The 57671-nt window shown below is 53.7% G+C and carries 53 protein-coding genes (2 of these 53 cut by a window edge); 20 read left to right on the top strand and 33 right to left on the bottom strand.

Annotation, left to right across the window (positions count from 1 at the left end; genetic code table 11):
* The 5 genes from ACSIPU_RS12345 to ACSIPU_RS12365 all read right to left on the bottom strand — a co-directional run.
* A protein-coding gene (locus ACSIPU_RS12345; protein ID WP_004109439.1) for a fimbria/pilus outer membrane usher protein crosses the window boundary here: on the bottom strand, positions 1-1033 show its start. 1559 nt of this gene lie to the left of the window's left edge; only the first 1033 of its 2592 coding nucleotides appear in the window; the start codon lies at positions 1031-1033; its stop codon lies beyond the left edge, outside the window.
* Positions 987-1673: a fimbrial assembly chaperone gene (locus ACSIPU_RS12350; RefSeq protein WP_004109441.1), complete on the bottom strand. Its 687-nt coding sequence runs from the start codon at positions 1671-1673 to the stop codon at positions 987-989. The genes ACSIPU_RS12345 and ACSIPU_RS12350 overlap by 47 nt, the downstream gene beginning before the upstream one ends.
* A gap of 58 nt (positions 1674-1731) precedes the next feature.
* Entirely contained in the window at positions 1732-2271 is a 540-nt protein-coding gene (locus ACSIPU_RS12355; RefSeq protein WP_004109443.1) for a fimbrial protein, read from the bottom strand.
* A 622-nt stretch (positions 2272-2893) separates the two neighbouring features.
* The gene (locus tag ACSIPU_RS12360) at positions 2894-3583 is read right to left on the bottom strand and encodes an LrgB family protein (protein WP_004109445.1); all 690 of its coding nucleotides are present in this window, start codon (positions 3581-3583) and stop codon (positions 2894-2896) included.
* Positions 3576-3986 carry a CidA/LrgA family protein gene (locus ACSIPU_RS12365; RefSeq protein ID WP_004109448.1) on the bottom strand — a complete coding sequence of 137 codons (411 nt, stop codon included), beginning with the start codon at positions 3984-3986 and terminating at the stop codon, positions 3576-3578. Before ACSIPU_RS12365 ends, ACSIPU_RS12360 begins: the two co-directional genes overlap by 8 nt.
* 103 nt (positions 3987-4089) lie before the next feature.
* Between ACSIPU_RS12365 and ACSIPU_RS12370 the strand changes: the two genes are divergently transcribed.
* On the top strand, positions 4090-4971 hold the full coding sequence (locus ACSIPU_RS12370; RefSeq protein ID WP_004109465.1) for a LysR family transcriptional regulator: 882 nt from the start codon (positions 4090-4092) through the stop codon (positions 4969-4971).
* 123 nt (positions 4972-5094) lie between these two features.
* Here the strand turns inward: ACSIPU_RS12370 and ACSIPU_RS12375 are convergent, their stop codons facing one another.
* The 4 genes from ACSIPU_RS12375 to soxR form a co-directional block, all read right to left on the bottom strand.
* The gene (locus ACSIPU_RS12375; protein WP_004109468.1) at positions 5095-6741 is read right to left on the bottom strand and encodes a Na+/H+ antiporter; all 1647 of its coding nucleotides are present in this window, start codon (positions 6739-6741) and stop codon (positions 5095-5097) included.
* A 146-nt stretch (positions 6742-6887) separates the two neighbouring features.
* Positions 6888-8237 (bottom strand): NCS2 family permease, encoded by a 1350-nt coding sequence (locus tag ACSIPU_RS12380; protein WP_004109470.1) that lies wholly within the window; start codon positions 8235-8237, stop codon positions 6888-6890.
* A gap of 388 nt (positions 8238-8625) precedes the next feature.
* On the bottom strand, positions 8626-9294 hold the full coding sequence (locus ACSIPU_RS12385) for a glutathione S-transferase family protein (protein ID WP_004109473.1): 669 nt from the start codon (positions 9292-9294) through the stop codon (positions 8626-8628).
* A gap of 258 nt (positions 9295-9552) precedes the next feature.
* Entirely contained in the window at positions 9553-10011 is a 459-nt protein-coding gene (gene soxR / locus ACSIPU_RS12390) for a redox-sensitive transcriptional activator SoxR (protein ID WP_004109476.1), read from the bottom strand.
* An 84-nt stretch (positions 10012-10095) separates the two neighbouring features.
* Between soxR and soxS the strand changes: the two genes are divergently transcribed.
* Positions 10096-10425 carry a superoxide response transcriptional regulator SoxS gene (gene soxS, locus ACSIPU_RS12395; RefSeq protein ID WP_004109478.1) on the top strand — a complete coding sequence of 110 codons (330 nt, stop codon included), beginning with the start codon at positions 10096-10098 and terminating at the stop codon, positions 10423-10425.
* Here soxS and ACSIPU_RS12400 read toward each other — a convergent pair.
* Positions 10410-12014, bottom strand: a complete 1605-nt coding sequence (locus tag ACSIPU_RS12400) for an EAL domain-containing protein (protein WP_004109480.1) — start codon at positions 12012-12014, stop codon at positions 10410-10412. The genes soxS and ACSIPU_RS12400 overlap by 16 nt on opposite strands.
* Positions 12015-12553: 539 nt before the next feature.
* On the opposite strand from ACSIPU_RS12400, the gene ACSIPU_RS12405 reads away from it, so the two are divergent.
* Entirely contained in the window at positions 12554-12835 is a 282-nt protein-coding gene (locus tag ACSIPU_RS12405; RefSeq protein WP_004109483.1) for a YjcB family protein, read from the top strand.
* Between the two features lie 289 nt (positions 12836-13124).
* Here the strand turns inward: ACSIPU_RS12405 and iraM are convergent, their stop codons facing one another.
* Positions 13125-13514 carry an anti-adapter protein IraM gene (gene iraM / locus ACSIPU_RS12410; RefSeq protein ID WP_004109486.1) on the bottom strand — a complete coding sequence of 130 codons (390 nt, stop codon included), beginning with the start codon at positions 13512-13514 and terminating at the stop codon, positions 13125-13127.
* Between the two features lie 320 nt (positions 13515-13834).
* Complete coding sequence (bamA, locus tag ACSIPU_RS12415; RefSeq protein ID WP_004109489.1) at positions 13835-16258, bottom strand: outer membrane protein assembly factor BamA; 2424 nt, start codon at positions 16256-16258, stop codon at positions 13835-13837.
* Positions 16259-16703: 445 nt separating this feature from the next.
* On the opposite strand from bamA, the gene ACSIPU_RS12420 reads away from it, so the two are divergent.
* Positions 16704-17051: a helix-turn-helix domain-containing protein gene (locus tag ACSIPU_RS12420; protein ID WP_016808427.1), complete on the top strand. Its 348-nt coding sequence runs from the start codon at positions 16704-16706 to the stop codon at positions 17049-17051.
* Positions 17052-17318: 267 nt separating this feature from the next.
* Here the strand turns inward: ACSIPU_RS12420 and ACSIPU_RS12425 are convergent, their stop codons facing one another.
* Positions 17319-19580: a TonB-dependent siderophore receptor gene (locus ACSIPU_RS12425; protein WP_142477630.1), complete on the bottom strand. Its 2262-nt coding sequence runs from the start codon at positions 19578-19580 to the stop codon at positions 17319-17321.
* Between the two features lie 603 nt (positions 19581-20183).
* On the opposite strand from ACSIPU_RS12425, the gene ACSIPU_RS12430 reads away from it, so the two are divergent.
* The gene (locus ACSIPU_RS12430; protein ID WP_204746150.1) at positions 20184-21797 is read left to right on the top strand and encodes a lytic transglycosylase F; all 1614 of its coding nucleotides are present in this window, start codon (positions 20184-20186) and stop codon (positions 21795-21797) included.
* 86 nt (positions 21798-21883) lie between these two features.
* Here ACSIPU_RS12430 and ssb1 read toward each other — a convergent pair whose 3' ends face one another.
* Positions 21884-22411 carry a single-stranded DNA-binding protein SSB1 gene (ssb1, locus tag ACSIPU_RS12435; protein ID WP_004097799.1) on the bottom strand — a complete coding sequence of 176 codons (528 nt, stop codon included), beginning with the start codon at positions 22409-22411 and terminating at the stop codon, positions 21884-21886.
* Between the two features lie 246 nt (positions 22412-22657).
* On the opposite strand from ssb1, the gene uvrA reads away from it, so the two are divergent.
* The 3 genes from uvrA to ACSIPU_RS12450 all read left to right on the top strand — a co-directional run bounded on the left by uvrA (position 22658) and on the right by ACSIPU_RS12450 (position 26344).
* Positions 22658-25483, top strand: a complete 2826-nt coding sequence (gene uvrA / locus ACSIPU_RS12440; protein WP_196557767.1) for an excinuclease ABC subunit UvrA — start codon at positions 22658-22660, stop codon at positions 25481-25483.
* 133 nt (positions 25484-25616) lie between these two features.
* Entirely contained in the window at positions 25617-26027 is a 411-nt protein-coding gene (locus tag ACSIPU_RS12445) for a hypothetical protein (protein ID WP_064343596.1), read from the top strand.
* 2 nt (positions 26028-26029) lie between these two features.
* Positions 26030-26344, top strand: a complete 315-nt coding sequence (locus ACSIPU_RS12450; RefSeq protein WP_196557765.1) for a hypothetical protein — start codon at positions 26030-26032, stop codon at positions 26342-26344.
* Positions 26345-26346: 2 nt separating this feature from the next.
* On the opposite strand, the gene ACSIPU_RS12455 is transcribed toward ACSIPU_RS12450, so the two are convergent.
* The 4 genes from ACSIPU_RS12455 to tyrB all read right to left on the bottom strand — a co-directional run bounded on the left by ACSIPU_RS12455 (position 26347) and on the right by tyrB (position 29365).
* A complete protein-coding gene (locus ACSIPU_RS12455) occupies positions 26347-26700 on the bottom strand; it encodes an MmcQ/YjbR family DNA-binding protein (protein ID WP_004097793.1) in 354 nt (117 codons plus the stop codon).
* Between the two features lie 2 nt (positions 26701-26702).
* Positions 26703-27119, bottom strand: coding sequence for a secondary thiamine-phosphate synthase enzyme YjbQ (locus tag ACSIPU_RS12460; protein ID WP_004109507.1), 417 nt, complete (start codon positions 27117-27119; stop codon positions 26703-26705).
* Positions 27120-27261: 142 nt separating this feature from the next.
* On the bottom strand, positions 27262-27975 hold the full coding sequence (gene aphA, locus ACSIPU_RS12465; RefSeq protein WP_004109510.1) for an acid phosphatase AphA: 714 nt from the start codon (positions 27973-27975) through the stop codon (positions 27262-27264).
* A 196-nt stretch (positions 27976-28171) separates the two neighbouring features.
* On the bottom strand, positions 28172-29365 hold the full coding sequence (gene tyrB / locus ACSIPU_RS12470) for an aromatic amino acid transaminase (protein ID WP_004109518.1): 1194 nt from the start codon (positions 29363-29365) through the stop codon (positions 28172-28174).
* Between the two features lie 71 nt (positions 29366-29436).
* On the opposite strand from tyrB, the gene ACSIPU_RS12475 reads away from it, so the two are divergent.
* Positions 29437-30168: a hypothetical protein gene (locus ACSIPU_RS12475; protein WP_227628670.1), complete on the top strand. Its 732-nt coding sequence runs from the start codon at positions 29437-29439 to the stop codon at positions 30166-30168.
* Positions 30169-30256: 88 nt separating this feature from the next.
* Here ACSIPU_RS12475 and alr read toward each other — a convergent pair whose 3' ends face one another.
* Together alr and dnaB are read right to left on the bottom strand one after the other, a co-directional pair.
* Entirely contained in the window at positions 30257-31336 is a 1080-nt protein-coding gene (alr, locus tag ACSIPU_RS12480; RefSeq protein WP_004109522.1) for an alanine racemase, read from the bottom strand.
* A gap of 145 nt (positions 31337-31481) precedes the next feature.
* Positions 31482-32897, bottom strand: a complete 1416-nt coding sequence (gene dnaB, locus ACSIPU_RS12485; protein ID WP_004097788.1) for a replicative DNA helicase — start codon at positions 32895-32897, stop codon at positions 31482-31484.
* A 61-nt stretch (positions 32898-32958) separates the two neighbouring features.
* On the opposite strand from dnaB, the gene ACSIPU_RS12490 reads away from it, so the two are divergent.
* The gene (locus ACSIPU_RS12490; protein WP_004109524.1) at positions 32959-33942 is read left to right on the top strand and encodes a quinone oxidoreductase; all 984 of its coding nucleotides are present in this window, start codon (positions 32959-32961) and stop codon (positions 33940-33942) included.
* 381 nt (positions 33943-34323) lie between these two features.
* Here the strand turns inward: ACSIPU_RS12490 and pspG are convergent, their stop codons facing one another.
* The 3 genes from pspG to ACSIPU_RS12505 form a co-directional block, all read right to left on the bottom strand.
* Entirely contained in the window at positions 34324-34566 is a 243-nt protein-coding gene (gene pspG / locus ACSIPU_RS12495; RefSeq protein WP_004109526.1) for an envelope stress response protein PspG, read from the bottom strand.
* 140 nt (positions 34567-34706) lie between these two features.
* Positions 34707-35705 carry a tRNA dihydrouridine(20/20a) synthase DusA gene (gene dusA, locus ACSIPU_RS12500; protein ID WP_016808434.1) on the bottom strand — a complete coding sequence of 333 codons (999 nt, stop codon included), beginning with the start codon at positions 35703-35705 and terminating at the stop codon, positions 34707-34709.
* A gap of 104 nt (positions 35706-35809) precedes the next feature.
* The gene (locus tag ACSIPU_RS12505; RefSeq protein ID WP_004109530.1) at positions 35810-36298 is read right to left on the bottom strand and encodes a cupin domain-containing protein; all 489 of its coding nucleotides are present in this window, start codon (positions 36296-36298) and stop codon (positions 35810-35812) included.
* A 204-nt stretch (positions 36299-36502) separates the two neighbouring features.
* On the opposite strand from ACSIPU_RS12505, the gene zur reads away from it, so the two are divergent.
* Positions 36503-37018: a zinc uptake transcriptional repressor Zur gene (zur, locus tag ACSIPU_RS12510; RefSeq protein WP_004097781.1), complete on the top strand. Its 516-nt coding sequence runs from the start codon at positions 36503-36505 to the stop codon at positions 37016-37018.
* 90 nt (positions 37019-37108) lie between these two features.
* Here the strand turns inward: zur and ACSIPU_RS12515 are convergent, their stop codons facing one another.
* The 4 genes from ACSIPU_RS12515 to ACSIPU_RS12530 form a co-directional block, all read right to left on the bottom strand.
* Complete coding sequence (locus ACSIPU_RS12515) at positions 37109-37318, bottom strand: CsbD family protein (protein ID WP_016808435.1); 210 nt, start codon at positions 37316-37318, stop codon at positions 37109-37111.
* A gap of 136 nt (positions 37319-37454) precedes the next feature.
* Positions 37455-38771 (bottom strand): MATE family efflux transporter DinF, encoded by a 1317-nt coding sequence (gene dinF, locus ACSIPU_RS12520; protein ID WP_032728774.1) that lies wholly within the window; start codon positions 38769-38771, stop codon positions 37455-37457.
* Between the two features lie 69 nt (positions 38772-38840).
* Complete coding sequence (lexA, locus tag ACSIPU_RS12525; protein ID WP_004109543.1) at positions 38841-39449, bottom strand: transcriptional repressor LexA; 609 nt, start codon at positions 39447-39449, stop codon at positions 38841-38843.
* A gap of 122 nt (positions 39450-39571) precedes the next feature.
* Positions 39572-39940: a diacylglycerol kinase gene (locus ACSIPU_RS12530; protein WP_004109553.1), complete on the bottom strand. Its 369-nt coding sequence runs from the start codon at positions 39938-39940 to the stop codon at positions 39572-39574.
* Between the two features lie 129 nt (positions 39941-40069).
* Here ACSIPU_RS12530 and plsB point away from each other — a divergent pair, with 129 nt between their 5' ends.
* The gene (gene plsB, locus ACSIPU_RS12535) at positions 40070-42493 is read left to right on the top strand and encodes a glycerol-3-phosphate 1-O-acyltransferase PlsB (protein WP_064383164.1); all 2424 of its coding nucleotides are present in this window, start codon (positions 40070-40072) and stop codon (positions 42491-42493) included.
* 100 nt (positions 42494-42593) lie between these two features.
* Here the strand turns inward: plsB and ubiA are convergent, their stop codons facing one another.
* From ubiA to malK, 5 genes are all read right to left on the bottom strand, one after another.
* Positions 42594-43463, bottom strand: coding sequence for a 4-hydroxybenzoate octaprenyltransferase (gene ubiA / locus ACSIPU_RS12540; protein WP_004109559.1), 870 nt, complete (start codon positions 43461-43463; stop codon positions 42594-42596).
* Between the two features lie 12 nt (positions 43464-43475).
* Entirely contained in the window at positions 43476-43973 is a 498-nt protein-coding gene (gene ubiC, locus ACSIPU_RS12545; RefSeq protein WP_004117223.1) for a chorismate lyase, read from the bottom strand.
* Positions 43974-44161: 188 nt separating this feature from the next.
* The gene (gene malM, locus ACSIPU_RS12550; protein WP_004109563.1) at positions 44162-45094 is read right to left on the bottom strand and encodes a maltose operon protein MalM; all 933 of its coding nucleotides are present in this window, start codon (positions 45092-45094) and stop codon (positions 44162-44164) included.
* Positions 45095-45201: 107 nt separating this feature from the next.
* Positions 45202-46488 carry a maltoporin gene (locus ACSIPU_RS12555; protein WP_004109566.1) on the bottom strand — a complete coding sequence of 429 codons (1287 nt, stop codon included), beginning with the start codon at positions 46486-46488 and terminating at the stop codon, positions 45202-45204.
* A gap of 98 nt (positions 46489-46586) precedes the next feature.
* Entirely contained in the window at positions 46587-47696 is a 1110-nt protein-coding gene (gene malK / locus ACSIPU_RS12560; protein WP_004097762.1) for a maltose/maltodextrin ABC transporter ATP-binding protein MalK, read from the bottom strand.
* A 370-nt stretch (positions 47697-48066) separates the two neighbouring features.
* On the opposite strand from malK, the gene malE reads away from it, so the two are divergent.
* The 4 genes from malE to xylE all read left to right on the top strand — a co-directional run bounded on the left by malE (position 48067) and on the right by xylE (position 54223).
* Positions 48067-49257: a maltose/maltodextrin ABC transporter substrate-binding protein MalE gene (gene malE / locus ACSIPU_RS12565; RefSeq protein ID WP_004109568.1), complete on the top strand. Its 1191-nt coding sequence runs from the start codon at positions 48067-48069 to the stop codon at positions 49255-49257.
* 186 nt (positions 49258-49443) lie between these two features.
* Entirely contained in the window at positions 49444-50988 is a 1545-nt protein-coding gene (gene malF / locus ACSIPU_RS12570; protein WP_004109570.1) for a maltose ABC transporter permease MalF, read from the top strand.
* A gap of 156 nt (positions 50989-51144) precedes the next feature.
* The gene (malG, locus tag ACSIPU_RS12575) at positions 51145-52035 is read left to right on the top strand and encodes a maltose ABC transporter permease MalG (RefSeq protein ID WP_004109572.1); all 891 of its coding nucleotides are present in this window, start codon (positions 51145-51147) and stop codon (positions 52033-52035) included.
* Between the two features lie 712 nt (positions 52036-52747).
* Positions 52748-54223 carry a D-xylose transporter XylE gene (gene xylE / locus ACSIPU_RS12580; protein WP_004109574.1) on the top strand — a complete coding sequence of 492 codons (1476 nt, stop codon included), beginning with the start codon at positions 52748-52750 and terminating at the stop codon, positions 54221-54223.
* 41 nt (positions 54224-54264) lie between these two features.
* Here the strand turns inward: xylE and psiE are convergent, their stop codons facing one another.
* Positions 54265-54675 (bottom strand): phosphate-starvation-inducible protein PsiE, encoded by a 411-nt coding sequence (gene psiE, locus ACSIPU_RS12585; protein WP_004097754.1) that lies wholly within the window; start codon positions 54673-54675, stop codon positions 54265-54267.
* 377 nt (positions 54676-55052) lie between these two features.
* Here psiE and ACSIPU_RS12590 point away from each other — a divergent pair, with 377 nt between their 5' ends.
* The 4 genes from ACSIPU_RS12590 to ACSIPU_RS12605 all read left to right on the top strand — a co-directional run.
* Positions 55053-56330 (top strand): L-cysteine desulfidase family protein, encoded by a 1278-nt coding sequence (locus ACSIPU_RS12590; protein WP_196557760.1) that lies wholly within the window; start codon positions 55053-55055, stop codon positions 56328-56330.
* A gap of 65 nt (positions 56331-56395) precedes the next feature.
* Positions 56396-57133, top strand: coding sequence for an AzlC family ABC transporter permease (locus tag ACSIPU_RS12595; protein WP_004109581.1), 738 nt, complete (start codon positions 56396-56398; stop codon positions 57131-57133).
* On the top strand, positions 57126-57446 hold the full coding sequence (locus ACSIPU_RS12600) for an AzlD domain-containing protein (RefSeq protein ID WP_004109584.1): 321 nt from the start codon (positions 57126-57128) through the stop codon (positions 57444-57446). The genes ACSIPU_RS12595 and ACSIPU_RS12600 overlap by 8 nt, the downstream gene beginning before the upstream one ends.
* A 25-nt stretch (positions 57447-57471) precedes the next feature.
* Positions 57472-57671: the 5' portion of a Rid family detoxifying hydrolase gene (locus tag ACSIPU_RS12605; RefSeq protein WP_004109587.1), read on the top strand. It continues 178 nt past the right edge of the window; the window shows 200 of its 378 coding nt (coding positions 1-200); the start codon lies at positions 57472-57474; its stop codon lies beyond the right edge, outside the window.

Below are 57671 nucleotides of genomic sequence, written 5' to 3' on the forward strand. Positions count from 1 at the left end.
TCACCGTCACGTAGAGATCGCCCGCGCTTCCCGTGGGATAAAGATCGTTTATCTCAAAGGCGCCGGGAGAGACCGTTGTTTTATAAATGCTGTATCCGTTTTGATAAACCGTCACGTCTGCGGTCGAGCGCGCGATGCCTTTTATGACCGGTGCGAAGCCGTTCAGGCTGTCCGGGAGCATCTCTTTATCAGAGTTCAGCTGCAGGCCGGTGAAGCTGATGCTGTCAAACACCGCCGAAGAAGTATAGGTTTGCCCCACTATCAGCTGACCTTTCAGGGCGTGGATATCGCGTGAAATATAGCTATAGACGGAGTCCCACTGACTGCCATCGTCATTATGATTGAGGGTGCTGTAATTACGTAAACGCCACGGCCCAACGTTCAACCCCGGCTGCAGGCTGACAAACTGGCTGGAGGTGGAAACGCCTCCATCTCGCGGATCGGTTTTTTGCCCGGAAATGTTGTAATTCAATAGCCCGGCGGTAATGCCCTGCTGCCATCGGCTTTCCGGGACATACCCCCGCGGACGATGCACTAAAGCCACCTGGGGTAAGGTAAAGTCGATTCGCTGTTGCGAGAGCTGTACCGCCGTCTCCCATCCGGGGATCGCAGACAGTTTTGCGCACTCCGAACCCGCCACGGTAAGCTCAGGATAATCTTCGGTTTTAATCGACCACTCTTTCAGGCGCGCGACGGAAAGACATGGCCGGGATGAAGCGGCGTTATTTTGATCCTGTCGCGTAAAAATGACGGACTCAGAAGCCACAAACGTATGGTTAATATAGACATCCAGGTTGTAGTCACCTGGCGGAATCGTCTCTTCAGAAATATAGGTTAAGTCAACGGCGGAGGTACCGGTTTCGTTTACCTCCAGCAGGTGGGGATTGAAGTACTCACCTGCCATCGCCGGGAGAGGTATTGTGGCAAAGCTGAAAATGAAGGCGGCATAGCCGCTGGTCAATAAAAAGGTATAACGCTTTCCAACGTTATTGAATGATGGCGGTATATTTCGGTCCAGGCATTCCATAATCATTGATCACGCTCCATGTGATTTTCTTTTTGCCCGCAGAAGAGGCATTTGCTACCGGTATTTTTATTGTTGAAAAGGGGGCAACAAACCACGCTTCAGGTACTGCTTTGCCGTTCACCAAAACTTCAGAGAAATTCATATATAGAGGAGAAACATTTTTCACTTTTATATCTCGCCCTTCAGCAGACCACTGCAGCTTTTCGGCAAAATTTTCTGGTATGGCGCTTTTCAATGCGGCGGGTCGAAAAATAAGCTTTATCCTGGAATTAATCGCAAACTGAACCATATTTTTGTCCGGCGCGTTCTCCATGGCGGGAATCCCCTTAATATTCAACCAGAACATGGATTCCCGATCCTCCGCCAAAGGTTTACCCGAACGTAGAATGCGTACAAATCCTTGCTCTCCGGACTTCAGGCGAAATAGCGGAGGCGTTGTGATGAATGAATCTTTCGCTGGCGAGGCCGCATCGACAACGGAGATCCAGGACTGAACGATATTGGTCACATTATCCTTATTTTGAACAGATACCGTCGTCGACTTTTGTGTGCCATCGAATATCACCCGCGTGCCGCCCACGACTACGCTTGCCTGCGCCGCAAACGCACACAAATAAAAACAAATAAAGTAGAATAATCTGTTCATAATGGAGTCCAGTAAGGGAAAGAGTTACCCTTTCCCTTGGTATTTATTAGCGTCTGAATTAATAGTACGTAACGTTGTAGGTTACCGTTGTCTGAACGGCGCCTTTAGTCGGTTCAGCACTGCCTGCTTTCGCCATTTTTACGGTGAAAGGAATGGTCGCAGCACCGGAGGAAATATCCACATCGGCACCTTCAGTATTATTTTTAAGCAGCGCACCCTGGTTATCAAAAATAGCTACGGCAACGCCCGTCGCAGGCGATGCGGAAGCCTGGTTCTTAAAGTAATCGCTATTAGTTTCATCGGCTTCACCGCCAAAGGTGACTCTGGCCTTAGCGTTACCGCCATCAGCCACTTTCGGGCAACCGGTCAGGGTGAAAGAAAAACTCTTGGCCGCGCCATAAGTATTCGCCTTCAGATCCGCGACGGAGGAAGTCCCCATCTCAATGGATGAGACGCCGTTATCGATAGTGGCTGTACAGGTAGTATCAGAGACCGTGCCGGTAAAAGTAATGGTGTTATCCGCCTGCGCCATTGTCACCAGTGAGCAGCCCGCAGAGAAGGCGACTATTTTAGCCAGAGTTATTGCATTCATTTTCATTGGTATTCTCCTGTTTATTAAGATTAACAATCAGTCCATCAATTGTTTATGGCACTCTATTAGAGAAGGGAAACAGGCATCAACTCAATCTATAAGTTATATCAGCGCTTAGGGAAATAAACTGCCTGCTTACAATATTATTTTAAATATTGAAGCAAAAGCTCAAGCTCCACATGAATCCATTCAATAATAAAAGCTCACCTCAATAAGATATCCAAAAACAAGATTACCCTCAATAACTAATGAAGAATAATCCTAAAATCATAAATGAGATTAACCTATAAGATAAAGACATGATTTAAAAATAAACAAATAAAAACAACAGATTGCAAAAACCACTCATTCATACTGCAAATAAATATAGTGATTTATATTTGTGAATCAAGTTAAAATGAGGCAACTTTGAAACATTTAGTTACACTTAAACGTAAAATAAGTGAGATTAACATCGGCGGATAAACTTCATCTACTTTTACATGACTTCATGTTTTCAACGATTCAAGTGCTGATTATATTGGTTGAGGTATATCAAATATGAAATGACAACTGAAATAAATATTGATGATATATATTTTTTCTGTGGTCTATTTCCTTGCGGAGGATAAACCACAGAAAATAATAGTCAGAACATTGCCCAGCGCACCAGCGGCGCGGCCAATACCATCACAACGCCGGAAAGCATCATCACCAGGCTGGCGACGACGCCCTCCTGCGGCCCCAGTTCATAAGATCGCGCGGTACCGGCGCCGTGGGATGCCGCGCCGAAACCCGCTCCTTTAGCCATCCCTTCGCGAATAGAAAGACGCAGAAACAGCACATCACCCACCGCCATGCCGAATACCCCGGTGACCACGACAAACAGGGCGACTAAATCAGGCTGACCGCCCAGCGGTTTAGCTGCCGCCAGCGCAAAGGGCGTGGTCACCGAACGTACCGCCAGGCTACGCTGGATCTCATCGGGCAAGGTAAACAGTCGCGCCAGCCACACCGAACTGGTCACCGCAACAACCGACGCGGTCGTTACTCCGGCCGTCAGCGACATCCAGTGGCGTTTAATAATCGCCAGATTGTCATACACCGGCACGGCGAAAGCGATAGTCGCCGGGCCCAGCAGCCATAGCAGCCAGTGGGCCTCCCCCATATAGCTTTGATAAGAGATATGGCCGAATACCAGCATCATCACCAGCAGGATCGGGGTGAAAACCAGCGGCATCAGGGGCAGTTTATGGAAGCGGCGATAAAGCCGTTTATTGGCAAAATAGAGCCCCAGCGTGATAAGAAGACACAGGACGCTCAGCTGGAAATCACTCATGTTTCATCCTGCTGACTTCATAGCGATACACTTTATCAACCACCCATGCCGTCGCGCCCAGCACCATCATGGTACTTAAGCCAATCACCAGAAAGATGCGCCAGCCCTCCACCATCAGCAGTTGCGCGTAGTTGACGACCGCCACTACCGCCGGCACGAAGAACAGCAGCATCTCGGCCAGCAGCCAGCGGGCGCCGGCGCGTACCCAGTTTAAAGGGATCACCCGGCAGACTATCAGCGTCAACATCATCAGCATGCCGACAAGGTTCGCCGGAAGCGGCAGGTGCAGCCAGTTAACAAAATAGTCAGCGCAGACGAACAGTCCGGCGTAGATCAGTACCTGAACAGGTACCTGAAGACGTTGCATAACGAAGGGCGTCACGCGAGCTGGCGCAAAGGCCATGAGCGGTATTCCTGAAAAAGAAGACAGGCGAGCAGTATAGAGAGCCGCCGGGCCCGGCAGAAATGAATTAAAATCATCACAGGTATAGTCTCAGGGAATAATTATGGATATCCGAACGCTGCGCTATTTTGTCGAAGTGGTGCGCCAGCAAAGCTTTACCCGCGCAGCGGAGAAGTTGTTCGTCACGCAGCCGACCATCAGTAAGATGCTCAAGAATCTGGAAGATGAGCTGAACTGCACGCTGCTGATCCGCGACGGTCGTCGGCTGCTGCTGACCGATACCGGTCGGGTAGTTTTCGAGCGCGGACAGGCCATCCTTGGTGAATTTCATCAGCTGGAGTCGGAGCTAAGCGATATTAATCATCTGCATAAGGGCGTACTGCGTCTCGGCATTCCGCCGATGGTCGGGATGTTGATGGCCGAACCGATTAGCCGCTTTCGCCAGCGCTATGCGGGTGTGGAATTGAAAATCTCCGAATTCGGCGGGCTGACCGTGCAGCAGGCGGTAAGCAACGGTGAACTGGATTTAGCCATGACCGCGCTTCCCGTTGATGAGGCCAGCGGCTTAACCACGCTCTCGCTGTTCAGCCATCCGCTCTGCGTGCTGACGCCGAGAACGGCGCAGTGGGAAGGCATCAGTTCGTTGTCGCCGGAAGCGCTCGCCGCACATCCGCTGGTGATCTACAACGAGGATTTTGCCCTCAGCCAGCAGCTGATGCGGCTATTTACTCAGCATGAAGTTAAGCCGCGTATCGCCGTGCGCAGCGGACAGTGGGATTTTCTGGCCGCGATGGTACAGGCCGGAATTGGCGTCGCGATTTTACCGGAGCCGATTTGCCAGCGCCTCGACCCGCAGAGCTTTTGCTGGATACTGTTACAAAGCGCTCTACGCTGGGAACTGGGAATGATTTGGCGGGAAGGCGTGTACATGTCGCACAGCGCGCGGGCGTGGCTGGAGTGCAGTAAGGCGTTCTGGCTGAAGTAAGATGCCGAAAGCGGCACGCTTAACCGCGGCGTCAACGCCTTATCCGGGCTACAGATTCCCAATCGTCTGAGGGGCGGTAGCCCGGACAAGGCGACTCAGGCGCCGTCGCGGACGAGTACGGTGTTACTGATCCTCGATAAGCAGCGCTTCCAGCAGGTCGAGATCGTGCAGCAGCTTCTGCAGCGTCTCGTTACTGATCTGCCGGGTGGCGCGCAGATGGTACAGCTCCCCGCGTTCAGAACGCAGCGCCGCCAGACGGAACCGGCGCTCGAGGCTCTCTTCCAGCATCGAGGTTTCCACATCGTTACGCCCATCAACGCGACGGCGCAGGTTACCAATTACCCGCGAGCTGACCTCAGTCAGCAGCTGATTATCGATGTTTTCTTTGGTATCCGCCGCCAGACGCTCTTCCATTTTCTGAATCGCGACAATCGCCACATCCGCCGTTGCCGCCCGCGCCAGGCGCTCCTCTTTGCGCTGCTGTACATGGTCGGTCGACTCGATATGGCGCAGCAGAATCGGCAGCACAATCACGCCGACAAACAGAGAGAACAGAATCACCCCGGCGGCAAGGAATACCAGCTCATAGCGCGCCGGGAAGACGTTGCCGTCCGGCAGCAGCAGAGGAATCGACAGCACACCAGCAAGGGTAATGGCCCCGCGAACGCCAGCGACGGAGGAGATCAGCAGCTCGCGCGTGGTCCAGGAGCCGAACTCCATCGGTTTCTTTTTCAGGAAACGCTGGCTCAGCTTGCGCATCGTCCACAGCCAGCCAAAACGCACCAGCATCAGGGCGGCATAAATCAGGATGATATCGGTAAACAACATCCAGGTTTCGACGTTGGGATCCGCCTCTGCGGCCACCAGCGAGCTGGAGAGAATATCCGGCAGCTGCAGGCCCAACAGCAGGAACACCATGCCGTTAAACACGAACTCCAGCATCGCCCAGGTGCTGTTGGCGCGCAGGCGCATCGCCAGCGGCGCGCTGCGCATCACGCCGGAACGGGTGATGGTCATCCCCGCCGCGACTGCCGCCAGGATGCCGGAAAAGCCGATGTGTTCAGCGATCAGGTAAGAGGCGAACGGCAGCAGGAACAGCAGCACAATTTGCGTTGCCGGTTCATCGCCGCCCCAGCGGCTAAGGAAGCGCATTGAACGCCCGTACAGCCAGCTGACCACAAAGCCCGCGAGAATACCGCCGACCGCCACCTTGAAGAACTCCACCGTCGCGCCGCCGACGGTAAAGACCATCGTGCCCATCGCCACCGCAACGGCAAACTTCAGGGAGACCAGGCCGGACGCATCGTTCATCAGCGCTTCGCCCTGCAAAATTCCCATAATTTTTTTCGGAATACGCCCTTCGCCGACGATGCCGGACAGCGCGACGGCATCCGTTGGCGACAGGACGGCCGCGAGGGCAAAAGCCGGAATCAGCGGGATACCGGGAACGATCCAGTAGATGAGATAGCCAATACCGACCACCGTCACCACCACTAACGCCAGCGCCAGACCGAAGATTTCTCGCCCATGCTCAATAAACTCGCGGGTCGGCGTCTTCCAGCCATCGGCAAATAGCAGCGGCGGGATGAACAGAACCAGAAAGAGTTCAGGATCGAATTCAACATGCAATCCGAAGGTAGGCCAGGCCAACAGCGCGCCGATGGCGATTTGGATTAAAGGTAGTGGAACCTGAAAGGGCAGTACGCGTGTAACCACCCCGGAGAGAGAGACCACGAGGGTCATGATGAGTATGGTAAAGAATATTTCCATGTGTTCCCTGTTTGCTGCGTTTTCTTTTTTACATCTGAGGCGTCATGTCTCGGCATAATACGCTACTCAGATTAACGCAAAAGGAAACAGGATGTGGCTTAAAAATTAAACGGGCGGCCAAAGCCGCCCGCCGTTAGCAGGAAAAGTTAAATCGCCCAACCGCCAGCATAGAAGATGACCAGCGCCGCGGCGATAATCACCGTCCCCAGGTTCAGCTTACGCCATTCGCCGGATACCAGACGGCCAATCACCAGCGCCGCAAAACCAATCATGATGCCGGTAACGATGTTACAGGTCAGCACGATAAAGACCGCGGTGATGAGCCCCGCCATCGCATCAACAAAGTCGTTGAAATCGATTTTCGCCACGTTGCTCAGCATCAGCAGGCCGACGTACATCAGCGCCGGCGCGGTAGCATAAGCCGGAACCAGATAGGAGAGCGGAGAGAGGAACAGGATCAGCAGGAACAGCACGCCGACGGTCACTGCGGTCAGGCCGGTTTTACCGCCCGCCGCCGTACCGGCAGCAGACTCGATATACACTGCCGCCGGCGCCGCCCCGACCAGGCCGGAGAAGACGCTGCTCAGGGAGTCGGTGGTCAGCGCTTTGCCGCCGTTGATAATCTGCCCGTCTTTATCCAGCAGGTTCGCCTGACCGGCCACCGCGCGGATCGTGCCGGTGGCGTCAAACACCGCGGTCATCACCAGCGCAAGCACGCTTGGCAGCACGACCGGGTTGAGCGCGCCCACGATATCCAGGCTGCCGATCAGCGAGTTGCCTTTATCGTCGCTCAGCGACGGCATGGCGAAGATACCGGAGAAGTGAACGTTAGGATCGAAGATCAGGCCGATAATCGAAACGCCGATAATCGTCAGCAGGATACCGCCCGGCACTTTCAGTTTTTCGAGGCCAATAATCACTGCCAGCCCGACCAGCGACATAATCACCGGGAAACTGTCAAAATTACCCAGCGCCACCGGCAGACCGTCCAGCGGGTTTTTGATCACCAGACCAACGCCGTTGGCGGCAATCAGCAGCAGGAACAGACCGATACCAATCCCCGTGCCGTGCGCAACGCCCTGCGGCAAGTTACGCAGGATCCAGCTACGAATGCCGGTTGCGGAGATGACGGTAAACAGTACGCCCATCAGGAAGACCGCGCCCAGCGCGACCGGAATGCTGATCTGTTGGCCCAGCACCAGGCTAAAAGCGGTAAAAGCGGTCAGCGAGATGGCGCAGCCAATCGCCAGCGGCAGGTTCGCCCACAGCCCCATCACCAGCGAGCCGACGCCGGCAACCAGACAGGTGGAAACAAATACCGCAGCTGGCGGAAAACCCGCTTTGCCGAGCATCCCCGGCACCACGATGACGGAGTAGACCATCGCCAGGAAGGTGGTAAGACCGGCAACGATTTCCTGACGCACGGTACTGCCGCGAGCAGAAATTTTAAACCAGGCGTCTAATGAACCGCCGGTACGCGCTGAAGGCGTAGACATAGAAAACTTCCCCTGAGAATTTTTATCGTTCGTCTGGATGCGAGGTGGACCATCCACTGCCAGTTAAACGCGATCTCCTTGTGCTACATCGCAGCGCCAGGGGCTGTGAAAAGCAAACGTTTAACTCCGCGCATACAATACGGTGTGAAGAATGACTTTGCTCCCCCCTGTCAGCAGAGGAAATGATGAGCAAAATAAAAAGGCAAACGATTATCCAGCCTTTAGACGGGCCTTTTCAACAGAAGTTTGTCGGATTTAGCTAAATTTCGCTTATGACGTTCATGAAATAACCAGCCGATGCGCAAACGTTATCGTCCATGCGCAATCCGGTAACATTTTTGTATTGCGCTGATAGCAATTTTCCCCTGTCATCGGCTTTAGTAATGGTTCATTCGCCGGGTAAGGTAAATGGGCCGCCACGCTCAATCGCCTTCTGCCATGCCGGACGCTGCTCAACCCGCTGAACCCACTGCGTCAGATGCGGTAAATCCCCCACCCCGCCGCGCGCCAGCAGCGCCATTGCCGGAAAGCTCATCTGAATATCAGCCATACTCAGCTCAGCGCCGGCAAACCAGCGCTGGCGAGAAAGGTGCGATTCAATAAAGCGGGCATGGGTCTCAACCTGTCGGTTAAGCCAGGCCTTTTGTACCCCTTTGCCTAATGCATTGCCCAGCGTGCGTATGCCAAACGGCACCGGGGGCTTGCCCAGGCTGGAAAACACCAGCTTCATCAGCAGCAGGGGCATCAGCGAACCCTCGGCATAGTGCAGCCAAAAGCGGTATTGCAGTTTATCTTCCACCGACTCAGGCTTTAAGCGCCTGGCGCTATCATAGGTTTCCTGTAAATACTCCAGAATGGCGCCGGACTCCGCCAGAATATGGCCGTTATCTTCAACGACCGGCGATTTCCCCAACGGATGAACGCTTTTTAACTCCGCTGGCGCGAGCATATCCTTTCCCCGCTGATAAGAGACAACCTGATAAGGCAGCTGCAACTCTTCCAGCGCCCATAATACGCGCTGCGATCGTGACTGATTGAGATGATGTACCGTTAACATGGGCCTCTCCCGCTGTTTGTTCAAATTAACTATAGGAACAGGCAGCGAATGACGGGAATTTTTCGGCAACATGAGGCGGCAAAATCAGAGAAAAGAGCCACACTTAAGTTGTCGGCGCAAACCGGAACCTCCATCAATATATTGCGCAATACTGAGGTGAGCCGACGTCGGGGGAAACCCTCCTGCGTACCAGCGGGATAGTGCGAAAGACCAAGACCGGAAAACAACTAAAGCGCCCTGTTGTGGCGCTTTAGTTTTTTAATCCTCTTCCAGCAGCCGTGCGCCGGTCCCCTCTTCTCCCAGCTTATCGCCCGGGTTGCGTAACGGACAGTCGCGGCGCGACAGGCAGCCGCAGCCGATGCAGCCATCAAGCTGATCGCGCAGCGCGGTCAGGGTGTGAATCCGTCGGTCCAGCTCCTCCCGCCACTGGGACGACAGCATCTTCCACTCTTTGGCGCTGAGGTTATGCCCTTCCGGCAGTACGCCAAATGCATCACCGATAGTGGCCAGCGGAATACCAATGCGTTGCGCAATCTTAATGATCGCCACCGCACGCAGGACGTCGCGCCGGTAGCGCCGCTGATTGCCCGCGTTGCGCTGGCTGTGGATCAGCCCTTTGCTTTCATAAAAGTGCAGCGCGGAGACGGCCACGCCGGTTCGTTTTGCCACTTCGCCGGGAGTCAGCAGCATTTTGATGCGGGGAGATTTCTTTTCCATAAAGCGCTTTACCTCAAGTTAACTTGAGGAATTATACTCGCCCGCAGACAAAACGACGAATCGAGAATTGAGAGAGGCCGCTTTATGTCCCATCAGGATATTATCCAAACGCTTATTGAATGGATTGATGAACATATCGATCAACCACTTAACATTGATGTAGTCGCCAGAAAATCGGGATACTCAAAATGGTATCTCCAGCGGATGTTCCGCTCCGTGATGCATCAAACGCTAGGTGATTACATTCGCCAGCGCCGTCTGCTGCTCGCTGCGGAAGCGCTAAGAACCACCCAGCGCCCTATTTTTGATATCGCGATGGATCTCGGCTACGTATCGCAGCAGACTTTCTCACGGGTGTTCCGCCGCGAATTCGACCGTACACCTACCGACTATCGCCATCAGATTTCCGCCTGATAACGTTGTTGCCAGGGGCAGAGGCTGGTGCGGTCGTTAGCCAGCCACTGCATATACTCCTGCGGCGGCATCGCTTTCGCAAAGAGCCAGCCCTGGCAATATTGCACGCCCCGCTTTTGTAGCCAGGCGACCTGCTCTGCCGTTTCCACGCCTTCAGCGACGATCTTTAAATGCAGGCTGTTCGCCATCTGGATGATATGTTCGGCAATCAGGTGGCTGGTGGTGTTGTTTGACAGCGTATCGACAAAAGATTTATCAATCTTGAGGATATCGACGTTGAGCGCATGGAGATTGTTCAGATTGGAGTAGCCGGTGCCGAAGTCATCGATAGCGATTTCATATCCCGCGTCGCGAAAAGCCTGAATCACCGGCGTCGTTTTCGGGACGTCAATAAACCCGCGTTCGGTCACTTCGATTTTTATTTGTTCCGCCTTGATGGCGTAGCGCCGGACCTTCTCATTGATATGCTCAATCAAGCGCGCGGATTGAAAATCAGCAGCCGAGAGATTAATCGCTACGTACAGGTGCGGATGCCGCGCCAGAAATTCGCCGAGATCGGAAAATACCTCATCGATGACATAGTCGGTAACCTGGGCGATCATCCCTTCGTTTTCCGCCAGCGGAATAAACTCCGCCGGACTCATCACCGGGCCATCAAACCCCGGCCAGCGCAATAACGCTTCGGTACCAACGCAGCGGTGATTTTTAATATCGATAATCGGTTGATAGTGCAGGCACAGCTGGCGACGGCTTAACGCGCGCTGCAGCATATTACGCGGAGAGTGGTACTGCTGCCGCGTGCGCGACCACACCAGTAACAGCAACACGCTGCAAATCAGCCCCAGCGGCAGAGTCAGCGTCACCTGATTATAAAAATTCTGGTAATAGCTGACGCGCGAGGTGGACATGATGACGGCAATCGGGCGAACGGTGGAATGGGCGATGGCATAAACGCGGCCATCCTGCTGAAAGAGCGCCTCTTCAGCGCGAATCAGATGACGTAATTCCTCAGGGTCGGCGTTCTTGCTGACGGAAAAAAAATGGTTCGTTTTGGTATCAAACACGCCCCAGGCGAGATTGCTGTCACTGGATATCAGCGCGCTGAACGAGAGCGGATTAATCACCACCACATAGTGGCCGCGCTGCAGATAGTTCATCGCATAGCCAGGGTAGAAAGGCGTTTCGCGGTAGTAGTAAATCGCGATATCCGGCTTTTTGGTATAGGTTGCGGCCGGAATTTGCCACCCCATCTCGCGGCGTACCGCAGTGGAGCAGAAAAAATGGCTGCCGTTGGCGTAGATTAAGTCGTCGATATAGAGCAGACCGCGTACAATGCCGAGCAGATATTGCTGATGATACGGCGAACACACTTCTCCCTGATACAAACGGGCCTTATCGCGCGCTTCGTCAGCTTCTCGAATAACCAACTCCGTTTTTTGTAGCGCCAGCCGAGAAAACAGCCGCAGCTGATCGGCGGTTTCCGCTTTGGCGCGGATTTGCGCAAACCACAATGCCAGCACCACCGGTAGCAGAATGACCAGCACAATGCCAACAATTCTCAACGCCTTGTGTGGCGCGCTACGACTCATTTACGCTTTTTATCCATGCGATACGCCTTAATCAAGGTGAAAGGCCCCGATGACTCCTCTTACTGTGATATGAATCAGGGTATCTCAGCAACCCACGCTTTGACGTAAAAACCTCATGACTATGAATGATGAATAATACTTGCTAATGCAAGACGTGAGAAACATTCTCAACATAATGAGATTAGCCCCACTATCTAATTCGGTTTATCCGTATAATTCGCCGGAATATGTAATAAAATCCGCAGAACCTAAACCTTATTAAAAAAGAAATGCGCTCGACTATCGCTTATAATCGACCTTCGCAATGAAAGCTCTCCCCCCCCTTATTAACCACGAACTTTTCAGGGTCAATAAGCGCAAGAAAACTCCCATTTTGGACTGGTGAATAAAAGAACAAATGTGATATAGTTCACATTAGCTGATGAAACAAAAACGTTGTTTCATTACGTTCCTGTTTGCCTGAAGATAGCCAGAGCATCGCATCACCGTCAGTCTCGCCAGGTTGTCAAAGGCTTCCAAATTTCGTTGAGGATAGGTTGATGGCTTCCATTACTACCAGTGTCGTACTTTTGCGCTGGCCGCTCGTGAGCGCAGTGCTGATGTTTCTGGCCAGCTCGTTGAACATTCAGCTGCGTAAAAGTGATTATGCCGGTTTAGCGGTAATCTGTAGCTGTATTGGCCTGGCCGCGGCCTGCTGGTTTGCCACCGGTCTGTTGGGCATTACGCTGCTGGACGTGGCGAAAATCTGGGGCAATATCAAGGACGTGATGATTGAAGTCATGAGCCAGACTCCGCCTGAATGGCCGATGATGATGACCTGATTTCGGGCCGCCTTATCCGGGCGGCCACGCCCACACCATCGTGAATGCCCGCACTGGCGAAGCGCCGTTAGCGAAAATCCCCGGTCCGCACTGTGCATAGCCGGGCGACAGGGCCAACAAAAGGGTAGCCCGGAGGACAGGGACTACGTGCCGCCTCCGGGAGGATGCGTCTCTTCTGGCCACCAGAGAAGAGTAAGACCTTAATCACCGGGAACCTGCTGCACTCTCCCCCTTTGCGACAATACATCACCTGCATGAACAACAACAATGGCCAGATACGGGTCAGGTTTTACCGTATCTGCTGGCCCAGATCGTGCTGCCCCGACGGCAGCCCCGGTACTGCACGTGGAAAGTCGTTCGGGCAGCGTTTTATGGCGCAGAGCGCCTGGTAACGGCAGGAGTCTGCCGTCGTGGCGGTAGAATGATAAGGACAGGAAGGCCGCTCCCGCAGCTTCTCCCACTGCGCTTCATCGTATCGCGTGATGTTATAAACTTTTACCGCATGATATTGCTCGTTGATTAACACGCTCGATGAGTAGAGTTTTATCGACTCTCCCGGCAGTAATAAAATGTCGGCCTCATACCACAGAATAAACTTTAAAAACCGCAGGCTGGAAATTGAGGAAAAAGCTACCCCGGAATGCGGGCAGACAAGAGTATTATGAATAGTCCATTTCATTTTCTATCCTTGCGTGCATTGCTGATTAATGACTCTATATATTGATAGCATTCATCATAGATAACCGCAAGGCGATAGATTAATAATGTGATATCAGACAATACTCAAAGCGCTTTATACTCACTAAGATGTAGCGTGAATATTGCATTATAACAATGAATGGTTAGCCATAATAATCAACGATAGCGCCAGCAATGAACATACATAAATAAGTATATATTGACAATAAATTACAGGCTACCAAAAGCGGTAGCCTGTAATATTACACCGGGAGTGAGTCAAAAATATCTAAGCGATTGTGCGCATATTAAACGCGGGCATCACCAGGTTTTACCAATATTAAACTGGAACTGCTCAGCTTTATCTCCATCGTATTTTTTAAATGGCTCAGCCCAGGAAAACACCAGCGGGCCTAACGGCGACATCCACTGCACCGCAATCCCGGCAGACATACGGATATGCGAAGGGTCGCCATAGTCCGGGATCCCTGCCGCCAGCGTCTGACCGGTATTTTGCCAGGTGGTACTCCATACCGTACCGGCATCGAGGAATAGCGACGTTCGCAGGCTGTCGGCATATTTGTCATTCACAAACGGCGTCGGCACAATAAATTCGCTGTTCAGGACCGCCATCGCGTTACCGCCAACCGCATCGGATGAAGAATCCAGCGGACAGGTGCTGTAGCTGCTTTCAGAACCATTACAACGATAATACGCTGCTTTTGGGCCAATCGTATTGGACGAAAATCCGCGAACCGACGACGATCCACCGGCATAAAAGTTATCGTAAAACGGCACCGATTTGCCGTTCAGCCCATCGGCATAGCCCGCACGCAGGTGCTCCATCCACACCCAGCTTTTGTTCTCGGTCAGCGGCATATACTGGGTGGTATCGAAAGTCACTTTGTAATAGCTGTTATCCGAACCGGGTACGGTAACCTTGGCGGTCAGGCTGCTTTTATTCCCCGCCCGGGGGAAGAAACCGCGATCCAGATTGTTATAGCTCCAGCCAACGCTGGCAAAATAGTCATTGGCGCTATAGGTCGCACCGCTATCGCCATCTTTGGTGACAACGTCAGGATAGATGCCCCGCGAGTTAAGATAGCTCCAGGTGGTGAGCTCCGGGTCCATATTGGTCAGGCGGTTATGGACATAGTCCAGGCCCAGGTTAAGAGCGTTATTCTCGCTAATCGGGAATCCCAGCGTACTGCCGACGCCGTAGCTTTGCTGGTTGTAACTCCCGGAATCGGCATCCGAGGCGTCGTAGCTGTTGTAGAAGATTTTACCGCCGAGGCTAACGCCATCCACGGTGAAGTAAGGGTTTGTCGCTCCCAGCTCAAGATAGGACTGGTAACTGTTGCGCGTGCCGTTGAAGCTGACGCTATTACCGGTTCCCAGCCAGTTATCCTGGGTGACGCCGAGCTGGTAGCTCACGCCGCTATCGGTGCCGAAGCCCAGACCCACGTTAAAGGAGCCGGTATTGCGCTCCTTCACCTTATAGACCACGTCCACCTGATCCTGGCTACCGCTTACCGGAACAATCTGCTTGTCGACAGTTTCGAAAAATCCTGTACGATCCAGCCGCGTTTTTCCCTGCTCGACCTTCTCATCATTCAGCCACGCACCTTCCATCTGGCGCATTTCGCGACGCAGCACCGCATCACGGGAAGTATCGTTACCCTGAAAGCGAATCTGGCGTACCGAATAACGGCGTCCGGCATCGACACTGATATGCAAAATGACGCTTTTTTCCGCATCATTAATATCCGATGTGGTGTTCACCTGCGGCCAGGCATAGCCGTATTTTCCCAGCAGCGTCTTAATACTGTTCTCGACTGCCGTGATTTCCGCACCGCTATACCATTTCCCCGCTAAAGGCTTCACCAGCGCCTCAATTTCCTGATTATGCTGCGCCATATCGCCGGTCACCATCGTACTGGCGACTTTATAACGAGCACCTTCGGCAATATTAATGGTGATATATAGCGATTTTTTATCCGGCGTAATACTCACCTGGCTTGAATTTATGCTAAAACGCGCATAGCCGCGATCGAGATAATAGCTACGAAGGGTTTCAAGATCCGCCGCCATCTTTTGCTTTTGATATTTCTTATCGCCAATCACGTTCCACCACGGAACGCTGTCACGTAGCTGCAGCTGATCCAATAATGTTTCTTCACTAAAAGCCTTGTTGCCAATAATATTTATTTGCGCAATTTTCGCCGAGACCCCCTCCTGAAAGACAAACTTTAAATCAACGCGGTTACGCGGCAGCGGGGTGACGACGGCATGAACCTGAGCGCTGTATTTTCCTGTACTGTAATAGAAATCCTGTAATCCTTTTTCTATTTCCGTAAGGGTATTGCGATCCAGCGCGCTGCCTTCTTCAATGCCGCTGGCGGCCAGGTTCTCTTTCAGGGCATCGTCCTTAACGGATTTATTGCCGGAAAAACTGATTTTAGCGATGGTAGGCCGCTCTTTTACCTGTACTACCAGCGTGCTGCCATCGCGCAGGATCTGTACGTTGTCAAAATTGCCGCTGGCATACAGGGCGCGGACCGAGTCGCTGATATCCTCATTAGAAACCTCTTCTCCTGTATGAACAGGCATGCTCAGTAGCGCGGCGCCGACGGTAACGCGCTGTAGACCCTCGAAACGAATGTCATCAACCGTATATGAAGTTGATGCATAGAGCGTTAAAGGGGAAATCAATAGACCGGCGATGATACTCGTTTTTTTTAGCATGAAGGTGTCGTCTAGAAGATATTTAGCAATAGCAGATACCTGCCGGGAATAATGCTGTTCATTGCACCAGACAGTTGCTGACGCAATCTTAAATAACCTGAACGAGGCGCAGAATTGCACGCAATTATGACGAGAAAATGGAGAAAATATGGATACGAGAGAATATTGAAAAAAATATTTTTCTACGGAACCTTCCCTCTTGAGCCTGGTCAGATAAGCATTTCCTCATAACATCGAAACTCTATAGTTTTTGTTTTTTTAACTAAAAAAACAAAAAGCCCCCTTTCTCATTGGTTGAAAGGGGGAAAAGATCTTGTTAGGAATGATGCTCTCTGGGATAAACCAGGAACAGGGAGAAATTAACGCATAATCCCGTAGATAAAATGAAGAGATATTGAATAAATTATGCAGCCAGATTTCTATAGTAATGAAATGGGTAGACATTATGCCGCGAAATGAAATTCAGCGTTCAGTGCTTAACGAACTGGTGCAATGGATAAAAAACAATCTTGCAAAGAAGCTCACGATGCAGGCGCTAAGCCGCTTTTCCGGCTACTCCGAATGGCATCTCTTTCGCCTGTTTCGCCACTATTTTAACATGTCGCCGATGGCGTATATCCGCCAGCAGCGAATGCAACTATCCCTTAATTTATTGCAGATCAACCCGCCTTTCCGCATCGTTGATATTTGTCTGATGGCTGGTTATGAAGATATCAGCGCCTTTAACCGAACCTTTAAGAGGTATTATACGATGACACCAACGCAGTTTCGCAGAAGCCTGAACCTGACCTGATAGAGGATCCCCCTCCTCCGCATTGCTGCGGTTGGGAATGGAAGGGGGAAGAGGAACTACTTTAGAATGGAAATGGCAGGATGCCACCGTTAACCGTTTCCGGGATCAAGCAGATCCGATTAACAGGATTCATTGTAGGCTGCTAAGTTGAATTAATTGTGTAGAGGCCGTGGAGATTTTGTCATAATTTATATCACTGGTTTTTCCCGGCATAAAAAATAACAAGCCGGAATAGTTCATTATTCCGGCGGATGTTTGAATCGTTAATCAGAAATGCGTATTCACGCTGACATAAAACGTCCGCCCCGATTCATTATAAGTTTCCGCGCCTGCACCATACAGATAAGCGCCGGTCGTCGAATTTCCCGTCGTCTGCGCGTTACCGGCACGGTAGTGGCGAATATCGAACAGGTTGTCCACTCCGCTGGTCAGGCTCAGGTTTTTATTCACATCCCAGGTCGCGCTAAGACCGACAATGCTGTACGGGCTCACTTCGTTCAGCTCGCTGCCGGAAACAGACTCGCCTTTATAATTGAAGCGTTTAGGTTTCTGGCGGCCATACCAGGTGAACGTGCTCTGCAGCGAAAGATCGTCGCGTGCCTGCCAGCTCAGGGTAGAGTTCAGCGTAAACTGCGGGATCACCGACAGGCGATCGCCGGTGGTCTTATTCTTACTCTGCAGCATCCACGTCAGGTTGTTGCTCCAGTTGACCGTTTCGCTTACCGGGAGATTCAGCGAGCCCTCCAGCCCTTCAACCAGCGCCTTCGGTACGTTTTCCCATTGGTAAATATTGGTGGTGCCGTTGCTGGCCGTCCCCACCGCCGAGTAGCCCGATTCAATCTTGTTATGGTAATCGTTACGGAAGTAAGTCAGCCCGGCCTGATAGCCATTGTGCTTATACTCAAGGCCAATCTCTTTATTGACGCTGGTTTCCGCCTTCAGATCGCTATTCCCCATCAGGTAACAGGCTGAGCTACTGGCATAGCAACCCTGGCCGTTGCTGTAGAGGATATAGTTCGGGTTAAGCTGATAAAGGTTCGGCGCTTTATAGGCGCGGGCGATCCCCAGCTTCAGCGTCCAGTCATCCGCCAGCCCCTGCGAGAGATTCAGCGATGGGCTCCAGTTATTACCGACGATGCTGTGATGATCGAAGCGCAGAGCGGGCGTCAGCATAGTGCTATCGGTCAGCTCGATATTGTCTTCGGTAAACAGCGAGAAGATCTCGGCGCTGGAATAAGGACTACGACCGGTTGCCGAAACGCCGTCAATGGAGCCATAAGAGAGTGACTGGGTAGTCGACACGCCATCCTTCATCCGCTGCTGGTTCCACTCGGTACCCAGCGTCAGATTCTGCTCAAATCCCAGGGTAAACGGAATATTGACCTCGCTGTGCAGCAGCACATCCGACAGGTCGATATCGGAGAATTCGCTGCTGGAGAAGATCCCTTCCGTTCCGCCCGCCAGCCCCTCGTTCATGCGCGAGTTACGGGTGTGCTCATACTGCGCCCAGGTATTGCTGGTCACGCCGTTATCCCAGCCGCCGGTCCACGTCACGCCGTAAGTCTGACGATAGAGACGGTTAGTCTCTTTACCGTACATACTTTTCACCAACGTGCTGGTGTTAGTATTCTGGGTATCCCCTGCATACAGGTTGCCCTGGCGGCTGTAGCCGGTTTCAAACTCCAGCGCCTGCATTGGCGCAAACTCCCAGCGCAGCTTGCCGTGAATATCTTTATTCACTACCCCTTCGCGTCCTGCAGGATACGATCCCGCATAGCTACCGGTTCGCGCTGCTTCATGACCGGAATTAATATCCTGGGCATCGGCCTGCGTTTTGCTCAGATTTCCCCATAAATTAAAGCTGACCTCATCCGATAGCGGGCCGTTGAGGCTAAAGTTTGTCCGTTTCGTCGCGCCCTCTTTACGGTGCTGAGGCGCGTTCATATAGGTATTCCATGAACCATGCCACTCGCTGGTGGCCGGTTTAGTGACGATATTGACCACTCCGCCCATCGCGCCGTTACCGTAGCGGGCCGCAGCAGGGCCGCGAATGACGTCGATATGGTCGATCATTTCCGCCGGCACCCAGCTGGTATCACCGCGGGTATCGCGGTCGCCGCGCCAGCCATAGCGCACGGAATTACGGCTGGTCACCGGTTTACCATCCACCAGAATCAGGGTGTTCTCCGGCCCCATGCCGCGGATATCGACCTGGCGGTTATTGCCGCGCTGCCCGCTGGTAGAGTTACCGGTGAGGTTGACGCCGGGCTGGGTACGAATCAGCTCGGAGACATCGCGCGCGGGCGGATGTTTACGGATTTCTTCGGCGGTGATGGTGGATACTCCGGGGGCTTGCAGCGTTTGCGCCGCCGCGGTGACCACCATGGTTTCATCGTCATTTACCGCAGTCGTTTCAGATTTCTTCGTATCGTCTGGAGTCGTGCCATCAGCGGCCTGCGCTGGCAGCATCCCTCCCCAGATGGCCATCGGGATCAGCGCGGCCAGCGAGTAGTGTGAACTGTGTTTCATGGAATATGCCCTGTTTTCTTTTTTGCTGTCGGGGCACGCCTTCTTCTTCCGTCAGATAAACAACGGCAATGACTTCCCTGCATAGAGCAACATCTCTTTTTGGCGTAGTCAGGCCCTCCCGCTTAAATAGCGAGATAGCAATCATAATGGGTGGCCAAAATAGATTTATTACTCTGGCAAAAACGAAGAAATAAACGCGCCACGCTATTCTTTGATAGCCTTTGCCGAACAGCAGTAATAGGATTATTGTGCCACACAACGTTATTAGAAATGAGATTTATTATCAAGTCGATAATCATTTATCGCATGAATGTTTTTATTTAATGTAATAAAAACAAAAAGATATAAATAGCAGAAGCGCATTTAGCAGGAATAGAAATTAAAAAAATGAATAACATCCACATTAAAAAAGCATAATTCAACCATATTGCCTCCACAATTAATTAGAGATTTATAGTTTTATAATCTCGCCAAAAATACCGAGCATGCTAATTAATAAAATAATTAAAATAACCGGCTAACCGATTCTCACACTTGTTCGCGGACATGCTAACGGCCAGAAATTGACTAAAATAAGACCATCCCCCTGCGGAGCACCGCGCCATGAACACTTCGTCGTTCTATCGATACCTTGTCGGCTGGCTGGCATGCTTTGCCGCGCTACTGTGCCTCACATCCGGTTACGCGGCTACAGAGAACAAACTATCAGAACCAGCGGAACGCGACGCCCTGGAAGTCAACGTTGACGATATGCTACAGCCATGGAGGGGAGATTTACCGGGTATGCTCGACCGGCGAACCATTCGCGTATTAACCCCCTTCAGCAAAACTTTTTTCTTTATCAATAAAGGCACCCAGCGCGGCGCGACTCACGATATATTTATGGAGTTTGAACGCAGTCTCAATCAAAGCCTGGCGAAAGAGAAAAAGCTCAAGCATCGTCACCTTAAAGTGCGGATCATCTTTGTTCCGGTGGCCCGTGACCAGCTCATCAGCGCGCTTAACGCAGGAAAAGGGGATATTATTGCCGCCAACCTGACGATCACGCCTGAGCGTCAGCAGGAGATGACCTTTACTGCACCGCTCTATTCTCACGTTCAGGAGCTGCTTCTTTCTGGTCCCGGCTCTCCCAAAGTGGACAATCTACAGCAGCTTTCCGGTAAAACGGTCTTCGTCCGCACCTCATCCAGCTATTACGCGAGCCTGGTCGCGCTCAACGCACGCTTTGCGCAGCAATCGCTGCCCCCCATCACCATCGAACCGGCGCCCGAAGCGCTGGAAGATGAGGATCTGATAGAGATGCTCAGCGCGGGCCTGATCCCATTGATCGTGGTCGACCGCCACAAGGCCCTGTTCTGGAAACAGGTCTTCCCCAGGATTCAGGTTCATCAGAACATTGTTCTGCGCGACGAAGGTAATATCGGCTGGGCGGTACGTAACAATAGCCCGCAGCTGCTGGCCCTGCTTAATGCGTTCATCAATAAGAATCGCCAGGGCAGCAGGCTGGGTAATACGATACTGCTGCGCTACCTGAAGGATGCCAGCTACGTTAAAAACGCGGCGGGGCAAAAAGAACGGCGTAAATTTCTGGCCATGGTGGAGATCTTTCGCAAATATGGCGATCGCTACGATGTTGACTGGCTGCTGATGGCCGCTCAGGGGTATCAGGAATCGCGGCTTAATCAGTCGGTGCGTAGCCACGTCGGCGCCATTGGCGTTATGCAGGTCATGCCGAGCACCGGTAAGGAGCTCAACGTCGGCGATATTAAGCAGCTCGACCCCAATATTCATGCGGGGGTGAAATACATGCGCTGGATGATAGACCGCTACTATGGCGATGAACCGATGACCCAGCTTGATAAGGCGCTATTCTCGTTCGCCTCTTATAACGCGGGCCCCGGGCGCATTGCCCGGCTACGGGCGGATACTAAAAGGCGCGGTTTTGACCCGAACGTGTGGTTTGGCAACGTTGAGTATCTGGCCGCCGAGAAAATCGGCTCCGAGACCGTAAGCTATGTCAGCAATATCTATAAGTACTACATTGCTTACCGGCTGATCGTGGATGAAATGGCGCGTAAGCAGCAGGCGACGGCGGCTTCTAAAAATCAGGTCGCGTCGGCAGTAAATCCGACAGCCACACCTGCCACACCTGCCACACCTGCCACACCTGCCACACCTGCCACACCTGCCACACCTGCCACACCTGCCACACAGTGAATTAATGCAGATAAGCTGTGTCAGAAAATAGAAAAAGCCCCAAACAGGGGCTTTTTAAGAGAGGGCTTTACGACGCTAACGCTTCGTTAGAACGGAATATCGTCGTCAAAGTCCATCGGCGGCTCATTGGAAGGCGCTGCCGGAGCCTGCTGCTGCGGACGCGACTGCGCGCCGCCGCTGAACTGGTTTCCGCCCTGCGGCTGCTGAGGCTGTCCCCAACCGCCCTGCTGCTGACCACCGCCTGCCGGGGCGCCCGCGCCCTGCTGACGACCGCCGAGCATTTGCATCGTGCCGCCAACGTTGACTACAACCTCGGTGGTGTATTTTTCCTGACCGGATTGGTCAGTCCATTTACGGGTGCGCAGCTGGCCTTCAATATAGACCTGAGAACCTTTGCGCAGATATTCGCCGGCCACTTCCGCCAGTTTGCCGAACAGCACAACGCGGTGCCATTCAGTCTGCTCTTTCATCTCACCGGTCGCTTTATCACGCCAGGATTCGGAAGTAGCCAGCGTAATGTTGGCAACTGCGCCACCACTCGGCATGTAGCGTACTTCCGGGTCCTGGCCCAGATTACCGACGAGAATCACCTTGTTTACGCCTCTGCTGGCCATGTTTGTGTCTCCTGAATGCGTTTCTTAATAGTGTAAACGCGCGAGTGTACCATTTCCAGGTGCTATGTTGATAGCTGGGAAGTATGTTCCAGAGAACTCTCGCGGTACGACATTTTTGCATACCTCGCCGGAAAATGCATTCCAATACTGTATATTCAAACAGGTTAAATTGTGTCATAATTAGCCGTTTCTGCCGTTTGTCCTTCTAACAAACCAGGCAATCCGCGTATCTACCGGGAAAGGTGAATGGATAAGATCGAAGTTCGGGGCGCCCGCACCCATAATCTCAAAAATATCAACCTCGTCATCCCGCGCGACAAACTCATTGTCGTCACCGGGCTTTCGGGTTCAGGCAAATCCTCACTGGCTTTCGACACGTTGTATGCCGAAGGGCAGCGTCGCTACGTTGAATCGCTCTCCGCCTACGCGCGGCAGTTCCTGTCGCTGATGGAGAAGCCCGACGTCGACCATATTGAAGGGCTGTCGCCGGCGATTTCCATTGAACAGAAATCAACGTCCCACAACCCCCGCTCTACGGTAGGCACCATTACCGAAATTCACGACTATCTGCGCCTGCTGTACGCGCGCGTCGGCGAGCCCCGCTGCCCGGATCACGATGTGCCGCTGGCGGCGCAAACCGTGAGCCAGATGGTGGATAATGTTCTCTCCCAGCCTGAAGGTCAGCGCCTGATGCTGCTGGCGCCGATCATTAAAGAGCGCAAAGGCGAACATAACAAAACGCTGGAAAACCTCGCCGGGCAGGGCTATATCCGCGCGAGGATCGACGGCGAAGTCTGCGATCTCTCCGATCCGCCGAAGCTGGAGCTGCAAAAGAAACATACCATCGAAGTCGTGATCGACCGCTTTAAGGTCCGCGACGATCTCAGCACGCGTCTGGCCGAGTCCTTTGAGACCGCGCTGGAGCTGTCGGGCGGCACCGCCATCGTCGCCAATATGGACGATCCGAACGCCGAAGAGCTGCTGTTTTCCGCCAACTTCGCCTGCCCGATTTGCGGCTACAGCATGCGCGAACTGGAACCGCGCCTGTTCTCCTTCAACAACCCGGCAGGCGCTTGCCCGACCTGCGACGGCCTCGGCGTCCAGCAGTATTTCGATCCGGAGCGCGTGATTCAGAACCCTGAGCTGTCGCTGGCGGGCGGAGCGATTCGCGGCTGGGATCGGCGCAATTTTTACTACTTCCAGATGCTGAAGTCGCTGGCGGAACATTATGAATTCGACGTTGAAGCGCCCTGGGGCACGCTCAATACCAGCGTACAAAAGGTCGTGCTGTACGGTTCAGGCAAAGAGAATATTGAATTCAAATATATGAACGATCGCGGCGATACCTCCGTACGCCGCCATCCGTTTGAAGGCGTGCTGCATAATATGGAGCGCCGTTATAAAGAGACGGAATCCAGCGCAGTACGCGAAGAGTTAGCTAAATTCATTAGCAATCGTCCCTGCGCCAGCTGTGAAGGGACGCGCCTTAAGCGCGAAGCGCGACACGTGTTTGTGGAAAATACGCCGCTGCCGACCATCTCAGACATGAGCATCGGTCACGCGATGGACTTCTTCAACAACCTGAAGCTCTCCGGCCAGCGCGCGCAAATTGCCGAAAAAGTACTGAAAGAGATTGGCGATCGTCTGAAATTCCTCGTCAATGTCGGCCTGAACTACCTGACGCTCTCCCGTTCGGCGGAGACCCTCTCCGGCGGCGAAGCGCAGCGTATCCGCCTCGCCAGCCAGATCGGCGCAGGCCTGGTCGGCGTGATGTACGTACTGGATGAGCCCTCTATCGGTCTGCACCAGCGCGATAACGAACGCCTGCTGGGAACCCTTATCCACCTGCGTAATCTCGGCAACACGGTGATTGTCGTTGAGCACGATGAAGACGCTATTCGCGCCGCTGACCACGTTATCGATATCGGCCCTGGCGCCGGCGTGCACGGCGGTCAGGTCGTTGCCGAGGGTAAGCTGGAAGATATCATGGCGGTGCCGGAATCACTGACCGGCCAGTTCATGAGCGGCAAGCGTAAAATTGAGGTACCGAAACAGCGCGTACCCGCGAATCCAGAGAAAGTGCTGAAGCTGTCCGGCGCGCGCGGTAACAACCTGAAAGACGTAACGCTGACGCTGCCGGTGGGGCTCTTCACCTGTATTACCGGCGTTTCAGGGTCGGGTAAATCCACGCTGATCAATGACACGCTGTTCCCGATTGCCCAGCGCCAGCTCAACGGTGCCACCATTGCGGAACCGGCGCCGTACCGCGATGTACAGGGTCTGGAACATTTCGATAAAGTGATCGACATCGACCAGAGCCCAATCGGTCGTACGCCGCGCTCCAACCCGGCCACCTATACCGGCGTCTTTACTCCGGTCCGTGAACTGTTTGCCGGCGTACCTGAATCACGTTCGCGTGGCTACACGCCGGGCCGCTTCAGCTTTAACGTGCGCGGCGGCCGCTGTGAAGCCTGCCAGGGCGACGGCGTAATCAAAGTCGAGATGCACTTCCTGCCGGATATCTACGTACCGTGCGACCAGTGCAAAGGCAAACGCTATAACCGCGAAACGCTGGAGATTAAGTACAAAGGCAAAACGATTCATGAAGTGCTGGATATGACCATTGAAGAAGCCCGTGAGTTCTTCGATGCGGTTCCGGCGCTGGCGCGTAAGCTGCAAACGCTGATGGACGTCGGGCTGACCTATATTCGCCTTGGCCAGTCGGCAACTACGCTCTCCGGCGGCGAGGCCCAGCGCGTCAAGCTGGCGCGCGAGCTGTCCAAACGCGGTACCGGGCAGACGCTGTATATCCTTGATGAACCGACCACCGGTCTGCACTTTGCCGATATTCAGCAGCTGCTGGAAGTACTGCATCAGCTGCGCGATCAGGGTAATACCATCGTGGTGATTGAGCATAACCTGGATGTCATCAAAACGGCTGACTGGATCGTTGACCTTGGGCCGGAAGGCGGAAGCGGCGGCGGAGAGATCCTCGTTTCCGGAACCCCGGAAACGGTCGCCGAATGCGAGGCTTCATATACCGCTCGCTTCCTCAAGCCCATGCTGAAGTAACCTCACCTGCCTCTTCTCGTCCCGGGAAGAGGCATCATTTCTTCTCATTTTTCTCCCGCTGATATTTTGTGATTTGCGGCCGCACGACATCTGTCATCAGATAGCGTCACGGCCATAAATTGCAGGATGCATCATGTCTTTCAAACACGGATTTTATCAATTCACTCTTATCGCGGCGCTATTGGTGACAACCGCCTGCAGCTGGGTAGACGGCTACAGCAATACGGCCCACCAGCAGCTATTGATGCTGGAACAGCGTCATCTGCAGTTCATCAGCGATGCGGCGACAGCGCCGGTCGACCAACGCTTACTAAGACAAGAGGATCGCCAGATTCGTCAGCTATTTAGCCTGGCATTAAGCGACGGTGATGCGCTGCGGCAGAATAATCTGCGCGTGCTGGAGAAGAATTATCAGCGGCTTTACACGCATGTTTCCCGCCAGGATGCAGCGCTGACGCCCTTCACGGCCGGAGCTCTGGCGCAACAAACGGAATATCTTTATCAGCAGGCCATCAGCGGCGAACAGCTGCGTTCAGGGAGATAACCATGTCCATCATTAAAGAAGTCAGCGCCCAGGTGACCGGCGCAGGCGTGAATACGGCAGAATGGCTACAGCTTATGGAGGCGATAGTAAATGATGAAGACAGCGGCATTCGCCACGCCGGAATGCTCACGCTTCAGGCATTACAGGAGAAAGCGCGCGGCTGGTTAAGTCAGGACGACCTCATTCTGCTCCTCGAAGGGCAGCGCGATATTGCCAGCATTCGCGCCAGCAATGAACAGATCGCCATGCAGACGCACCTGCACTCCACGCTGCTTCGCCTGTTTGATGTGACCCTGCTGGCGCTGGGGAGGATTTAACGCTATGGCAATAGTTTACGCTTAGCCTCGGAAAGAGAATCAAGCGCCTGCTGGTATGAAGCATCCACCAGGTAGTAAATTTGCGAATCAGGCAGGGAGCCATCCAGAAACACCGTACTCCAGTGTGCTTTATTGAGATGTTTGCTGGGGCGAACGTCGCGATGCTGCTGCCTTAGCAGTTCCGCAAGCTCGGGGCTGGTTTTTAACGATACCGCAGGCCGATTGTCCTCCACCTCTTTTACCATCGCAAACAGGACGTCCGCCGCTTTGATCTGCGTCGCTTTCCAGTCGCTATGTACGCTTTGTTCAGCGCCCGGCTTTGCCATGCAGTACTGCAATAAATCCGAAATTGTCATTTTTATTCCCCCATTAGCGTCGCGATGATATGGCGCGATCCGCCGTGAATACGATGCTCCCCTAGCCAGATACCCTGCCAGGTCCCCAGCCTGACGCGTCCGTCCTGAACGGGCAGCATCAGCGATACGCCCAGCATCGAAGATTTAATGTGCGAGGGCATATCATCAGGACCTTCATAATCGTGTTCATACGGCGCATTATCCGGTACGGCATGCAGAAAATGTTGTTCCATATCGTAGCGGACGGTCGGATCGCAGTTTTCATTTAGCGTCAGGGAAGCAGATGTATGCTGGAGCAGCAAATGCAGCAGGCCAGTTTTAACTCCCGAAAGCTGGGGAATCTGGCTTAAAACCTCATCAGTGACCAGATGAAAGCCCCGTGATTTCGGGCCTAAGGTCAGAGTTTGCTGATGCCACATAAACCGCTCCTTTTACCGATCAACCTTCCTAAGTGTGCAGCAATAAGCGAAAAGGTAAAACCTCCGACGCGCTATTTTGCACAAAAAAACGGCAGCGCGTCGGCTGCCGTTTGAGCTAATGATGTTTACGCCGATGGATGGCTTAATATTCTGAATTCACAATGACCTCTTCGCCCTGAGCGCCCGCCATCGGCAGAGGTTTATAGGAGGAATTCGAGGCTCGCAATATACGGATCCCACGCGCGCCTACCTCTCGGGCGGCGGAGATATCGTTATCCGAATCGCCGTAGAAGACTTTGATCCCTTTCTCCTGTAGCCACTGCGTTTTGGTGTTCTGACCGGGCTTATCGCCAGCAAAAATAACCGGGTTCATATTCGCTGCCGGGATGAGAAAATCATCCTGTAGGGTTTTCGTTACCGTTTCGGTTTTGGTCTGGCTACGTCCGGTCACAAAATAGATGCTATCGCCGCGCTTCACGTGCATCGCAATCAGCTGGCGCGCCACCTCTTTCGGCATGCTGAATTCATCCCAGCCGTTGTTCATTTTTTCCCAGAACTCCGGATTTTTCAGGTAATCATCGCTGCCGGGGGAATAGGTTTTCTGCCCGCGCCAGAAGCCCGGGCTGGAAAACAGGACGGTATCATCAATATCAAACCCGACGGCCATCGGCTGGCGCCCCAACAGGCTATTTTCAATCTGGGCCACGGAAACCCAATGGATCGGCGCCTGTTCGGCGAGTTTCGCCATATTGGTGCCCGTCCACAGCGGCTGCGGTGTGGAAGCGCGAGCAACGACGGAGCTATTTAGCGTGAACAGTAAGCAGACGGCCCCAAAGGCCAGGGTGATCTTGCGCATATTTTTCCCTAAATAATCGAATCGTTATAATTTTCAATAATGTGTACGCTTATTAATGCATCAAGACCTTACCCCCCGCTGACGCGGATAGGAAGATTTTTCTGCTCTGATGTCATATAAAAAGAGAATGATCACACTTCAGGTAGGGAATTACCCGCGTCATGATTTGACGCGGGCAAAAAAGGTCAGGAAAAACTTATATTACAGCAGCAAATGCCTGCGCGACGCGCCGCACGTTGCCTGAATTCAGCCCGGCTACGCACATACGGCCGCTGGCGATCAGATAGACACCGAACTCATCGCGCAGGCGGTCAACCTGGGCTGGGCTGAAACCGGTATAGCTAAACATGCCGCGCTGCTTAAGCAGGTAATCAAAATCACCGCCCGGCACCGTCTCTTTCAGCACATTCACCAGCTCGTGACGCATGGCCAGAATACGGGTACGCATCTCTTCCACTTCCGCCAGCCATGAGGCTTTCAGCTCGCTGTCGCCCAGTACCGCCGCCACGACCTGCGCGCCAAAGTTCGGCGGGCTGGAGTAGTTGCGCCGTACGGTCGCTTTCAATTGCCCCAGTACACGACCCGCGGTTTCTGCATCTTCACAGACGATCGACAGTCCGCCCACGCGTTCACCATACAGGGAGAAGATTTTCGAGAAGGAGTTGCTCACCAGCAGCGGGATCCCGGCGCGCGCAATGGCGCGGATAGCGTAGGCATCCTCTTCCATGCCGGCGCCAAAGCCCTGATAGGCAATATCGAGGAAAGGAATTAAATGACGCGCTTTCAGCACCTCAACGACGTCGTCCCACTGCGCATTGCTGAGATCGGCTCCCGTTGGGTTATGGCAGCACGGATGCAGCAGCACAATATCGCGCTCCGGTAGCGATTTGAGTTTTTCCAGGAACGCCTCAAAACGCACGCCATTGGTTTTATCATCAAACCATGGGTAAGTACTTACTTCGAATCCAGCCCCTTCGAATATCGCGATATGGTTTTCCCACGTCGGATCGCTAACCCACACCTGCGAGCCCGAGAAGTAGCGTTTCAGGAAATCAGCGCCGACTTTCAGGGCGCCGGAGCCGCCCAACGTCTGAATGGAGGCCACGCGATGTTGCGCCAGTACCGGATGATCGGCACCGAACAACAGCGGCGCGATAGCGTGACGGTAGGCGTTCAGTCCTTCCATAGGTAAATAGATTGAGGCGCCGTGCGGCTGAGCATTAAGGCGCGCCTCCGCTTCGGCAACCGCCTGCAGCTGCGGAATAATGCCGTCTTCGTTGTAATAAAGACCGATGCTGAGGTTTACTTTGTCACTACGCGGATCGTCTTTAAAACGCTCCATCAGGGAGAGAATGGGATCGCCAGCGTAGGCGTCAACTTTCTGAAACACGTGATGTTTCTCCAGGTTTACATGAGGCAAGTCATAACACAATAAACTGGATGCGAAAGAAGATCGAGGGGATGTTGACCTTCTTTATTCCCTATAGCATAAAGCCTCATAAACTGGAGCAGCACGACGTAAAAAAGGATAAGGAATTTATGGATAGCCCCCCGATTGCGGACGTTGATTTTACAATGCTCTGGAAGGAAAGCGGTTATACGATAAAAAATTACGTTAAACCCGCCTCTGATAATCGATTTATAACGCCGCAGACAAGGACAAACGCCATGACTCCCGAGATATTACTATTGCGTGGGAAAATCAATCAACTTTCTGAAATTACTGAATATATTGAGTTAGAACTCACAGATAACCCTCAATGGGAAGCGCCGTCTGATACCAGCTATTTAAATGAAAAAGATTGGGCTGACTCCGATATTGTTGACAACGTCAGAGCGATGCAGGCCACCAATAAACTTATCAGTTGGTTTGGTGAGGATAATGAGGGGTACGTGGGACTATGGCGTGGTCCGGATAATATTCCTCTGGAGCAGGCACAGGTGGTACGTCTGGATTCAGAAGGGCAATATGAACTGGTAGCAGACACCATCGCAAACTATCTGGCAATCAGTTGTGACGAAGACGAATTCCCACATATCCGCCAGTTACTCACAACCGCCGGGTTTAGCGTGGCGAATTCTATCGATGAGATTTGGCAACGCATTGATGACTCAATTGTTCAACCTAATGATTATCGCAACCAGCTTTATAACGACGCACGAATCCTACGCGGAGCAGACCCAGTAGAATGAAGTGGCAGCCAGCAATTCTACGGAATAAGTCAGAATGGGCTGGTGGACCATGCCCTGGCAACGCTGCCAGGGCAAACGAGAAAGGACGTTAATCCACGTACTTCATCGACACCCGTGAAGTCAGGCGCGTAATAAGTTCGTAAGCACTTACTTTTGTGATTTCGGCAATACGTTCGACGGGTAAACCTTCGCCCCACAGCACGACCGCATCGCCAGCCTTATCCTGCGCTTCAGGCCCAAGATCGACGCAAATCATATCCATCGCCACGCGTCCGACAATCGGCACCTCACGCCCGTTAACCAGCACCGGCGTTCCGGACGGCGCGGCGCGCGGATAGCCATCGCCATAGCCCATCGCCACAACGCCTAAACGCGTATCGCGCTCGCTGATCCAGGTTCCGCCGTAGCCCACCGGCTCGCCGGCTTTATGCTCGCGGACCGCAATCAGGCTGGAGGTCAGGGACATCACCGGCTGGCAGCCAAAATCCGCGCCGGTGGATCCACCGTCGAGCGGCGACACGCCGTAGAGAATAATCCCCGGACGCGCCCAGTCGAAGTGCGACTGCGGCCACAGCAATATACCGCCGGATGCGGCGATAGAACGCAGCCCCGGTTTCCCTTCCGCGAAGGTGGTAAAGATATCCAGCTGACGTTCGGTCGCGCCGCACTCTGGCTCATCCGCACGGGCAAAATGGCTGACGATATTTACCGGCTGACGGACGTTTTTACACTGGCTCAGGCGCTGATAGAAGGCTTCGGCCTGTTCGGGCAGAACGCCTAATCGGTGCATTCCGGTATCCAGCTTCATCCATACGGTGATCGGTTCGGGTAAGTCGGCATCTTCCAGCGCCGCCAGCTGTTCCGGGCTGTGTACCGCAGTATGCAGACGCTGGGCGGAAATAATCGCCAGGTCAGCGGCCTCAAAGAACCCCTCCAGCAGCAGAATCGGCTGGGCGATACCGCCCGCGCGCAGGCGCAGGGCTTCTTCAAGACGGGCGACGCCAAAAGCATCGGCGTCCGGGAGCGTTCGCGCGGTCTCAAGAAGACCGTGTCCGTAGGCGTTCGCTTTCACCACCGCAACCAGTTTGCTGGCAGGCGCCAGTTCACGTAATCGTTGCAGGTTGTGTCGCAGAGCGCGGCGGTTAATGACTACAGTTGCCGCTTGCATTTGAATTCCTTAATAAAAGCATCTCCTAAATCCTTCGTGTTGCAGGAAGGCGACAAGCCTGAGAATCCCCGGGAGCTTAGTAAACTAAGTGACCGGGGTGAACAGGCGTAGTCAACGCATCTGCGGCATGAAGGATGACGGAGATTTATTCGTCGTCGTATTGTGGCCCAGCATAATTATCAAAACGCGACCACTGACCGTTAAACGTCAGGCGCACCGTCCCGATAGGACCGTTACGCTGTTTACCAATAATAATTTCGGCGATGCCTTTTAAGTCACTGTTTTCGTGGTAAACCTCATCACGGTAGATAAACATGATTAAGTCGGCATCCTGCTCAATGGAGCCAGATTCACGCAGGTCGGAGTTCACCGGGCGCTTATCCGCACGCTGTTCCAGGGAGCGGTTAAGCTGCGACAGCGCCACCACCGGCACCTGCAGCTCCTTCGCCAGCGCCTTGAGCGAGCGGGAAATTTCGGCGATTTCCAGCGTACGGTTATCGGAGAGCGACGGCACGCGCATCAGCTGCAGGTAGTCGATCATAATCAGGCCGATGCCGCCGTGCTCGCGGGCGATACGCCGCGCGCGTGAACGCACTTCCGTCGGCGTCAGGCCGGAGGAGTCATCAATATAGATGTTGCGTTTTTCCAGCAGAATCCCCATGGTGCCGGAAATGCGCGCCCAGTCTTCATCATCCAGCTGACCGGTTCGAATACGGGTCTGGTCAACTCGCGACAGCGAGGCCAGAGAACGCATCATAATCTGCTCCGAGGGCATCTCCAGACTGAAGATAAGCACCGGTTTATCCTGCAACATCGCCGCGTTTTCCACGAGGTTCATCGCAAACGTCGTTTTACCCATCGATGGACGCGCGGCGACAATAATCAGGTCCGACGGCTGAAGACCGGCGGTCTTTTTATTGAGATCGTCATAGCCGGTATTGACCCCGGTGACGCCGTCATGCGGCTGCTGGAAGAGCTGCTCAATTCGCGCCACGGTGGCGTCGAGCACGTCGGCGATATTCTTCGGCCCTTCATCTTTATTCGCGCGGCTTTCGGCGATTTTAAAGACCCGGGATTCGGCAAGGTCGAGCAGATCTTCGCTGGTGCGGCCCTGGGGATCGAAACCGGCTTCGGCGATTTCATTCGCCACCGAGATCATTTCGCGTACCACCGCGCGTTCGCGAACGATATCGGCATAAGCGCTGATGTTCGCCGCGCTTGGCGTATTTTTCGATAATTCCGCCAGGTAGGCGAATCCGCCGACGCTGTCCAGCTGCCCCTGACGCTCCAGCGATTCGGCGAGCGTAATCAGGTCGATCGGGCTGCCCGACTCCTGCAGGCGCGCCATTTCGGTGAAAATATGGCGATGCGGGCGAGTATAGAAATCTTCCGAAACAACGCGCTCGGCAACGTCGTCCCAGCGTTCGTTATCCAGCATTAAACCGCCCAACACCGACTGTTCCGCTTCAATCGAGTGCGGCGGGACCTTTAACCCATCGAGCTGATAATCTCGCTCGCGGGGTTCAGTCTGTGGTTTGTTGAAGGGTTTATTTCCTGCCATAGTGAATGGAGTTACCGAGATAGTGAATGGGTCGAAAGATTACCACATTTCTGGAGGAAGCATGGCAACACGAATTGAATTTCACCAGCACGGAGGGCCTGATGTTCTGCAAGCGTTGGAGTTCACGCCGAAAGATCCCGCAGAGCACGAAATTCAGGTAGAGAACAAGGCCATCGGCATCAACTACATTGATACCTATATCCGCAGCGGCCTCTATCCACCGCCGTCATTGCCGAGCAGCCTCGGCACCGAAGCCGCTGGCGTCGTGAGCAAAGTCGGTAACGGCGTAAAGCATATTAAAGCCGGCGACCGGGTGGTCTACGCGCAATCGGCGCTGGGGGCCTATAGCTCCGTGCATAATGTACCTGCCGATAAGGCCGCTATTTTACCGGACGCCATCTCTTTCGAGCAGGCGGCAGCGTCGTTCCTGAAAGGGCTCACGGTTTATTACCTGCTGCGTAAAACCTATGAGATCAAAGCAGGCGAGCCGTTCCTGTTCCACGCGGCGGCCGGCGGCGTCGGGCTCATCGCCTGTCAGTGGGCCAAAGCGCTGGGCGCTAAGCTGATCGGTACCGTCGGCAGCGCGCAAAAAGCCGAACGCGCTAAACAGGCCGGCGCCTGGCAGATCATTAACTATCGCGAAGAGAATATCGTCGAACGCCTGAAAGCGATCACCGACGGTAAGAAAGTTCAGGTGGTTTATGATTCCGTCGGTAAAGATACCTGGGAAGCGTCTCTTGATTGCCTGCAGCGCCGGGGGCTGATGGTGAGCTTCGGCAACTCTTCGGGCCCGGTGACCGGCGTGAATCTCGGCATTCTCAACCAGAAAGGTTCGCTGTACGTTACCCGCCCGTCGCTGCAGGGCTATATCACTACGCGCGAAGAGCTGACGGAGGCCAGCAACGAGCTGTTCTCGCTGATCGCCAGCGGGGTGATAAAAGTGGATGTTGCGGAGAGTCAGAAATATGCATTGAGCGATGCCCGCCGCGCGCATGAGGTGCTGGAAAGCCGGGCGACGCAGGGCTCGAGTTTGCTGTTGCCATAGTTATGGCTTTTCCCTAAATGAGCCGGGCTACAGGAAGAGGGTAAGTGAATGAATCCCCAGGAGCTGACAACAGTAAGCGACTGGGGTGAATGACAAATCTGTCAGAAACAGATTTGAACGCCGCAAAGCGACGGCCCGTAAGGGCGAGTCTCATGGATGAGACGAGTCACTCAGCAACCAACGCCCCTGCAGCCTGAAGTATGACGGGAGAAGAAGAAAAGTTTAGGGCTTCCCCCTGGGAAGCCCTTACTTTTTTTGTTCGGCTGTATGTAGGGTACAGCTCGATGAATTCGTTAACGCGCTAATAGTGACAGATTTAATAAGCAAAGCCTACGCTGTTTTATGCAAAAATCTTCAGGTTGTGACATACCGCTCAATACCTTAGTAACGCCAGCGGTTATTACCGCGATAACGGTTCCCGGTTGGCGATTTTATCGCCCGAATCACCCACACCACGACTACGGCCAGCAGCAGCCAGGGCAGCAGCTTAATCATTAACGCAAACAAACCACCGACAAACATCAGCGCGGTCGCGACCACAATCGCGGCAATAATTCCCAGCAGTGAAACGCCGGTGACCAACAGCATGACAAAAAAGCCAATAACAAATAAGAGTTCCAGCATCGTCTTTCCCCTAAAGAAATGTAATCTACCTTGCTGGATATTACAAAAATCATGCCAAATATAAGTTATTGAATAAAAACAAAAACGCCCGACATGTCAGGTGCCAGGCGTGGTGAATTTGACCAGATTTTAGCGAAAAACTAACGCTTGTCGGCAACCAGTTTCAGCGCCTGTTCCAGTACATTGATGTCGGCCCCGGCTTTATGCGCATTTTCGCTCAGATAGCGACGCCACTGGCGCGCGCCGGGAATGCCCTGGAAGAGCCCCAGCATATGACGCGTCACGTGCCCCAGGTAGGTTCCGTTACTCAGTTCGCGTTCGATATAGGGATACATCGCCCGGACCACGGAAACCGGGTCAGCATCGACGCCTTCCACGCCGAAAATCTCCCGATCCACCGAGGCCAGAATACCCGGATTCTGATAGGCCTCACGTCCTACCATCACGCCGTCCATATGCTCAAGATGCTCCTTTGCCTCTTCCAGCGACTTAATACCGCCGTTGATCGCCATGGTCAGATGCGGGAAATCGCGCTTAAGCTGGTAAACGCGTGGATAGTCCAGCGGCGGGATCTCGCGGTTCTCTTTGGGGCTCAGGCCTGAAAGCCAGGCTTTACGCGCGTGGATGATAAACATCTCGCATTCGCCCTTCCCGGATACCGTTTCGATAAAATCGCACAGAAACTCATAGCTGTCCTGGTCGTCAATGCCGATACGGGTTTTTACCGTAACCGGGATCGACACGACGTCGCGCATCGCTTTAATACAGTCAGCCACCAGCTGCGCGTTCCCCATCAAGCAGGCGCCAAACATACCGTTCTGTACGCGATCGGACGGGCAGCCGACGTTGAGGTTAATTTCATCATAGCCGCGCGCCTGCGCCAGCTTTGCGCAGTGCGCCAACGCAGCCGGATCGCTGCCGCCGAGCTGCAGGGCGACCGGATGCTCTTCCTCGCTGTAGGCCAGATAGTCGCCCTTACCGTGAATAATCGCACCGGTGGTCACCATTTCGGTATACAGCAGCGTGTGGCGCGACAGCTGACGCAGAAAATAACGGCAGTGTCTGTCGGTCCAGTCGAGCATGGGCGCGATGGAAAAACGGTGGGCAGCAAAAGCAGTAGGCGTTGATTCTGACATCATGGCGAATAAATAAGCATCCGGGTAAAAAGGGGCGCTACTATAGCACAAAGATAAACCACTGGCGCATAGCGTCGGCGCCCCCCCTTTCCATCCCGCAATAAACGCTATTTTTTCCGCGGCTTGCCGTCGTGAGGGCCGAAAAACTGCGGCGGATGGTCAACCCAGCGATCCTGACGCGTAGCGGCATAGCCGGGGTTAAGCGGATAGTAGATACGATTAAATTTCTTGTTTGCCTCACCCACGACTAACAGGCGGACCTCCTGTTCGGTGTTATTGAGGAACGTGTGGCAAATGCCGGTTCCGGCAGGAAAACCGACGCTATCCCCCGGCTCCAGCTTCCACAGGTAGCCGTTAATCCACACTTCCGGATAGCCTTCCAGCACGTAGATAAACTCTTCTTCGTCGCTTTCCGCATGTGGATAAGAAGTGCGGCGCCCGGGCGGCAGGCGCTCATGGTGGATCCCCAGGCGATTGAGCCGCAGACCGCGCGCCAGCGGCGCACCGATGGAGAAAAGCTCGGTACTGTCAGGGTAGGTGGAATCATCCGCCCCTTCCAGTTCACGCCAGTGTCGAATGCAATCAGGTCGTTTCATCGTTTTCTCCCGAAAATGAGATGCATCAGGTATAGCATAAGGGGGCAAGCCAGAGCGACCCCAGGAGCGTGACGGCTGGGACGAATTGACGCTGCCAAAGCGTATGTGACGCGAAGTGTGACGGGTATAGTCCGCCGGGTCTCGGCGTTTCATCGGTATCGTGATAAAGTAACAGTTTGAGATTCACGCAACCAGAGGACGCTCATGGATAAGACCACTTCGCAACAAATGTTAGCGCATGCTGAAAAGCTCTGCGCGCAGCGTGGCGTGCGCCTGACCCCGCAGCGCCTCGAAGTATTGCGTTTGATGAGCCTGCAGCAAGGGGCAATCAGCGCCTACGACCTGCTCGATCTCCTTCGTGAAAAAGAGCCCCAGGCTAAACCGCCGACCGTCTATCGGGCGCTGGAGTTTTTACTGGAGCAGGGGTTCGTGCATAAGGTGGAATCGACCAATAGCTACGTGCTGTGCCACCTTTTCGATCAGCCAACCCACAGCTCAGCGATGTTTATTTGCGACCGCTGCGGCGGCGTGAAAGAAGAGTGCGCGGAAGGCGTCGAAGATATAATGCATACGCTGGCGGCAAGAATGGGATTCGCGCTGCGCCACAACGTCATTGAAGCTCACGGCCTCTGCGCTGCCTGCGTCGAGGTCGAATCCTGCAGTACGCCGGGCCACTGTCATCACGACCATACCATCCAGATAAAAAAGAAAGCCCGCTGAGGCGTTAGCCGCAGCGGGAATCAAGGGTAGCAGTACCTCCATGTACCGATCGTGCAGGCAATAACAGTGGGTTAAAACACGACGTTTTCGCTACCAGCGGTAGTCGTTTTTGGTTTCCCAATCGGTCACTTCTTTGTCTGCCTGGTCTTTTTCATATCCATAACGTTCCTGGATTTTACCGACCAGCTGGTCACGCTTACCCTCAATGACGGTCATGTCATCATCAGTCAGCTTGCCCCATTTCTCTTTCGCTTTACCTTTGAACTGTTTCCAGTTACCGCCGATTTCGTCTTTATTCATCATGCATTCCTCATCGTTCGGTTATCGTTCGGTGAATGAACAGCCCGCTGTGTTTCGGACATGACTTAACTATAGATGAGTATTCTGAGTAAGATTTATTATTCGGAATCTTTAACCATCAGATGTACTAAATGCACTACGAAAACCAGGTTCCGCGCCGCCAGTGCCGCCGCCAGATCGCTGCCAGGGAAGCGCCGCGCAGAGCGAGAAAGACCGTCAGCGCCAGCCACAGTCCATGGTTACCGAGCGTGGGTACCGTCAACAGCGTCAGGGCAAACCCCGCCGCCGCCACCGCCATGCTGTTACGCATCTCCGCACCGCGCGTCGCACCGATAAACATGCCGTCCAGCAGGTAGCACCAGACGCCAATGACCGGCAGAATCATCTGCCAGACCAGATAGCGGTCGGCCAGCTGCTGCAGGGAAGGCAGCGAGGTCAGCAACGCAATAATCTGTTCGCCGGCAAGTCCGTAAATCAGCGCAAACGCCAGCGCCACTATCCCTGACTGGCGGCAAGCCGCATGCCAGACAGCCAGCAGCCGTCTATCGTCACGCGCGCCGTAGGCCTGCCCGGAGTGCGCCTCAACGGCGTAGGCAAAACCGTCCAACGCGTAGGCGGTAAAGGTCAGCATCGTCATGAGAACCGCATTGACCGCGACGACATCGGCGCCGAGGCGAGCGCCAAATACCGTTACCGCACCGAAGCAAAGCTGTAGCAGCAGCGAACGCAGCATGATGTCGCGATTCAGCGCCAGCAGGCGACGTATATCGCCGCGCCAGGCGTTTTTTAGCATTAACAGGGAAACGCCGCGCAGCGCCAGCACGCGCCTTGCCATCAGCAGGCCGATAAAGAAAGTGGCGTATTCTGCCGTGACCGTTGCCAGCGCCGCCCCCTGCACGTTCATATGCAGACCCATCACCAGCCATACATCGAGCACAATGTTAAGAACATTGCCGACCACCAGCAGGATCACCGGCGCTCTGGCGTACTGCACGCCCAGCAGCCAGCCCAGCAGGACCAGGTTCGCCAGCGATGCCGGCGCGCTTAGCCAGCGGATCTCAAGGAAGCGTCTGGCCTGTTCGAGCACGGCTTCGCTGCCGCCGACGATGTGCAGCGCCAGGTCGATCAACGGCATCCGCAAGAGCACAATGGCCGCCCCGGCGGCCAGCGCCAGGCACAGCGGCTGCACCAGCGCACGCGCCAGACGCTGCGGATCTTTAGCGCCGTACGCCTGGGCCGTCAGCCCAGTGGTACTCATTCGCAGGAACAACAGCAGCATAAAGAGGAAGCTGGTTGCCGTTGCGCCAACCGCCACGCCCCCCAGATAAACCGGGCTATCGAGATGACCAATAACGGCGGTGTCCACCAGTCCGAGCAGCGGAACGGTGATATTGGAGAAGATCATGGGCAGCGCTAAGCGCCACAGGGCTTTGTCGGCGGCGTTAAAAAACATGGAGAGAGTGCCAAAAAGAGGAAAAACGACGCAGCATCATGCATCAGATGATGCCGCGAGAGGAAGAGTTTACTGCCAGTTGCCGTTGCGAATAACGCCGACGGCCAGGCCTTCAATGGTGAAACTTTGTTGACGAAGATCCACCACGATTGGCGAAAATTCGCTGTTTTCCGGCAGCAGTTCGACGACGTTACCCTGCTTTTTCAGGCGCTTTACGGTCACTTCTTCGTCAATACGCGCCACAACTACCTGGCCGTTACGCACATCCTGAGTTTTATGGACTGCCAGCAGGTCGCCATCAAGAATGCCGATGTCTTTCATCGACATACCGCTGACGCGCAGCAGAAAATCGGCATTCGGTTTAAACATGGCCGGATCGACCTGATAGTGGCCTTCAATATGCTGCTGGGCCAGCAGCGGTTCCCCTGCTGCTACGCGGCCAATAAGCGGCAGGCCCGTTTCTTCTTCCGTCAGCAGACGAATACCGCGGGAGGCGCCGGAAACGATTTCGATTGCGCCTTTACGCGCCAGCGCTTTCAGGTGCTCTTCCGCCGCGTTTGGGGAACGGAACCCCAAGCGCTGAGCAATCTCCGCACGCGTCGGCGGCATGCCCGTCTGGCTGATATGATCCCGAATGAGATCAAACACCTCTTGCTGCCTGGTCGTTAACGCTTTCATTCCGCCCCCTGGGTGTATATACAGTTATGCTGTGAGTATATACAGCTAACGGTGATTTTGGAACCACATTTCACACAAAAATCAGGAGTTTCTTTTCGTTTTGCGAGCCGCTACGACAGGAGTTAGCGGTAATTTGCCCATAAAAGGGTTCCCCAGGTGATCAGCGCGATGACAATCGCCAGCAAAACCGCCGCAGAGCCCATGTCTTTCGCGCGCCCGGAAAGCTCATGATGCTCAGGGCCTATACGGTCCACGACCGCTTCAATCGCGCTGTTGATAATTTCAACTATCATCACTATCAGGACCGAGCCAATTAACAGCACCCGGGTAATGGCATCGACGTCTAACCAGCAGGCAATCACCACGGCAATGATGGCCGCGATGCCTTCCTGACGAAATGCGGCCTCGTTGACCCATGCCGCCCGGAATCCTTTCCAGGAATACCCTGCCGCTTTAATAATTCGGGTTAACCCAGTGGTATTATTGGCCATCAAACAAACCTTTTTATGTAAATGACGTCAATGAGTGTACGCGTTTGCCGCGTTACAACGGAAATTTTGCGCACTTTCTGTTATTCTTGCGGCGCATTTGCATGATTAACCAGAGGCTTCACATCGTCTATGTCTGGCTGGCAACGAATTTACTATAAATTACTGAATTTACCATTAAGGGCGCTGGTAAAAAGCAAGTCGATTCCGGCACAACCTGCTCAAGAGTTAGGCCTGGATACCTCGCGGCCCATTATGTACGTCCTGCCCTACAATTCGAAGGCGGACCTGCTGACGCTGCGCGCGCAATGTCTGGAGCATGAGTTACCGGACCCGCTGGAGCCGCTGGAGATCGACGGCGCCCTGCTTCCGCGCTACGTATTTATCCACGGCGGACCGCGCGTATTCACCTATTACACGCCGAAAGAAGAGTCTATCAAGCTCTTTCACGACTATCTGGATTTGCACCGTAATCACCCCGATCTTGATGTGCAAATGGTGCCAGTCTCGGTCATGTTCGGTCGCGCACCGGGGCGTGAAAAAGGCGAGGTTAACCCGCCACTGCGCATGCTCAACGGCATTCAGAAATTCTTCGCCGTTCTGTGGCTGGGCCGCGACAGCTTTGTGCGTTTCTCGCCTTCGGTCTCGCTGCGTAAAATGGCGGACGAACACGGCACCGATAAAACTATCGCTCAGAAGCTGGCCCGCGTGGCGCGTATGCACTTCGCCCGTCAGCGTCTGGCGGCGGTCGGTCCGCGCCTGCCTGCGCGCCAGGATCTGTTCAATAAACTGCTGGCGTCGAAAGCCATTGCCCGTGCGGTAGAAGACGAAGCGCGCAGCAAGAAAATTTCTCATGAAAAGGCGCAGCAAAACGCTATCGCCCTGATGGAAGAGATCGCCGCGAACTTCTCCTATGAGATGATTCGCCTGACAGACCGCGTGCTGGGCTTTACCTGGAACCGACTGTATCAGGGCATTAACGTGCATAACGCCGAGCGCGTGCGCCAGCTGGCGCACGAAGGCCACGAGATCGTTTATGTCCCGTGCCACCGCAGCCATATGGATTATCTGCTGCTCTCGTACGTGATTTATCATCAGGGCCTGGTTCCGCCGCATATCGCCGCCGGTATCAACCTGAACTTCTGGCCTGCCGGGCCGATTTTCCGTCGCGGCGGCGCTTTCTTCATTCGCCGTACGTTCAAGGGCAATAAGCTCTATTCGACGGTATTCCGCGAATACCTCGGCGAGCTGTTCAGCCGCGGCTACTCCGTAGAATACTTCGTTGAGGGCGGCCGCTCTCGTACCGGACGCCTGCTGGATCCGAAAACCGGTACCCTGTCGATGACCATTCAGGCGATGCTGCGCGGCGGTAATCGCCCCATCACCCTGGTGCCAATCTACATCGGCTACGAGCACGTGATGGAGGTTGGTACCTACGCTAAAGAGCTGCGCGGAGCGACAAAAGAGAAAGAGAACCTGCCGCAGATGCTGCGCGGCTTAAGCAAGCTGCGTAATCTCGGCCAGGGCTACGTTAACTTCGGCGAACCGCTGCCGCTGATGGCCTACCTGAATCAACATGTGCCGGACTGGCGCGAGTCGATCGATCCTATCGAAGCCGTTCGCCCCTCCTGGCTGACGCCGACGGTAAATAACATCGCCTCAGACCTGATGGTACGCATTAACAATGCCGGTGCGGCAAACGCTATGAACCTGTGCTGTACGGCGCTGCTGGCATCGCGTCAGCGTTCCCTGACCCGCGAGCAGCTTACCGAACAGCTGGAATGCTACCTCGCCCTGCTGCGCAACGTGCCGTACTCTGCGGACGCGACCACGCCTGCGGCGTCTGCCAGCGAGCTTATCGACCACGCGCTGCAGATGAACAAGTTCGAGGTCGAGAAAGACACGATCGGCGATATCATCATTCTGCCGCGCGAGCAGGCCGTCCTGATGACCTATTACCGCAACAACATCGCCCATATGCTGGTGATGCCGTCACTGTTAGCCGCCATCGTCACTCAGCATCGTCGTATTACCCGCAGCGAAATATTGCGTCACGTCGAGATGTTCTATCCGTTCCTCAAGGCCGAGTTGTTCCTGCGCTGGGAAAAAGCGGAGCTGGCGGGCGTCGTCGATGCGCTGATTGCCGAGATGCAGCGTCAGGGGCTTATCGCCGTGAATGACGATGAGGTGAGCGTCAATCCGTCTCATGCCCGTTCCCTGCAGCTGCTGGCCGCAGGCGCGCGCGAAACGCTGCAGCGCTACGCCATCACCTTCTGGCTGCTGAGCGCTAACCCGTCAATCAACCGCAGTTCGCTGGAGAAAGAGAGCCGCACCGTGGCGCAGCGCCTGTCCGTTCTGCACGGTATCAATGCGCCGGAGTTCTTCGATAAGGCGGTATTCAGCACGCTGGTGCTGACCCTGCGCGACGAAGGCTATATCAGCGATACCGGAGATGCCGAGCCGGAAGAGACGTTGAAGATCTACCGTATGCTGGCGGATCTGATTACTTCTGATGTGCGTTTGACGATTGAAAGCGTTACCCAGGATGAAGCGTAACGTTTAAAGCGATATCCCGGCTTGCGCCGGGCTACCAGACCCTGCGGTTTAGTAGCCCGGCTAAAGCTTTTACGGCGCCAGCCGGGGAACCCCGCCACATTTACTGCATATACCCCATCGCCAGGCCGAGAAACAGTACCAGCCCCACGTAGTTATTATTCATAAATGCCTTAAAGCAGCTATCGCGTTCGCGTTTAAATATCAGCTTTTGCTGCCAGACAAACAGCGCCGCGGCGATAAACAACGACCAGTAATATTCCCAGCCCAGCCCGCTCAGCCAGCCTACTGCCGCCATCAGACCCAGTACCGCCACCTGTAAAATACCGATGATTAAGCGATCGTTGTCGCCAAACAGAATCGCCGTCGATTTGATACCGATTTTGACGTCATCATCACGATCGACCATCGCATACTGGGTATCGTAGGCCACCGCCCACAGGATGTTGGCGAGGAACATCAGCCAGCAGCTGAGCGGCAGCGATTCGCTTACCGCCGAAAAGGCCATCGGGATCGACCAGCCAAATGCCGCGCCCAGCACCACCTGCGGCAAGTGGGTGTAGCGTTTCATAAATGGATAGACCCATGCCAGCGCCAGCGCCGCTATCGACAGCAGAATGGTCATGGTGTTCAGGGTCAGCACCAGCAGGAAAGAAAGCAGCACCAGCACGACAAACAGCGTTCGCGCCTCCTTTTCGCTGACGTCGCCGCTCGGCAGCGGACGGCGGGCCGTCCGTTTAACGTGGCCGTCAAATTTACGATCGGCATAATCATTGACCACGCAGCCTGCGGCGCGCATTAACCAGACGCCGGCAACAAACACGGCGAGGATCCACAGCGGCGGTATCCCCGGCGTGGCCACCCACAGCGCCCACAGCGTCGGCCACAGCAGCAGCAGCGCGCCGATCGGTTTGTCAGTACGCATCAGGCGGTGAAACGCCAACAGCTTGTTCTGCGTCAGACTCCACTCCATTTCATTTTCCTCTCAATACAACGGCGATGCAGGCAAAAACAGCTCCGTCAGCAGCAGCGGTTTGCCGCTCAACCGGAGGCGGGAACGACGCCCCCAAAGCTCTGCATTACGACCAATTTCAATAAAATCGCGGGTTAGCGTCGATGACGTGAAGAGATAGCGGCCCAGCGGCGTTTGTCCCAGCTGTTGCAGCGCCAGTTCGGGGCCGCTCAGCGTCGACTCCGGCACGATAGTTCGGCCAGCAAGCCAGGGTTCGCCATTAGCGCAAAGGATAATTTCCCGCAGCCAGTAGCGGGATTCGACGGGTAACAGAGGCGCTTCATCTGCCAGCGCTTCGCGTCCAACAAAACCTTCGTTAACCATGATGACGCTAACTCGCTTCCCCTGTTGCTCAAAGCGTTTGGTCATTGAGTCTTCCAGCAATAGCCAGTCGCGCAGATGCGCGTGCAGCGGGGGCATTGCGGCAAAATAACGCAGCGCACGCAGTTGCGTAAGCGCAGGATGTGGCATGCCTGAATCTCCGGTACAAAACGTAAAGGTATTGTATCTCAGAATGGGGCATCGGGGGCGGGCAAACGTCAATATACGATCATCCGCGCAACAGCCCTGCAACAGAAGCTGCCGCGCGATAAAAAAAAGTGCGCCCTGACGGACGCACCTAAAGGCTGTGCCTAAACATCAGCATTGTGGGGAGACGGTCACCCCTTGCCTTTTACACTGCTGATAAAGGTGGAACGAGCAGATTTCGAGCCAAGACGTTCAGCTTCGTTCATCAATTTCAGGGCCTTGTCGATATCGCCTTTCGCAACCGCCTGCTTAATGCCGTTATTGAAGTAGGTTTCGGTATCATCAAGCATCGGTTCGGTTTTCGCCGCTGGAGCCGGGGCCGGGGCGGCGACCGGCGCGCTATAGGCAGGAGCAGCGGTATTACCGACGGTAACAGGCCCCGGACCAGACGAACCGAACAGCGGGCCAACCAGCACGCTGGAGCCGGTAGAGGTTTTTACCTTCAGGCTGATGGTACCGTCGGTGACGTGTTTCGCGATGGGATCCGGAATATCCGGCACCGCATTGCCGGTGCCTTTGGCGTATGCCTTCGCCGGATCGATTAATTTAGTGGTCTGCTGTAAATCCTGCGGCGTGGTAAAGACCAGCACATAAATTTTCTGCTGTCCCAGCGCCGGAGTCAGGCGCATTACGCCCTCCAGACGATCTGAGCTCATCACGCCCGGTTCTAGATAAGTAAAGTAGCTGCTGGGGAAGAATGCAGATGGCGTCATATTCTGATCAAGAATCAGCACGTTCGGTGCATATACCGCAGCTTGTTTTTCCACTTCGCTGGTTAACGTAATATTGAGCTCGCCAATATTCGCCGGAACGCTGTATGCGGCGACCGGACCACTGATTCCGGGGACATTGAGCGTCTGCCCGGCCACGGCGAGCTTTGTGGTTTGCGTTTTGGATTGATCGACCGGCGTCCAGGTGAGCTGCTGCAACGCGGAGGCCGGAATCGACGGCGCGGCAGAGGTGTTCTGCGGCACGAAATTAACATCAGCAAAACTGACTGCGGGTACGCAGGCCATCAGGCCGACGGACAGGCAGAGGGCAACGAGACTTTTCTTCATTTTCATTGTTATCACCTCAATTCCGATGGCCGAGCGGTAGCCAGGCAATAGCGCGCTGGGCCTAAGATAGAGGGGCTTGCGCCCCTCTTTTAGTTACGAACGGTCAGGCTCGATTACCACCAGATTTCCATCTGGGCACCGAAGGTCCACTCGTCGCTATCGCCACGGCTAAAGGTTTTAGCACTGGTGTCGTTATACGCTACGCCGCTATCGTTATAGCCCCATTTCTCATCCCATTTGGCGTACGTTGCGAATACGCGGATTGCCGGACGGGACCAGATGCTGTCACCAGCCTGCCACTGCTGGGCCAGGGTCACTTTATACTGGCTGTTACGATCGCTGGTGCGTTGAGATTTGACGTTGTCGTAGCCGATTTCCATCAGGGTGCTCATGATAGGCGTCCACTTGTACATTGGACGAACGCCGACGGTCCACCACTGGGTACCATTGTTGTTGTCGCGGTCGATATCCTGGTACATACCGACGTACATCAGATCCCAGCTATCGCCGAGAGAGATCGCACCGTGGTCCAGCACGCGCCACATAGATCCATCGTTATTAATGCTGCCACCCTGCGGAACACCTTTACCGCTGGAGGTCATAGAGTCAGTTGCATACTGCAGAACAAATTTGTTAAAGCCTTTCAGCATGCTCTGAGTATGCTCAGCGGTAAGCATCCAGCCATCTTTGGAAGCGCCCGGCTGCAGAGAATAATCATCAGGGATGTTAGTGTGGCCGTAGTCAACGCCCAGCTCCAGCGTGCCGCCCGGGTTAGTTTCCAGACCGGCTAAACGCACGTCGAATACATCGTTCGGCACGATATTGTCGTAAACGCGATTACCGAACTGGTCGCGATCGGCGAAGGTACCGGAGCCGCCTGATTCAGAAGAACGCGTTGCTGCCAAAGAGAGTTTACCGAAGCCCAGATCGATGTTTTCAATACCCGCACCAGGACCAGAAATATCCCAGTAGTAGAAGTCGATCATATGAACGTCATGACGCTGGTAGAAGCGCTTACCGGCCCAGATGGTGGAACCTGGCAACCATTCGATCAGGTTTTTACCCTGCACGTTAGCTTCACGGAATGCCGGACTGGTGGATTCCCAGTCGTTCTGCTGCGACACAGAGTAGGCGACGTTAGTATCGAAGTAGAAGCTCTTATCACCTTCTTTCCAGACTTCCTGGCCCAGTTTCAGTTCCGCATAGGTTTCACATTCGTTACCAAGACGGTATTTGCTTTGAGCACCGGTTGCCTGGAAGCACTGTTGCTCACCGCCGCTGCCGGTCCAGCCGATACCAGAACGAGCATAGCCGTGGAAATCAACGGCCAGCGCCTGAGCAGACATAACGCCTGCCGCAACGGCGACCGCCAGTGGAAGTTTGCGCAGAGTAATCATCATTCTATCTCCTGAGATCATTGCTTTTCTTTGAACGCTTCGCCTGTTGTTGCGCCTGTTTATCGACGCTGCAGGGTGCACGTTTTTTTTAATGGGAAGCCTTACACGCCCGGCTCTTTATGCAGCCGACGACAAGCGGTGCCATCCTCACGGAATAAATGGCAACGCTCCGGCGGCAAACCGATGGCGAATGTGGCTCCCTCTTCTACCAGCACCACGTCGTTCTGGCGGTAAACCAGGTTCTGACGGATGGATGGGATCTGAATATGAATTTGCGTTTCGTGGCCGAGCTGTTCGACCACCTGGACTTCACCTTCGAGGGTGACGTCGGCAATATCGCTGGGCAGCAGATGCTCCGGACGGATACCCAAAGACATGTTGGCGCCAACCTGAACGCGGGCGCTGTCCACCGGCAGCCAGACCTGCTGGCGGTTCGGCAGCTCCACCTGCACCTGCTCAATGGCGGTAGCGGTGACTTTGACCGGCAGGAAATTCATCTTCGGCGAGCCAATAAAGCCCGCGACGAAACGGTCCGCCGGGTAGTGATAGAGTTCGAGAGGCTTCCCGACCTGCGCGACGCGACCGGCATCCAGCACCACAATCTTGTCGGCCAGCGTCATCGCTTCGACCTGGTCGTGGGTCACGTAAATCATCGTGCGGCCAAGGCGTTTATGCAGACGGGATATTTCAATACGCATCTGTACGCGCAGCGCGGCGTCAAGGTTTGAGAGCGGTTCATCCAGCAGGAAAACGCGCGGTTCAGCCACCAGGGTACGGCCAATCGCCACGCGCTGGCGCTGGCCGCCAGAAAGCGCTTTCGGTTTACGTTCCAGCAGATGGGCAAGCTGCAGAACTTCCGCCACCTGGGTCACGCGCTGGTTGATCAGTTCTTTTTTGGCGCCGGCCAGCTTAAGGCCGAAAGACATGTTTTCCGCGACGGAAAGGTGGGGGTAAAGCGCATAAGATTGAAACACCATCCCGATACCGCGCTCGGCGGGCGGAACATCATTCATTCGGGTATCGCCAATCAGCAGATCGCCGCTGGTCACCGTTTCCAGCCCGGCAATCATACGCAGCAGGGTGGATTTGCCGCAGCCTGATGGCCCAACAAACACGACGAACTCCCCATCCTGGATTTCGAGATTAATATCTTTCGATACCACCACGTCACCCCAGGCTTTCGTTACATTTCGCAGCTGTACGCTCGCCATGCCCTTCTCCCTTCGTTACAACCTGTCACTTAACGACACATTCAAGATGGGCTGACTATGCGGCATTCATAAGTGGGGTAAATCCTCCACCCCCCGGCTTTTTTATGGGGGAGGAGGCGGGAGGATGAGAGATGACGTCTCGCCGCCGGGGGGGACGGGCGGATGCCGATTTCGTGATGTCGCCTGCAAAATTAGCCGCCTTTTTATGTGCGCCAGGACTCATAACCGGCATTTCTGCAATGGAGATCACACAAACGGAGGATGGGGCGTAGACATGGGGAGGATGGAAAGAGGTTGTTAAAAAAGGAAACTCATCATCGTTAAGCCACTCAAGTGTATCCACGAGCACATCACCAAATAGGACGGGTATATGAAAATCAAAACTGGCGCTCGCATCCTCGCGCTGTCTGCATTGACCACGATGATGTTTTCCGCCTCTGCCCTCGCAAAAATTGAAGAAGGTAAGCTGGTTATCTGGATTAACGGCGACAAAGGCTACAACGGCCTCGCTGAAGTGGGTAAAAAGTTTGAGAAAGACACCGGCATCAAAGTCTCCGTAGAACATCCGGACAAGCTGGAAGAGAAGTTCCCGCAGGTTGCCGCGACCGGCGACGGCCCCGACATCATTTTCTGGGCTCACGACCGCTTCGGCGGCTACGCACAGTCCGGTCTGCTGGCGGAAATCACCCCGGATAAAGCTTTCCAGGACAAACTCTATCCGTTCACCTGGGATGCGGTTCGCTACAACGGCAAGCTGATTGCCTACCCGGTTGCCGTCGAAGCGCTGTCGCTGATCTATAACAAAGACCTGGTAGCGAACCCGCCAAAAACCTGGGAAGAGATCCCGGCGCTGGATAAAGAACTGAAAGCGAAAGGTAAGAGCGCGCTGATGTTCAACCTGCAAGAACCGTACTTCACCTGGCCGCTGATTGCTGCCGACGGCGGTTACGCATTCAAGTTTGAAAACGGTAAGTACGACGTGAAAGACGTGGGCGTAGATAGCGCTGGCGCGAAAGCGGGCCTGACCTTCCTGGTCGACCTGATCAAGAACAAACATATGAACGCCGACACCGACTACTCCATCGCGGAAGCGGCCTTCAACAAAGGCGAAACTGCGATGACCATCAACGGTCCGTGGGCGTGGTCTAACATCGATAAGAGCAAGGTTAACTACGGCGTTACCCTGCTGCCAACCTTTAAAGGTAATGCGTCCAAGCCGTTCGTTGGCGTACTCAGCGCCGGTATTAACGCCGCCAGCCCGAACAAAGAACTGGCGAAAGAGTTCCTCGAAAACTATCTGATGACCGACCAGGGTCTGGATGAAGTTAACAAGGACAAACCGCTGGGCGCGGTTGCGCTGAAATCCTTCCAGGAAAAACTGGAAAAAGATCCGCGTATCGCCGCCACCATGGCTAACGCCCAGAAAGGGGAAATCATGCCGAACATCCCGCAGATGTCCGCCTTCTGGTATGCCGTTCGTACCGCAGTTATCAACGCCGCTAGCGGTCGCCAGACCGTCGATGCCGCCCTGAAAGACGCGCAGGCTCGTATCACCAAGTAATACGGTTTCCCTTATTCCTTAGGGAGTAAGGTTTGTTGAATACGTTGTTACACGAAATCTTTCGCGCTACATCGAGGCGGCAAGGATGCAAATCCCCAGGCGCTTACATCCGTAAGTGACTGGGATGCGTATCCGCAGCCAACAAAGAGGTAGCGCGAAGGATAAAGTGTAAAGAGGATGATCCCCATGGATGTCGTGAAAAAGAAACACTGGTGGCAAAGTCCGCAGCTCACATGGTCTGTGATCGGCTTGCTGTGCCTGCTGGTGGGTTACCTTGTTGTTTTGATGTACGCCCAGGGGGAGTACCTGTTTGCCATCATGACGCTGATTTTAAGCTCGGTTGGCCTGTATATTTTTTCCAATCGCAAGGCCTATGCCTGGCGCTATGTTTACCCGGGTCTCGCCGGGATGGGGCTGTTCGTCCTGTTCCCGCTGATCTGCACTATCGCTATCGCTTTCACCAACTACAGCAGTACTAACCAGCTTACCTTTGAACGCGCCCAACAGGTGCTGATGGACCGTTCCTTCCAGGCGGGTAAATCCTACAACTTCGCGCTTTATCCGGCGGGAGATGAGTGGAAGCTGGCGCTGACCGATGGCGAGAGCGGCAAAAACTATCTTTCCGACGCTTTTAAATTCGGCGGCGAACAGAAGCTGGCGTTAAAAGAGGCTGATGCTCTGCCGGAAGGCGAACGCGCCACCCTGCGCGTGATTACGCAAAACCGCACCGCCCTGAACCAGCTGACCGCCGTCCTGCCGGATGAGAGCAAAGTCATCATGAGCTCCCTGCGTCAGTTCTCCGGTACCCAGCCGCTGTACGCGCTGGCCAATGACGGTACGCTGACCAACAACCAGAGCGGCGTGAAATATCGGCCGAACGCCGAGGTCGGTTTCTATCAGGCGATTAACGCCGACGGCAGCTGGGGCAGCGAAAAGCTCAGCCCGGGCTACACCGTGACCATCGGCTGGGATAACTTCACCCGCGTGTTCCAGGATGAAGGTATCCAGAAACCGTTCTTCGCGATTTTCGTCTGGACGGTGGTCTTCTCTGTTCTGACCGTGATTCTCACCGTTGCGGTCGGCATGGTGCTCGCCTGTCTCGTCCAGTGGGAAGCCCTGAAAGGCAAAGCGATTTATCGCGTACTGCTGATTCTGCCTTATGCCGTACCGTCGTTTATCTCAATTCTGATCTTCAAAGGGCTGTTCAACCAGAGCTTTGGTGAGATCAACATGATGCTCAGCGCGCTGTTCGGCATCAAGCCGGCCTGGTTTAGCGACCCGACTACCGCGCGCACCATGATTATCATCGTCAACACCTGGCTGGGCTATCCGTACATGATGATCCTGTGCATGGGCCTGCTGAAAGCGATTCCTGACGATTTATATGAAGCCTCGGCAATGGATGGCGCCACGCCGTTCCAGAACTTCTTCAAAATTACGCTGCCGCTGCTGATCAAGCCGCTGACACCGCTGATGATCGCTAGCTTCGCCTTTAACTTTAACAACTTCGTGCTGATTCAGCTGTTGACCAACGGCGGGCCGGACCGGCTCGGCACCACCACGCCGGCGGGCTACACCGACCTTTTGGTGAGCTATACCTATCGCATCGCCTTTGAAGGCGGCGGCGGGCAGGACTTCGGCCTCGCGGCGGCTATCGCCACGCTGATCTTCCTGCTGGTAGGCGCCCTGGCGATTGTTAACCTGAAAGCCACACGTATGAAGTTCGATTAATTGGAATAACCAGGCGTCATTGGCGCGGGCAGTTTGAGCTCGGCCAGCGCGCAAGAACCGGAGCGTACACGTAGTACGTGAGGATTCTGAGCACTGCCCGAGTTCAAAATGACAAGCAAAATAGCCTGGAGCGGTATCAAGGGGAGTAAAAATATTATGGCTATGGTTCAACCCAAATCTCAGAAGCTGCGTTTATTAACAACGCACCTCCTGTTGCTGATTTTTATCGCGGCGATTATGTTCCCGCTGCTGATGGTCATCGCTATCTCGCTGCGCGAAGGGAACTTCGCCACCGGTAGCCTGATTCCCGAAAGTATCTCCTGGGAGCACTGGCGGCTGGCGTTAGGCTTCAGCGTCGAACACGCTGACGGCCGCGTCACGCCGCCCCCCTTCCCGGTTCTCCTGTGGCTGTGGAACTCCATCAAGGTGGCCGGCATTACCGCCATTGGCATCGTCGCGCTCTCTACAACCTGCGCTTACGCTTTTGCCCGTATGCGCTTCCCGGGTAAAGCCACGCTGCTTAAAGGAATGCTGATTTTCCAGATGTTCCCCGCGGTTCTGTCGCTGGTCGCGCTGTATGCCCTGTTTGACCGTCTCGGCCAGTACGTACCGTTCGTTGGACTGAATACCCACGGCGGCGTGATCTTCGCCTATATGGGCGGTATCGCGCTGCACGTCTGGACAATCAAAGGCTACTTCGAAACCATCGACGGCTCGCTGGAAGAAGCGGCGGCGCTGGACGGCGCGACGCCATGGCAGGCTTTCCGCCTGGTGCTGCTCCCGCTATCGGTACCGATTCTGGCGGTGGTGTTTATTCTGTCGTTCATCGCCGCGATTACCGAAGTGCCGGTGGCCTCTCTGCTGCTGCGCGATGTGAACAGCTATACCCTTGCGGTCGGAATGCAACAGTATCTCAACCCGCAGAACTATCTGTGGGGCGACTTTGCCGCCGCGGCGGTGCTCTCCGCCATTCCGATTACCGTAGTGTTCCTGCTGGCCCAGCGCTGGTTGGTTAACGGCCTGACCGCAGGCGGAGTGAAAGGTTAATTTTCATCGTTAGATACTCTAATTAATTCGAGTTGTCGAAAGGCGACAAGCCCGATAATCCCCAGCAGCATAGATAACTATGTGACTGGGGTGAGCGGGTGCAGTCAACGCATCAGCAACTTGAAGTATGACGAGTATACCCGCCCCAAATTTCAGAGGAGGGATGACGGTTTCGCGGTAATGCACGACCCCAACCGGGCATTACCGCCGTCGCCCTCAGCTGAAAAAGTAAGGCAAATGCCACTGCTATCCTCAACTGGACCCTACATAAATTCTATTTGTGACTGTTGGTCAGCGGCCCTGGAGGCCGCTTTTTTTTTATTCGCGTTTCAGGTACCCGACGTCTCGCAATGAAACTCCCCCTTGCGCGGAAGTCCAGAAGTTCGCAGGCAAAGTGCTGAGCGTTAGCCACCCGCAGCGCCTTGATGCAGCGGCACCCACCCACCAACGTCTCTTCCGAAGAGAGATAATCCGCCACTCTTTTAAAGAAATTTATTATGTTATTTTGCATTTAGGTTACGATTATTTTCTTTTGCGCGATTCATCACTGCAATTTCATTTACCGCCGTTCTTTTAACAATTAAATAGAGTTGAGATCACATTAAGAATATAACGTAATTGCAATATTAAATTTGATAATTGCCATCCCCGGGTGATGAATACACCATCATTATTACCGATAAGAAGAAATGTGTATTTAAGGCTGGTCAGGATGAAGACCCAATATAATTCAAGCTATATCTTTTCGATTACGTTAGTCGCCACGTTAGGAGGACTATTATTTGGCTACGATACCGCAGTCATCTCCGGTACGGTAGAATCCTTAAACACTGTTTTTGTGGCTCCGCAAAACCTGAGTGAATCTGCCGCCAACTCACTGCTGGGCTTCTGCGTTGCCAGCGCCTTGATTGGCTGCATCATTGGAGGCGCGCTTGGCGGCTATTGTAGTAACCGTTTTGGCCGCCGGGATTCGCTAAAAATTGCCGCGCTTCTGTTTTTAATCTCTGGTATCGGTTCGGCCTGGCCTGAATTAGGTTTCACCCCGATAAACCCTGACAACACGGTGCCAGTTTATTTAGCCGGATATGTACCAGAATTCGTTATTTACCGCATTATTGGAGGCATTGGCGTAGGTTTAGCATCAATGCTTTCACCGATGTATATTGCGGAACTGGCGCCGGCAAGCATACGAGGGAAACTGGTTTCCTTTAACCAGTTCGCGATTATTTTTGGGCAGCTATTGGTTTACTGTGTTAACTATTTCATTGCAAAATCAGGTGATGCTAACTGGCTGAATACCAATGGTTGGCGATATATGTTTGCCTCAGAATGCATTCCCGCACTGCTGTTTTTAGGGCTACTGTATACCGTACCGGAAAGTCCGCGCTGGCTGATGGCGCAGGGCAAACAGGAACAGGCGGAGGGTATTCTGCGCAAAATTATGGGCAGCAAGCTCGCCGTCCAGGCAATGCAGGAGATCAATCTGTCACTGGAAAATGGCCGTAAAACGGGCGGTCGTCTGCTGATGTTTGGCGCAGGCGTCATTACTATCGGCGTTATGCTGTCTATATTCCAGCAGTTTGTCGGCATCAACGTCGTGCTCTACTACGCTCCGGAAGTCTTCAAAACGCTGGGAGCCAGCACTGATGTCGCCCTGCTGCAGACCATTATCGTGGGCGTTATCAACCTGACTTTCACCGTTCTGGCCATCATGACGGTTGATAAATTTGGCCGCAAGCCGCTGCAAATTATTGGCGCGCTCGGGATGGCGCTTGGCATGTTCAGCCTTGGCACCGCCTTTTATACTCAAGCATCCGGTTTGGTGGCGCTGCTGTCGATGCTGCTTTACGTCGCCGCATTTGCCATGTCCTGGGGCCCGGTTTGCTGGGTGCTGCTGGCAGAAATCTTCCCTAACGCGATTCGCGGCAAAGCTCTCGCCATTGCGGTTGCCGCGCAGTGGCTGGCGAACTACTTTGTCTCCTGGACCTTCCCGATGATGGATAAAAACTCCTGGCTGGTTGCCCATTTTCACAACGGTTTTTCCTACTGGATTTACGGTTGTATGGGAATTCTGGCGGCGATGTTTATGTGGAAATTTGTGCCGGAAACGAAAGGCAAGACGCTGGAAGAACTCGAAGAGCTGTGGGCACCCGCAGAAGAGAAAACGCTTCAGGCCTCTATCAGATAATAACCACAGCACGCCGCTACCGGAAGCGGCGTGCTGTCTGTTTACTCGCGTTTCAGTCGGTTGGAGTTACACAGCCAGAGCGTAATCACCAGAATCAGGATCGCGGCGGAGTAAATCAGCACCGCCATGGGCGACTCATGATCGATGATAATCAGGCGTACGATGGCGGTGATGCCGATATAAACAAAGTAGCGTAGCGGGAAGTGAAATCCCGATTCAAAGTACTTCACAATCAGCGCGATAAACTCGAAATAGAGGAAGTAGACCACCAGCCCTTCCACCAGCTTGTATTTACTGACAGGTTCAGGGGTAAACAGGACGTGCGCCAAATGCAACGTCTCTTTACCGAGGAATACGATCAGAATGACCCCCAGGCACAGCAGGCCAAGATTCAAAACGGTTTGCATGGCGGTTGCAATAAAACTCACCAACGGACGATAAACCGGCGGCATAGGTACTCCTCATCATCATGATTTACTGTGACCTGTATAACGCAAAAGTGTGATCCAGATCTACATTTGTTGTCCCCTTCTCCTCACTGCCCGCCTTGCTCGTATACGACGAAATACGTAAAAAGAGAAAATCTTACTTTCGTCATCGCTGTGAGGCGGTTAACTAAATCCCTTTTTATGTTCAAAAAACAGAATATAAATACTCGGTAAATCAGTTAATTAACCATAATAAGATCACAGTTTTACATTCTTTTAATAAGCGAAAATTTTTCTCTTTAATGCATAAATAACAGGGTTATTAGAGTAAGTTTTTCCTTCAGAATTATCTTAGGATACTCGCCAGTTAATAACCCACAATTAGCGGATTGATTTAAAATATGATTAATGAACGCGCATCCATTTTTATAAAATGGCTAAAACAAGAAGTGGCTCCGGCATTAGGTTGTACCGAACCCGTCGCTATTTCTTTTACTACCGCTTACGCTGCGAAACATTTAGATACGGCCTGTCAAAGTATTAACGGTTTTATTTCTGCGAATCTGTACAAAAACGCGACGGGCGTAACTATTCCAGGAACATCCGTTAGCGGTGTCGCGCTTGCCGCCGCCATTGGCGCTTTTGGCGGCGATGCCGATAAGGGTTTAAAAACGCTGGAGGGGATTACCCAGCAGCATGTCGAACTAGCGCAAAAGTTAATCGCCGATGGCCAGGTTAATATTCGCGCGGAAGATACTCCCGATTTTATCCATCTGGATCTGACCCTGACCGGTGGCGAAAAGAGCTGCCGCGTGGTAGTTAAAGGCACGCATACCAATATCGTTGAACTTTATATTAATGGCGAAGCGCAGGCTTTGGCTAATAAACAGAATACGGTAACGCAGCAGGAAGCGTTAGAAACCTTTTCGCTTGCCGAAGCCTTCAATTTTATAAGCGAAGTCGATTTTGCCGACATCGAATTTATTCTCGAAGCCGCCCGCCTCAATTCGGCGCTGGCAAATGAAGGCAAGAGCAAGAAATATGGTTTAAACATCAATGGTACCTTCTCTGATGCAGTAAAAAAGGGTCTGCTCAGCAACGACCTGCTCAGTAAAGTCATCATCAATACCGTCGCCGCATCCGACGCGAGGATGGGCGGCGCTCCCGTCGTCGCCATGTCAAACTTTGGTTCCGGTAACCAGGGTATCGCCGCTACCATGCCGGTAGTGACGGTCGCGGAGCATCTTAATGCCGATGAAGAGACGCTCGCACGGGCGCTCGCGCTCTCCCACCTGACCGCGATATCGATCCACTCCCGCTATACACGTCTGTCCGCGCTATGCGCGGCGTCTACGGCAGCAATGGGAGCAGCTGCCGGGATGGCGTGGCTATTTACTCGCGATATGGAAACCATTAACACCGCGATTATTAATATGGTCAGTGATATTACCGGTATGATTTGTGACGGCGCTTCTAATAGCTGCGCGATGAAAGTTTCATCCGTCGTGTCCAGCGCATTTAAGGCTGTATTGATGGCCATGCAAAATAGCTGCGCAAGCTCTAATGATGGGATCGTTTGCGCTGACGTTGAGCAAACGATTAATAATCTCTGTCGTCTGGTTGTTAAGCCCATGGCCTATACCGACAAAGAAATTATCAACATCATGGTTGCTAAATAATCATTAACTAATCTTTCCACGTACCTTACATAAATAATTAATTTCTTAAATAACAGATATTGCTTATGAACAAAAAAGTTATCCTACGGGGCGCCAGCGCCATTCTTCCCTTGTGTATCGGCGACTTTCCCTTTTCATTTATCGTCGGCGCGCTAAGCGTGAGCGCCGGAATGAGCGTCTGGCAAAGTACGGTCTGGTCCACCATTGTTATTGCGGGTTCAGCACAAATGCTGGCGTTGAATATGCTCAAAACCGGGGCGAGCCTCGGGGTAATTATATTCACCACGCTGATTATTAATCTCCGTCATATACTTTACAGCGCATCAATTTCCAGTACCGTACGCGAGGCGTCCTTTTTTAAAAAATGCTTTATGGCCTATGCTCTGACCGATGAGGTGTACGCCACGACGGTGAAAGAGATGGAGGAGAATAAAAAGGATAAATATCTGTTCTACTCTTCAGCCATGCTGACATTTTGGTTCGCCTGGGTTTTAGCCGATTTCCTTGGCGCTCTGGTTGGCGCCTCATTTCCACATATTGAAAAATACGGTCTGGACTTCGCGATGGTCGCCGCCTTTATCGCCATCGTCGTTCCGCAAATCAAGAGCCAGGCCTGTACCGTCGCCGCCATTGTGGCTGCCGTATCCGGCGTACTTTTGGTCGTGCTGCCCTATTCGTTAGGCATTGTCGTCGCATCCGTATTGGGCGTAATGGCGGGCCTGAGCGTCGATCTCGCCGAAGAGCGTAAACAAGCGCAGGCCGCCGCTAAACTCTCTCTCGAAGGAGCGCTGGAAAATGAGTAATAGCTTTTTTATCGCCCTGACGCTGGGTATGGCCGCCGTGACCTTTCTTATTCGCTTCTCGTTCATTGGTCTCGCCGGGAAAATCCAGATGTCGAACCGGGTCAGCAAAACGCTGCGCTTTGTGCCGGTGACTGTTCTGCCAGCCATCATCACGATTCAGATCCTGAGCGTGAACTCCAGCATGGAGTTTGATTTAAAAAACCCGAAAGTCATCGCCGCGATTATCTGCACGCTTGCCAGCTTCCGACTGGGGCTGGTCTGGGTCGTCGTCAGCGGCGTTGGTTCACTGGTTTTACTTAACTATTTCATGTAACCACTTATCAAGAGGAATCAACAGAATGATTATTTCCACCGCGTCCGCGCCTGCCGCCATCGGTCCGTATGTTCAGGGGGTAAACCTGGGTACCATGACGATGACCTCAGGGCAGCTCCCGGTTAATGCGCAAGATGGCACCATGTCTGACGACATCGCTGTGCAAACGCGCCAGTCGCTGGAAAACGTTAAAGCTATCGTGGAAGCGGCGGGCTTGCAGGTGAA

The sequence above is a fragment of the Klebsiella sp. HN106 genome (assembly GCF_051209435.1).
In the GTDB taxonomy this organism is placed as follows: Bacteria; Pseudomonadota; Gammaproteobacteria; order Enterobacterales; family Enterobacteriaceae; genus Klebsiella; species Klebsiella oxytoca.

What these genes read in the sequence shown, in the direction of transcription:
- ssb1 (WP_004097799.1), bottom strand. Translation starts at nt 22,411, where the DNA reads ATGGCCAGCAGAGGCGTAAACAAGGTGATTCTCGTCGGTAATCTGGGC.
- ubiA (WP_004109559.1), bottom strand. Translation starts at nt 43,463, where the DNA reads ATGGAGTGGAGTCTGACGCAGAACAAGCTGTTGGCGTTTCACCGCCTG.
- ACSIPU_RS12350 (WP_004109441.1), bottom strand. Translation starts at nt 1,673, where the DNA reads ATGAACAGATTATTCTACTTTATTTGTTTTTATTTGTGTGCGTTTGCG.
- ACSIPU_RS12375 (WP_004109468.1), bottom strand. Translation starts at nt 6,741, where the DNA reads ATGGAAATATTCTTTACCATACTCATCATGACCCTCGTGGTCTCTCTC.
- iraM (WP_004109486.1), bottom strand. Translation starts at nt 13,514, where the DNA reads ATGAAATGGACTATTCATAATACTCTTGTCTGCCCGCATTCCGGGGTA.
- ACSIPU_RS12530 (WP_004109553.1), bottom strand. Translation starts at nt 39,940, where the DNA reads ATGGCCAATAATACCACTGGGTTAACCCGAATTATTAAAGCGGCAGGG.
- ACSIPU_RS12360 (WP_004109445.1), bottom strand. Translation starts at nt 3,583, where the DNA reads ATGAGTGATTTCCAGCTGAGCGTCCTGTGTCTTCTTATCACGCTGGGG.
- ACSIPU_RS12430 (WP_204746150.1), top strand. Translation starts at nt 20,184, where the DNA reads ATGAACACTTCGTCGTTCTATCGATACCTTGTCGGCTGGCTGGCATGC.
- malG (WP_004109572.1), top strand. Translation starts at nt 51,145, where the DNA reads ATGGCTATGGTTCAACCCAAATCTCAGAAGCTGCGTTTATTAACAACG.
- psiE (WP_004097754.1), bottom strand. Translation starts at nt 54,675, where the DNA reads ATGCCGCCGGTTTATCGTCCGTTGGTGAGTTTTATTGCAACCGCCATG.
- ACSIPU_RS12460 (WP_004109507.1), bottom strand. Translation starts at nt 27,119, where the DNA reads ATGTGGCATCAGCAAACTCTGACCTTAGGCCCGAAATCACGGGGCTTT.
- ACSIPU_RS12355 (WP_004109443.1), bottom strand. Translation starts at nt 2,271, where the DNA reads ATGAAAATGAATGCAATAACTCTGGCTAAAATAGTCGCCTTCTCTGCG.
- pspG (WP_004109526.1), bottom strand. Translation starts at nt 34,566, where the DNA reads ATGCTGGAACTCTTATTTGTTATTGGCTTTTTTGTCATGCTGTTGGTC.
- zur (WP_004097781.1), top strand. Translation starts at nt 36,503, where the DNA reads ATGGATAAGACCACTTCGCAACAAATGTTAGCGCATGCTGAAAAGCTC.
- ACSIPU_RS12370 (WP_004109465.1), top strand. Translation starts at nt 4,090, where the DNA reads ATGGATATCCGAACGCTGCGCTATTTTGTCGAAGTGGTGCGCCAGCAA.
- dnaB (WP_004097788.1), bottom strand. Translation starts at nt 32,897, where the DNA reads ATGGCAGGAAATAAACCCTTCAACAAACCACAGACTGAACCCCGCGAG.
- ACSIPU_RS12385 (WP_004109473.1), bottom strand. Translation starts at nt 9,294, where the DNA reads ATGTTAACGGTACATCATCTCAATCAGTCACGATCGCAGCGCGTATTA.
- malE (WP_004109568.1), top strand. Translation starts at nt 48,067, where the DNA reads ATGAAAATCAAAACTGGCGCTCGCATCCTCGCGCTGTCTGCATTGACC.
- ACSIPU_RS12400 (WP_004109480.1), bottom strand. Translation starts at nt 12,014, where the DNA reads ATGAGTCGTAGCGCGCCACACAAGGCGTTGAGAATTGTTGGCATTGTG.
- ACSIPU_RS12405 (WP_004109483.1), top strand. Translation starts at nt 12,554, where the DNA reads ATGGCTTCCATTACTACCAGTGTCGTACTTTTGCGCTGGCCGCTCGTG.
- dusA (WP_016808434.1), bottom strand. Translation starts at nt 35,705, where the DNA reads ATGATGTCAGAATCAACGCCTACTGCTTTTGCTGCCCACCGTTTTTCC.
- ubiC (WP_004117223.1), bottom strand. Translation starts at nt 43,973, where the DNA reads ATGCCACATCCTGCGCTTACGCAACTGCGTGCGCTGCGTTATTTTGCC.
- malF (WP_004109570.1), top strand. Translation starts at nt 49,444, where the DNA reads ATGGATGTCGTGAAAAAGAAACACTGGTGGCAAAGTCCGCAGCTCACA.
- ACSIPU_RS12590 (WP_196557760.1), top strand. Translation starts at nt 55,053, where the DNA reads ATGATTAATGAACGCGCATCCATTTTTATAAAATGGCTAAAACAAGAA.
- ACSIPU_RS12450 (WP_196557765.1), top strand. Translation starts at nt 26,030, where the DNA reads ATGTCCATCATTAAAGAAGTCAGCGCCCAGGTGACCGGCGCAGGCGTG.
- ACSIPU_RS12425 (WP_142477630.1), bottom strand. Translation starts at nt 19,580, where the DNA reads ATGAAACACAGTTCACACTACTCGCTGGCCGCGCTGATCCCGATGGCC.
- ACSIPU_RS12445 (WP_064343596.1), top strand. Translation starts at nt 25,617, where the DNA reads ATGTCTTTCAAACACGGATTTTATCAATTCACTCTTATCGCGGCGCTA.
- lexA (WP_004109543.1), bottom strand. Translation starts at nt 39,449, where the DNA reads ATGAAAGCGTTAACGACCAGGCAGCAAGAGGTGTTTGATCTCATTCGG.
- soxR (WP_004109476.1), bottom strand. Translation starts at nt 10,011, where the DNA reads ATGGAAAAGAAATCTCCCCGCATCAAAATGCTGCTGACTCCCGGCGAA.
- ACSIPU_RS12490 (WP_004109524.1), top strand. Translation starts at nt 32,959, where the DNA reads ATGGCAACACGAATTGAATTTCACCAGCACGGAGGGCCTGATGTTCTG.
- plsB (WP_064383164.1), top strand. Translation starts at nt 40,070, where the DNA reads ATGTCTGGCTGGCAACGAATTTACTATAAATTACTGAATTTACCATTA.
- ACSIPU_RS12595 (WP_004109581.1), top strand. Translation starts at nt 56,396, where the DNA reads ATGAACAAAAAAGTTATCCTACGGGGCGCCAGCGCCATTCTTCCCTTG.
- ACSIPU_RS12420 (WP_016808427.1), top strand. Translation starts at nt 16,704, where the DNA reads ATGCCGCGAAATGAAATTCAGCGTTCAGTGCTTAACGAACTGGTGCAA.
- ACSIPU_RS12475 (WP_227628670.1), top strand. Translation starts at nt 29,437, where the DNA reads ATGTTGACCTTCTTTATTCCCTATAGCATAAAGCCTCATAAACTGGAG.
- xylE (WP_004109574.1), top strand. Translation starts at nt 52,748, where the DNA reads ATGAAGACCCAATATAATTCAAGCTATATCTTTTCGATTACGTTAGTC.
- ACSIPU_RS12455 (WP_004097793.1), bottom strand. Translation starts at nt 26,700, where the DNA reads ATGACAATTTCGGATTTATTGCAGTACTGCATGGCAAAGCCGGGCGCT.
- ACSIPU_RS12505 (WP_004109530.1), bottom strand. Translation starts at nt 36,298, where the DNA reads ATGAAACGACCTGATTGCATTCGACACTGGCGTGAACTGGAAGGGGCG.
- dinF (WP_032728774.1), bottom strand. Translation starts at nt 38,771, where the DNA reads ATGTTTTTTAACGCCGCCGACAAAGCCCTGTGGCGCTTAGCGCTGCCC.
- bamA (WP_004109489.1), bottom strand. Translation starts at nt 16,258, where the DNA reads ATGCTAAAAAAAACGAGTATCATCGCCGGTCTATTGATTTCCCCTTTA.
- ACSIPU_RS12365 (WP_004109448.1), bottom strand. Translation starts at nt 3,986, where the DNA reads ATGGCCTTTGCGCCAGCTCGCGTGACGCCCTTCGTTATGCAACGTCTT.
- alr (WP_004109522.1), bottom strand. Translation starts at nt 31,336, where the DNA reads ATGCAAGCGGCAACTGTAGTCATTAACCGCCGCGCTCTGCGACACAAC.
- uvrA (WP_196557767.1), top strand. Translation starts at nt 22,658, where the DNA reads ATGGATAAGATCGAAGTTCGGGGCGCCCGCACCCATAATCTCAAAAAT.
- ACSIPU_RS12600 (WP_004109584.1), top strand. Translation starts at nt 57,126, where the DNA reads ATGAGTAATAGCTTTTTTATCGCCCTGACGCTGGGTATGGCCGCCGTG.
- ACSIPU_RS12515 (WP_016808435.1), bottom strand. Translation starts at nt 37,318, where the DNA reads ATGAATAAAGACGAAATCGGCGGTAACTGGAAACAGTTCAAAGGTAAA.
- malM (WP_004109563.1), bottom strand. Translation starts at nt 45,094, where the DNA reads ATGAAAATGAAGAAAAGTCTCGTTGCCCTCTGCCTGTCCGTCGGCCTG.
- ACSIPU_RS12380 (WP_004109470.1), bottom strand. Translation starts at nt 8,237, where the DNA reads ATGTCTACGCCTTCAGCGCGTACCGGCGGTTCATTAGACGCCTGGTTT.
- soxS (WP_004109478.1), top strand. Translation starts at nt 10,096, where the DNA reads ATGTCCCATCAGGATATTATCCAAACGCTTATTGAATGGATTGATGAA.
- ACSIPU_RS12555 (WP_004109566.1), bottom strand. Translation starts at nt 46,488, where the DNA reads ATGATGATTACTCTGCGCAAACTTCCACTGGCGGTCGCCGTTGCGGCA.
- malK (WP_004097762.1), bottom strand. Translation starts at nt 47,696, where the DNA reads ATGGCGAGCGTACAGCTGCGAAATGTAACGAAAGCCTGGGGTGACGTG.
- aphA (WP_004109510.1), bottom strand. Translation starts at nt 27,975, where the DNA reads ATGCGCAAGATCACCCTGGCCTTTGGGGCCGTCTGCTTACTGTTCACG.